56 protein-coding genes and 1 tRNA gene (2 of these 57 only partly in view) are annotated in these 55,484 nt (G+C 70.5%); 30 read left to right on the top strand and 27 right to left on the bottom strand.

Features of this window, described 5'->3' with window-relative positions; all coding sequences use genetic code 11:
* The 9 genes from ACFSKW_RS40035 to ACFSKW_RS39995 form a co-directional block, all read left to right on the top strand.
* Positions 1 to 319, top strand: the end of a protein-coding gene (locus tag ACFSKW_RS40035; RefSeq protein ID WP_379579080.1) for a beta-galactosidase. The gene continues 1,649 nt to the left of window position 1, outside the view; the window shows 319 of its 1,968 coding nt (coding positions 1,650-1,968); the start codon falls outside the window, past its left edge; it ends in the stop codon at positions 317 to 319.
* On the top strand, positions 316 to 1,641 hold the full coding sequence (gcvPA, locus tag ACFSKW_RS40030; RefSeq protein WP_379579078.1) for an aminomethyl-transferring glycine dehydrogenase subunit GcvPA: 1,326 nt from the start codon (positions 316 to 318) through the stop codon (positions 1,639 to 1,641). Before ACFSKW_RS40035 ends, gcvPA begins: the two co-directional genes overlap by 4 nt.
* Positions 1,638 to 3,179 (top strand): aminomethyl-transferring glycine dehydrogenase subunit GcvPB, encoded by a 1,542-nt coding sequence (gene gcvPB, locus ACFSKW_RS40025; RefSeq protein WP_379579076.1) that lies wholly within the window; start codon positions 1,638 to 1,640, stop codon positions 3,177 to 3,179. Before gcvPA ends, gcvPB begins: the two co-directional genes overlap by 4 nt.
* Positions 3,176 to 4,609 carry an ATP-NAD kinase family protein gene (locus ACFSKW_RS40020; RefSeq protein ID WP_379579074.1) on the top strand — a complete coding sequence of 478 codons (1,434 nt, stop codon included), beginning with the start codon at positions 3,176 to 3,178 and terminating at the stop codon, positions 4,607 to 4,609. Before gcvPB ends, ACFSKW_RS40020 begins: the two co-directional genes overlap by 4 nt.
* A complete protein-coding gene (locus ACFSKW_RS40015) occupies positions 4,606 to 5,367 on the top strand; it encodes an SDR family NAD(P)-dependent oxidoreductase (RefSeq protein WP_379579072.1) in 762 nt (253 codons plus the stop codon). Before ACFSKW_RS40020 ends, ACFSKW_RS40015 begins: the two co-directional genes overlap by 4 nt.
* A gap of 85 nt (positions 5,368 to 5,452) precedes the next feature.
* Positions 5,453 to 6,739: an ABC transporter substrate-binding protein gene (locus ACFSKW_RS40010; protein ID WP_379579070.1), complete on the top strand. Its 1,287-nt coding sequence runs from the start codon at positions 5,453 to 5,455 to the stop codon at positions 6,737 to 6,739.
* A 2-nt stretch (positions 6,740 to 6,741) separates the two neighbouring features.
* Positions 6,742 to 7,668, top strand: coding sequence for a carbohydrate ABC transporter permease (locus tag ACFSKW_RS40005; RefSeq protein WP_379579068.1), 927 nt, complete (start codon positions 6,742 to 6,744; stop codon positions 7,666 to 7,668).
* 10 nt (positions 7,669 to 7,678) lie between these two features.
* Positions 7,679 to 8,500 (top strand): carbohydrate ABC transporter permease, encoded by an 822-nt coding sequence (locus ACFSKW_RS40000; RefSeq protein WP_379579066.1) that lies wholly within the window; start codon positions 7,679 to 7,681, stop codon positions 8,498 to 8,500.
* Positions 8,500 to 10,119 (top strand): amylo-alpha-1,6-glucosidase, encoded by a 1,620-nt coding sequence (locus tag ACFSKW_RS39995; protein WP_379579064.1) that lies wholly within the window; start codon positions 8,500 to 8,502, stop codon positions 10,117 to 10,119. The genes ACFSKW_RS40000 and ACFSKW_RS39995 overlap by 1 nt, the downstream gene beginning before the upstream one ends.
* A gap of 234 nt (positions 10,120 to 10,353) precedes the next feature.
* On the opposite strand, the gene ACFSKW_RS39990 is transcribed toward ACFSKW_RS39995, so the two are convergent.
* Positions 10,354 to 11,199, bottom strand: coding sequence for a serine protein kinase RIO (locus ACFSKW_RS39990; RefSeq protein WP_379579062.1), 846 nt, complete (start codon positions 11,197 to 11,199; stop codon positions 10,354 to 10,356).
* Positions 11,200 to 11,456: 257 nt separating this feature from the next.
* Between ACFSKW_RS39990 and ACFSKW_RS39985 the strand changes: the two genes are divergently transcribed.
* Entirely contained in the window at positions 11,457 to 12,026 is a 570-nt protein-coding gene (locus ACFSKW_RS39985; RefSeq protein ID WP_379579060.1) for a hypothetical protein, read from the top strand.
* On the opposite strand, the gene ACFSKW_RS39980 is transcribed toward ACFSKW_RS39985, so the two are convergent.
* The 5 genes from ACFSKW_RS39980 to ACFSKW_RS39960 all read right to left on the bottom strand — a co-directional run bounded on the left by ACFSKW_RS39980 (position 12,007) and on the right by ACFSKW_RS39960 (position 16,210).
* Positions 12,007 to 12,582, bottom strand: coding sequence for a Uma2 family endonuclease (locus tag ACFSKW_RS39980; RefSeq protein ID WP_379579058.1), 576 nt, complete (start codon positions 12,580 to 12,582; stop codon positions 12,007 to 12,009). The genes ACFSKW_RS39985 and ACFSKW_RS39980 overlap by 20 nt on opposite strands.
* 57 nt (positions 12,583 to 12,639) lie before the next feature.
* Positions 12,640 to 13,200 (bottom strand): hypothetical protein, encoded by a 561-nt coding sequence (locus ACFSKW_RS39975; RefSeq protein ID WP_379579056.1) that lies wholly within the window; start codon positions 13,198 to 13,200, stop codon positions 12,640 to 12,642.
* Positions 13,201 to 13,424: 224 nt separating this feature from the next.
* Positions 13,425 to 14,000, bottom strand: coding sequence for a DUF4126 domain-containing protein (locus ACFSKW_RS39970; RefSeq protein WP_379579054.1), 576 nt, complete (start codon positions 13,998 to 14,000; stop codon positions 13,425 to 13,427).
* A 158-nt stretch (positions 14,001 to 14,158) separates the two neighbouring features.
* Positions 14,159 to 15,244, bottom strand: coding sequence for a nitronate monooxygenase (locus ACFSKW_RS39965; RefSeq protein WP_379579052.1), 1,086 nt, complete (start codon positions 15,242 to 15,244; stop codon positions 14,159 to 14,161).
* A 309-nt stretch (positions 15,245 to 15,553) separates the two neighbouring features.
* Positions 15,554 to 16,210: an acyltransferase gene (locus tag ACFSKW_RS39960; protein WP_379579050.1), complete on the bottom strand. Its 657-nt coding sequence runs from the start codon at positions 16,208 to 16,210 to the stop codon at positions 15,554 to 15,556.
* 109 nt (positions 16,211 to 16,319) lie between these two features.
* Here ACFSKW_RS39960 and ACFSKW_RS39955 point away from each other — a divergent pair, with 109 nt between their 5' ends.
* The 14 genes from ACFSKW_RS39955 to der all read left to right on the top strand — a co-directional run bounded on the left by ACFSKW_RS39955 (position 16,320) and on the right by der (position 31,592).
* Positions 16,320 to 17,984 carry a CTP synthase gene (locus ACFSKW_RS39955; RefSeq protein WP_379579049.1) on the top strand — a complete coding sequence of 555 codons (1,665 nt, stop codon included), beginning with the start codon at positions 16,320 to 16,322 and terminating at the stop codon, positions 17,982 to 17,984.
* Complete coding sequence (locus ACFSKW_RS39950; protein ID WP_379579046.1) at positions 17,981 to 18,601, top strand: NUDIX domain-containing protein; 621 nt, start codon at positions 17,981 to 17,983, stop codon at positions 18,599 to 18,601. The genes ACFSKW_RS39955 and ACFSKW_RS39950 overlap by 4 nt, the downstream gene beginning before the upstream one ends.
* A 14-nt stretch (positions 18,602 to 18,615) precedes the next feature.
* Positions 18,616 to 19,521: a site-specific tyrosine recombinase XerD gene (locus ACFSKW_RS39945; RefSeq protein ID WP_379579044.1), complete on the top strand. Its 906-nt coding sequence runs from the start codon at positions 18,616 to 18,618 to the stop codon at positions 19,519 to 19,521.
* A gap of 113 nt (positions 19,522 to 19,634) precedes the next feature.
* Positions 19,635 to 20,576, top strand: a complete 942-nt coding sequence (locus ACFSKW_RS39940; RefSeq protein WP_379579042.1) for a ParA family protein — start codon at positions 19,635 to 19,637, stop codon at positions 20,574 to 20,576.
* Complete coding sequence (locus tag ACFSKW_RS39935) at positions 20,573 to 21,463, top strand: segregation and condensation protein A (RefSeq protein ID WP_379579040.1); 891 nt, start codon at positions 20,573 to 20,575, stop codon at positions 21,461 to 21,463. The genes ACFSKW_RS39940 and ACFSKW_RS39935 overlap by 4 nt, the downstream gene beginning before the upstream one ends.
* Positions 21,464 to 21,950: 487 nt before the next feature.
* Positions 21,951 to 22,508, top strand: a complete 558-nt coding sequence (scpB, locus tag ACFSKW_RS39930; RefSeq protein ID WP_379580241.1) for an SMC-Scp complex subunit ScpB — start codon at positions 21,951 to 21,953, stop codon at positions 22,506 to 22,508.
* Complete coding sequence (locus ACFSKW_RS39925) at positions 22,505 to 24,448, top strand: pseudouridine synthase (RefSeq protein WP_379579038.1); 1,944 nt, start codon at positions 22,505 to 22,507, stop codon at positions 24,446 to 24,448. The genes scpB and ACFSKW_RS39925 overlap by 4 nt, the downstream gene beginning before the upstream one ends.
* Before the next feature lie 65 nt (positions 24,449 to 24,513).
* Positions 24,514 to 24,873 (top strand): chorismate mutase, encoded by a 360-nt coding sequence (gene aroH, locus ACFSKW_RS39920; protein WP_379579036.1) that lies wholly within the window; start codon positions 24,514 to 24,516, stop codon positions 24,871 to 24,873.
* A complete protein-coding gene (locus ACFSKW_RS39915; RefSeq protein WP_379579035.1) occupies positions 24,870 to 25,946 on the top strand; it encodes a prephenate dehydrogenase in 1,077 nt (358 codons plus the stop codon). The genes aroH and ACFSKW_RS39915 overlap by 4 nt, the downstream gene beginning before the upstream one ends.
* A gap of 43 nt (positions 25,947 to 25,989) precedes the next feature.
* Complete coding sequence (locus tag ACFSKW_RS39910) at positions 25,990 to 27,132, top strand: NAD(P)/FAD-dependent oxidoreductase (protein WP_379579033.1); 1,143 nt, start codon at positions 25,990 to 25,992, stop codon at positions 27,130 to 27,132.
* 183 nt (positions 27,133 to 27,315) lie between these two features.
* Entirely contained in the window at positions 27,316 to 27,945 is a 630-nt protein-coding gene (locus tag ACFSKW_RS39905; RefSeq protein WP_379579031.1) for a TetR/AcrR family transcriptional regulator, read from the top strand.
* A complete protein-coding gene (locus ACFSKW_RS39900) occupies positions 27,942 to 29,321 on the top strand; it encodes a carotenoid oxygenase family protein (protein WP_379579029.1) in 1,380 nt (459 codons plus the stop codon). The genes ACFSKW_RS39905 and ACFSKW_RS39900 overlap by 4 nt, the downstream gene beginning before the upstream one ends.
* Positions 29,322 to 29,414: 93 nt before the next feature.
* Complete coding sequence (gene cmk / locus ACFSKW_RS39895) at positions 29,415 to 30,140, top strand: (d)CMP kinase (RefSeq protein ID WP_379579027.1); 726 nt, start codon at positions 29,415 to 29,417, stop codon at positions 30,138 to 30,140.
* A gap of 33 nt (positions 30,141 to 30,173) precedes the next feature.
* On the top strand, positions 30,174 to 31,592 hold the full coding sequence (gene der, locus ACFSKW_RS39890; RefSeq protein ID WP_379579025.1) for a ribosome biogenesis GTPase Der: 1,419 nt from the start codon (positions 30,174 to 30,176) through the stop codon (positions 31,590 to 31,592).
* Positions 31,593 to 31,678: 86 nt separating this feature from the next.
* Here the strand turns inward: der and ACFSKW_RS39885 are convergent, their stop codons facing one another.
* Together ACFSKW_RS39885 and ACFSKW_RS39880 are read right to left on the bottom strand one after the other, a co-directional pair.
* Positions 31,679 to 33,520, bottom strand: coding sequence for a multicopper oxidase family protein (locus ACFSKW_RS39885; protein WP_379579023.1), 1,842 nt, complete (start codon positions 33,518 to 33,520; stop codon positions 31,679 to 31,681).
* The gene (locus ACFSKW_RS39880) at positions 33,517 to 33,966 is read right to left on the bottom strand and encodes a DUF6220 domain-containing protein (protein ID WP_379579021.1); all 450 of its coding nucleotides are present in this window, start codon (positions 33,964 to 33,966) and stop codon (positions 33,517 to 33,519) included. Before ACFSKW_RS39880 ends, ACFSKW_RS39885 begins: the two co-directional genes overlap by 4 nt.
* A 353-nt stretch (positions 33,967 to 34,319) precedes the next feature.
* Here ACFSKW_RS39880 and aspS point away from each other — a divergent pair, with 353 nt between their 5' ends.
* Positions 34,320 to 35,573, top strand: a complete 1,254-nt coding sequence (gene aspS, locus ACFSKW_RS39875) for an aspartate--tRNA(Asn) ligase (RefSeq protein WP_379579019.1) — start codon at positions 34,320 to 34,322, stop codon at positions 35,571 to 35,573.
* On the opposite strand, the gene ACFSKW_RS39870 is transcribed toward aspS, so the two are convergent.
* Genes ACFSKW_RS39870 through ACFSKW_RS39855 form a run of 4 tightly spaced genes read right to left on the bottom strand, consistent with a single transcriptional unit; the run spans position 35,524 to position 38,743 of the window.
* Positions 35,524 to 37,017 (bottom strand): MFS transporter, encoded by a 1,494-nt coding sequence (locus ACFSKW_RS39870; protein ID WP_379579017.1) that lies wholly within the window; start codon positions 37,015 to 37,017, stop codon positions 35,524 to 35,526. The genes aspS and ACFSKW_RS39870 overlap by 50 nt on opposite strands.
* Positions 37,014 to 37,661: an LppX_LprAFG lipoprotein gene (locus ACFSKW_RS39865; RefSeq protein ID WP_379579014.1), complete on the bottom strand. Its 648-nt coding sequence runs from the start codon at positions 37,659 to 37,661 to the stop codon at positions 37,014 to 37,016. The genes ACFSKW_RS39870 and ACFSKW_RS39865 overlap by 4 nt, the downstream gene beginning before the upstream one ends.
* Positions 37,662 to 37,677: 16 nt before the next feature.
* Complete coding sequence (locus ACFSKW_RS39860; protein ID WP_379579012.1) at positions 37,678 to 38,136, bottom strand: MarR family winged helix-turn-helix transcriptional regulator; 459 nt, start codon at positions 38,134 to 38,136, stop codon at positions 37,678 to 37,680.
* 16 nt (positions 38,137 to 38,152) lie between these two features.
* On the bottom strand, positions 38,153 to 38,743 hold the full coding sequence (locus ACFSKW_RS39855; RefSeq protein ID WP_379579010.1) for a malonic semialdehyde reductase: 591 nt from the start codon (positions 38,741 to 38,743) through the stop codon (positions 38,153 to 38,155).
* 83 nt (positions 38,744 to 38,826) lie between these two features.
* On the opposite strand from ACFSKW_RS39855, the gene ACFSKW_RS39850 reads away from it, so the two are divergent.
* Positions 38,827 to 39,609, top strand: coding sequence for a cation diffusion facilitator family transporter (locus tag ACFSKW_RS39850; RefSeq protein WP_379579008.1), 783 nt, complete (start codon positions 38,827 to 38,829; stop codon positions 39,607 to 39,609).
* Here the strand turns inward: ACFSKW_RS39850 and ACFSKW_RS39845 are convergent.
* The 11 genes from ACFSKW_RS39845 to ACFSKW_RS39795 all read right to left on the bottom strand — a co-directional run bounded on the left by ACFSKW_RS39845 (position 39,606) and on the right by ACFSKW_RS39795 (position 49,958).
* Positions 39,606 to 39,785, bottom strand: coding sequence for a hypothetical protein (locus ACFSKW_RS39845; RefSeq protein WP_379579006.1), 180 nt, complete (start codon positions 39,783 to 39,785; stop codon positions 39,606 to 39,608). The genes ACFSKW_RS39850 and ACFSKW_RS39845 overlap by 4 nt on opposite strands.
* A gap of 23 nt (positions 39,786 to 39,808) precedes the next feature.
* Complete coding sequence (locus tag ACFSKW_RS39840; RefSeq protein WP_379579004.1) at positions 39,809 to 40,438, bottom strand: 4'-phosphopantetheinyl transferase family protein; 630 nt, start codon at positions 40,436 to 40,438, stop codon at positions 39,809 to 39,811.
* 33 nt (positions 40,439 to 40,471) lie between these two features.
* A complete protein-coding gene (locus tag ACFSKW_RS39835) occupies positions 40,472 to 41,377 on the bottom strand; it encodes a hypothetical protein (protein ID WP_379579002.1) in 906 nt (301 codons plus the stop codon).
* A gap of 332 nt (positions 41,378 to 41,709) precedes the next feature.
* Positions 41,710 to 43,128 (bottom strand): MCE family protein, encoded by a 1,419-nt coding sequence (locus ACFSKW_RS39830; protein WP_379579000.1) that lies wholly within the window; start codon positions 43,126 to 43,128, stop codon positions 41,710 to 41,712.
* On the bottom strand, positions 43,125 to 44,153 hold the full coding sequence (locus ACFSKW_RS39825) for an MCE family protein (protein ID WP_379578998.1): 1,029 nt from the start codon (positions 44,151 to 44,153) through the stop codon (positions 43,125 to 43,127). The genes ACFSKW_RS39830 and ACFSKW_RS39825 overlap by 4 nt, the downstream gene beginning before the upstream one ends.
* Positions 44,150 to 45,208: an MCE family protein gene (locus tag ACFSKW_RS39820; RefSeq protein ID WP_379578996.1), complete on the bottom strand. Its 1,059-nt coding sequence runs from the start codon at positions 45,206 to 45,208 to the stop codon at positions 44,150 to 44,152. Before ACFSKW_RS39820 ends, ACFSKW_RS39825 begins: the two co-directional genes overlap by 4 nt.
* On the bottom strand, positions 45,205 to 46,230 hold the full coding sequence (locus ACFSKW_RS39815; RefSeq protein ID WP_379578994.1) for an MlaD family protein: 1,026 nt from the start codon (positions 46,228 to 46,230) through the stop codon (positions 45,205 to 45,207). The genes ACFSKW_RS39820 and ACFSKW_RS39815 overlap by 4 nt, the downstream gene beginning before the upstream one ends.
* Positions 46,230 to 47,288 (bottom strand): MCE family protein, encoded by a 1,059-nt coding sequence (locus tag ACFSKW_RS39810; RefSeq protein ID WP_379578992.1) that lies wholly within the window; start codon positions 47,286 to 47,288, stop codon positions 46,230 to 46,232. The genes ACFSKW_RS39815 and ACFSKW_RS39810 overlap by 1 nt, the downstream gene beginning before the upstream one ends.
* 1 nt (position 47,289) lies before the next feature.
* Positions 47,290 to 48,309: an MCE family protein gene (locus ACFSKW_RS39805; protein WP_379578990.1), complete on the bottom strand. Its 1,020-nt coding sequence runs from the start codon at positions 48,307 to 48,309 to the stop codon at positions 47,290 to 47,292.
* A 3-nt stretch (positions 48,310 to 48,312) separates the two neighbouring features.
* A complete protein-coding gene (locus tag ACFSKW_RS39800; protein WP_379578988.1) occupies positions 48,313 to 49,167 on the bottom strand; it encodes an ABC transporter permease in 855 nt (284 codons plus the stop codon).
* Positions 49,167 to 49,958, bottom strand: coding sequence for an MlaE family ABC transporter permease (locus ACFSKW_RS39795; protein WP_379578986.1), 792 nt, complete (start codon positions 49,956 to 49,958; stop codon positions 49,167 to 49,169). Before ACFSKW_RS39795 ends, ACFSKW_RS39800 begins: the two co-directional genes overlap by 1 nt.
* Before the next feature lie 173 nt (positions 49,959 to 50,131).
* Here ACFSKW_RS39795 and ACFSKW_RS39790 point away from each other — a divergent pair, with 173 nt between their 5' ends.
* The gene (locus ACFSKW_RS39790; RefSeq protein WP_379578984.1) at positions 50,132 to 50,449 is read left to right on the top strand and encodes an SDR family NAD(P)-dependent oxidoreductase; all 318 of its coding nucleotides are present in this window, start codon (positions 50,132 to 50,134) and stop codon (positions 50,447 to 50,449) included.
* Positions 50,450 to 50,526: 77 nt separating this feature from the next.
* Here ACFSKW_RS39790 and ACFSKW_RS39785 read toward each other — a convergent pair.
* Positions 50,527 to 50,600: transfer RNA gene (locus tag ACFSKW_RS39785), tRNA-Met, on the bottom strand.
* A gap of 119 nt (positions 50,601 to 50,719) precedes the next feature.
* Positions 50,720 to 52,114 carry an aminopeptidase P family protein gene (locus ACFSKW_RS39780; protein ID WP_379578982.1) on the bottom strand — a complete coding sequence of 465 codons (1,395 nt, stop codon included), beginning with the start codon at positions 52,112 to 52,114 and terminating at the stop codon, positions 50,720 to 50,722.
* A 148-nt stretch (positions 52,115 to 52,262) separates the two neighbouring features.
* On the opposite strand from ACFSKW_RS39780, the gene ACFSKW_RS39775 reads away from it, so the two are divergent.
* Genes ACFSKW_RS39775 through ACFSKW_RS39765 form a run of 3 tightly spaced genes read left to right on the top strand, consistent with a single transcriptional unit; the run spans position 52,263 to position 53,583 of the window.
* On the top strand, positions 52,263 to 52,691 hold the full coding sequence (locus ACFSKW_RS39775; protein WP_379578980.1) for a CBS domain-containing protein: 429 nt from the start codon (positions 52,263 to 52,265) through the stop codon (positions 52,689 to 52,691).
* Between the two features lie 32 nt (positions 52,692 to 52,723).
* Positions 52,724 to 53,332, top strand: a complete 609-nt coding sequence (locus tag ACFSKW_RS39770; RefSeq protein ID WP_379578978.1) for a hypothetical protein — start codon at positions 52,724 to 52,726, stop codon at positions 53,330 to 53,332.
* Positions 53,329 to 53,583 carry a Smr/MutS family protein gene (locus ACFSKW_RS39765; protein ID WP_379578976.1) on the top strand — a complete coding sequence of 85 codons (255 nt, stop codon included), beginning with the start codon at positions 53,329 to 53,331 and terminating at the stop codon, positions 53,581 to 53,583. The genes ACFSKW_RS39770 and ACFSKW_RS39765 overlap by 4 nt, the downstream gene beginning before the upstream one ends.
* A gap of 6 nt (positions 53,584 to 53,589) precedes the next feature.
* Here ACFSKW_RS39765 and ACFSKW_RS39760 read toward each other — a convergent pair whose 3' ends face one another.
* Both ACFSKW_RS39760 and ACFSKW_RS39755 read right to left on the bottom strand, forming a co-directional pair.
* On the bottom strand, positions 53,590 to 54,924 hold the full coding sequence (locus ACFSKW_RS39760; protein WP_379578974.1) for a M14 family zinc carboxypeptidase: 1,335 nt from the start codon (positions 54,922 to 54,924) through the stop codon (positions 53,590 to 53,592).
* Positions 54,925 to 54,957: 33 nt separating this feature from the next.
* Positions 54,958 to 55,484: the 3' portion of a VIT1/CCC1 transporter family protein gene (locus ACFSKW_RS39755; protein ID WP_379578972.1), read on the bottom strand. 172 nt of this gene lie beyond the right edge of the window; the window shows 527 of its 699 coding nt (coding positions 173-699); its start codon lies off the right edge, out of view; it ends in the stop codon at positions 54,958 to 54,960.

Raw genomic sequence — 55,484 nt, 5'->3', positions numbered from 1 at the left:
CCGCTACGAGGGCGGCGACCTGGACGGCCTGCCCGCCATCACCCGCAACGGCAACGCCACCTACGTCAGCTGCCTCCTCGACGACGTCACGCCCGTCCTCGACCGCGTGCTCCACGCGGTCCCGGCGATCGACGTCCCCCCGGGCGTGGAGGCCACCAGGCGGGAGAACCACCTCTTCCTGCTCAACCACACCGGCACCCCGCAGCAGGTCGCCCTCCCGCATCCCGGCAGGGACCTGCTCACCGACACCGACCTGCGAGGCGTCATCAGCCTCGCCCCGCGCGACGCCGTCGTGCTCAGGATCGAAGGAGACACGTGACGCACCCGTACATCCCGAACGCCGAACCCGGCGTGCGGGCCGAGATGCTCGCCGCCATCGGCGCCTCGAGCGTCGAGGAGTTCTACGCCGACATCCCGGCGGACCTGCGCCTGGCCCGGCCACTCGACCTCCCGGAGCCCTTCACGGCCGAGCGCGACCTCGTGCGCCACATGAAGGGCCTGTTCGACCGCGTCACCGACACGGAGGAGGCGCTGAGCTTCCTCGGGCACGGCTGCTACCCCCACCACGTGCCGGCCGTCTGCGATGAGGTGAACTCCAGGAGCGAGTTCCTGACCGCCTACGCCGGCGAGCCGTACGAGGACCACGGACGGTTCCAGGCGCTGTTCGAGTACGTCAGCATGATGGGCGAGCTGCTCGAGATGGACGTGGTCAACGTCCCCACCTACGACGGCTTCCAGGCGGCCGGTACGGCCCTGCGCATGGCGTGCCGCTACACCCGGCGCTCGAAGGTGCTCGTCAGCGGGGCCGTCAGCGACGACAAGCTGAGCAAGCTACGCGACTTCCTCAGCCCTGACATCGAGATCGCCCTCGCCCCTGTGGGGGAGAGCGGTGAGATCTCCGTCTCCGCGTTCGACGACTCCTACGCGGCGATCTACCTGGAGACACCCAACGTCTACGGTGTGGTCGAGACGCGCGGAAGGGAGTTCGCCGAGCTCGCCCACGCCCACGGAGCGCTGCTCGTGGTCGGCGCCGATCCCATCTCGCTGGGCGTCCTCGCCCCGCCCGCCTCCTACGGCGCCGACATCGCCTGCGGTGACATCCAGTCGCTCGGCATGCACCAGAGCTACGGCGGCGGCCACGCCGGATACATCGCCACGCAGGACCACGAGCCGCTCGTCGCCGAGTTCCCCTCCCGGCTGTTCGGCATCGCGCCCACCACGGTGCCCGGCGAGTACGGCTTCGGCGACGTCTTCTACGACCGCACCTCCTTCGCCCTGCGCGAGGAGGGCAAGGAATGGGTCGGCACCGCCGCCGCCCTCTGGGGCATCACGGCCGGTGTCTACCTGGCGCTCATGGGGCCGCAGGGCATGCGGGAGCTGGGCGAGACCATCCTGGCCCGCACCCGCTACGCCATGAACGCCCTCGCAGGGTCGGTCACCGTGCTGCACAAGGACGCGATCCACTTCCGCGAGTTCGCCATCGAGGTGCCCTCCAGCACGGCCCTGCTCGACGGGCTGCGCGCCCGCGGCATCTACGGCGGTGTCCCCCTCGACGACCGCACCGTGCTGGTCTGCGTGACCGAACGCCACTCCATCGCCGACATCGACCGCCTCGCCGCAGCCGTCCAGGAGGTGCTGTGAACACCGCGGAGTCCTTCGCCGAGCTCCCAGTCGCGCCGAAGCCGCCACTGCGCCGCTTCCACCAGGCCCGCTGGGACGAGCCGATCATCTTCGAACTGTCGGCCCCCGGCCGCCGCGGCATGGCCGTGCCGCAGCCCGGCGCCCCGGGCGTGGAGCTGCCCGAGACCGTCCGCCGCGCCGAACCGCCGAAGCTGCCCGAGATGTCGCAGCTGCATGTGCTGAGGCACTACCTGCGCCTGTCGCAGGAGAACCTCGGCGTCGACCTCAACATCGACGTCGGCCAGGGCACCTGCACGATGAAGTACAGCCCCAAGGTCAACGACCGGTTCGCCGCCGCGATCGCCGAGCTGCATCCGCTCCAGCACGAGGACACCGTGCAGGGCGTGCTGGAGATCTACTGGCGGCTCGAACGGATGCTGGCGGAGATCTCCGGCATGTCCAGGGTCTCCCTCCAGCCCGGATCCGGGTCGGCCGCCATCTACGCGAACATCGCGATGATCCGCGCCTACCACGCCGCCAACGGCGAGGGCCACCGCGACCAGGTCATCACCACGATGTTCTCCCACCCGTCGAACGCCGCCTGTGCCAAGACAGCCGGCTACGAAGTGATCACGCTGATGCCGGACGCCGACGGCTACCCGGACATCGAGGCGCTGCGCGCGGCCGTCGGCCCCCGTACCGCCGCCCTGATGATCACCAACCCGGAGGACACCGGCATCTTCAACCCCCGCATCAGGGAGTTCGTCGAGCTGGTGCACTCGGTAGGCGGCCTGGCCTGCTACGACCAGGCCAACGCCAACGGCATCCTCGGCATCACCAGGGCCAGGGACGCCGGATTCGACCTGTGCCACTTCAACCTGCACAAGACGTTCTCCACCCCGCACGCCTGCGGCGGCCCCGCGGCGGGCGCGTGCGGCGTCTCCGCGGAGCTGGAGCCGTTCCTGCCGGGCCCGGTCGTCACCTTCGACGGCTCCTCCTACGGACTGGAGACCCCGCCCCGCTCGATCGGCAAGGTCCGTCCGTTCCTCGGCGTGACCCCCAACATCGTCCGCGCCTACGCCTGGATCATGGCCATGGGCGCCGAGGGACTGCGGCAGGTGGCCGAGACGGCCGTGCTCAACAACAACTACCTGATGCACAAGATCCTGCAGATCCCCGGCGCGTCGGCGCCGTGGGACAAGCGGCGCATCGAGCAGGTGCGTTACTCCTGGCAGGAGCTCTCGGAGGAGACCGGGGTGCACTCGGAGGAGATCGGCGTCCGGGCGGCCGACTTCGGCGTGCACTACTGGACCAGCCACCACCCTTACGTGGTGCCGGAGCCTTTCACGCTGGAGCCCACGGAGTCGTACTCGAAGGAGGACCTGGACGAGTACGCCGCCATCCTGGCCCACGTGGCCTCCGAGGCGCGCACGGATCCCGAGTTCGTCAAGGGGGCGCCCTACAACCAGAGCGTGCACAAGATCGACATGACGTCGCTCGACGATCCCAAGGAGTGGGCGCCCACCTGGCGCGCCTACGTCCGCAAGCACCTGTCATGACCTCCGACGTCGCCGCCCCCCGCACCCCCGCCTCGTTCCCCGACCGCGAGGTGGTGGTCGGGCTGGTCGTCAACCCGGTGGCCGGGCTGGGCGGGGCGGCGGGCCTCAAGGGCAGCGACGGCGCGCACGTGCAGCGCGAGGCCCTGGCGCGGGGTGCCACGCCGCGGGCGGGGGAGCGGGCGGCGCGCGCCGTCCGCGCGCTCCTCGCCCGCCGGCCCGGCACGCGCGTGGTCACGGTGCCAGGCTCGATGGGCGAGCACAGCGCCCGCGCCGCGGGCGCTCCCTTCACCCTGGAACGGCTCTCGCCTGGTCCCGCGCCACGCGGTACGGCGGAAGGCCACGGTGCGGCGGACCCTGCGGATCGGGCGGACCTGGTAGATCCGGCGGACCCTGCAGATCAGGCAGATCCGGCAGGTTCGGCGGATCCGGCGGGCCCTGCGGGTCTGGCCGGCGCGGCGGCTGCGGGATCGGGCGGTGAGACCTCGGCGCAGGACACGCGGCGGGCCGTCATCGCGCTCGCCGATGTCGACCTGCTGCTGTTCGCGGGAGGTGACGGAACCGCGCGGGACGTGCTCGACGCGGTCCGCACGCTCGGCGACCAGGCGCCGCCCGTGCTGGGGATCCCCGCAGGGGTGAAGGTCTACTCGGGGTGCTTCGGCCTCAGCCCGGCCGCGGCGGGGTTCCTCGCCGCGGAGCACGTCTCCGGCCTGCGGCGACAGTCCGCCGCGGACCACGCCTCCGGACAGGGGCGAGGCCCGAGGGCGGCGGGCACGGTGGAGGCCGAGGTGGTGGACCTCGACGAGGAGCGCTACCGGCAGGGGCTGGTCAGCCCCCGCCTCTACGGTAGCCTGCGCGTGCCCGCCGCCAGGGCCGCCCTGTCGGGACGGAAGGCCGGGTCCTCCGCGGTCGTCCCCGCCGGCGTCGAGGGCATCGCCAGGGAGGTCGTGGCTCGCATGCGGCCGGGCGTCCGCTACGTCCTGGGTCCCGGCGCCACCACGCAGGCGGTCGGCCGCGAACTCGGGCTCGCGACCACGCTGCTCGGGGTGGACGTGGTCGAGGTCGGCGACGGAGGCGTGCTGGTCGCCGGAGACGTCTCGGAGGCGGCGCTGTTCGCCCTCGTGACCGGCGGTGAGGCGGTCGTCGTGCTGTCGGTGATCGGCGGGCAGGGGTTCGTCCTCGGCCGGGGGAACCAGCAGGTGTCCCCCCGGGTGCTCGACGCGGTCATCGGGTACGGGGACGCAGCGGGCCCGCGCCTGCTCGTGCTGGCCACGTCGCAGAAGCTGGCCGCGCTGCGGGGCCGGCCGCTGCTGGCCGACAGCGGCGACGAGGACCTCGACAGGAGGCTCAGCGGGCACGTCCAGGTGATCACCGGATACCGCGAGAGCACGATTTATCAGATCTGTACGGCAAGTGAGGAGTTCCACGGATGAACACGCTCGAGGGCAAGGTCGCGATCGTCACGGGCGGTGCCTCGGGCATCGGGCGGGCCACCGCGCTGGTCTTCGCCCGCGAAGGCGCCAAGGTGGTGGTCGCCGACATCGACGGTCCCGGCGCCGAGGCGACGGCCGGGCAGATCGCCACCGAGGTCGGCGGCACCCCCGCTGTCGCGGTACGGGCCGACGTGTCCGACCCCGAGGACTGCCGGCGGATCGTCCAGACCGCCGTCGACACGTTCGGCGGGCTGCACGTCCTGTTCAACAACGCGGGCATCATCCGCCGTACGACGGCCCTGGATCTGGACGTCGACGAGTGGGACCGGGTCATGGCGGTCAACGTCCGGTCTGTCTTCCTCATGTGCAAGTACGCCATTCCCGCCATGACCGAGGGCGGCTCCGTCGTCAACTCGGGCTCCGGATGGGGCCTCAAGGGCGGCGGGAACGCCATCTCCTACTGCGCCTCCAAGGCCGCGGTGGTCAACATGACCAGGGCCCTGGCCATCGACCACGCCCGGGCCGGCGTCCGGGTCAACTCCGTCAACCCCGGCGACACCGACACGCCGATGCTGCGCGACGAGGCCCGCCAGCTCGGGGAGGACTGGGCGGCCTTCCAGTCCGACGCCGCCGACCGGCCGATGGGCCGCTCGGGCACCCCCGACGAGATCGCCCAGGCCGTGCTCTTCCTGGCGAGCGACGCCGCCAGCTACATCACCGGATCGGCCCTCGTCGTCGACGGCGGCGGCCTCGCCTGACACCCGGGGCCCCGCCAGGGCGCGGCATCACCGCGCCTTTCCCCACTCGCCTCGACACCCCCTGAACAAGCCTGAAGGAGCCACCATGAAGCGTGCGCTAGCCATCCTGGGCGTCCTCGCCGTCGCCACCACCGCGTGCAGCGGCAGTGGCGGCGGGAACGTTCCCGGCACGAGCAACGGCCAAGGCCAGGTCACCGTCCGCTGGTCGACCTGGGGATCGGCCGAGGACGTGAAGCTCTACCAGAAGTTCACCGACGACTTCCAGAAGCGGCACCCGAACATCCGGCTCAAGCTGGAGTCGGTCGCGAGCTACGAGGACTACCACCCCAAGCTGCTCGCCCAGCTCACCAGCAAGACGGCGCCCGACGTGTTCTTCGTGGGCGACGACAACATCGGCAAGTTCGTCTCCGCCGGAGTGCTCACCCCGCTCGACGACAAGCTGTCAGGACCGGACTCCAAGAGCAAGCCGGAGGACTTCTTCGAGGGCGTGTACGGCGGCGCCAAACGTGACGGCAAGATCTACGGGGTCCCCAACGACACCAACCCCGAGGTCCTCTGGTTCGACAAGAAGGCGCTGAAGGACGCCGGGATCACCGAGGACCCGGCCGCCCTCCACGAAGCCAAGCAGTGGACTATGGCGAAATATCTGGACATGAACGCCAAGCTCAAGGCGGCGGGCAAGGCCGGATCGATCTTCTGGAACTGGTACGGCTCGACGTACTCCGTGATCAACGGCTTCGGCGGCAAGGTGTGGGACGGCGGCAAGTTCGTCGCCACCACGGACGCCAAGTCCCGCGAGGCGCTCCAGACGCTCGCCAAGGGCTACCAGGACAAGACCTTCCTCAGCGCCGACACGCTGCCCGACAGCAACGGGCCCAGCACCCAGTTCCTCAAGCACAAGGTCGGCTTCTACGCGGGCGGCCGCTGGGTGATCGACTCGCTGAAGAAGGGCGGCGAGCTGGACAACTACGACATCGTGCCGTTCCCGTCGCAGACCGGCGAGCCGATGCCCGGCGCGGTGGCCGCCTCCTACCTGGCGATCAACAAGGACACCAAGCTGGCCAAGGAGGCGTTCACGTTCCTCACCGAGTTCGTCGGTAAGGACGGTCAGCTCCTCCGTCTCAAGGGCGGCGGCGCCGTACCGTCCATCAAGGGCGCCGAGCAGGTCGTCCTCGAGGACAACTACCCCGCCCACGCCCAGACCTTCGTCGACGTGCGCGACACCGGCTTCGCGAACTACCCGGAGGAGGTCTCCGTGCCCGGCCTGACCGCCGACATCAACGAGCACCTGATGAAGGTGTGGAACGGCAAGGTCGGCTTCGACCAGGGCATGACCGAGCTCCAGAAGCTCGTCGAGAGCAAGCTGGGCTAGCCGTGGCCATCCTCACCGAGGCCCGCCCGCGGGCGGGCCGCCGGGCGAAGACCATCAGGAACAGGGACGGGTGGTGGGCGGCGTTCTTCCTCGGGCCCCAGCTCGCTTTGCTGGCCGTGTTCCTGATCTTCCCGCTCGGGTTCGCCGTGGTGCTGGCCTTCATGCGGTGGGACGGGCTCGGCCAGAAGGAGTGGGCGGGCCTGGACAACTTCGCCGCCCAGCTCTCCGATCCGGAGTTCGGGCTGGCCGTGTGGAACACGGTCAAGCTCGCCCTGCTGACCGTGCCGTTCGGGCTCGCCTTGGCGCTGCTCATCGCGGTCGCGCTCAACAGCGTCAAGGGCAGCGGCTTCTACCGCGTGCTGTACTTCATGCCGGTGGTCACCAGCTCGGTCGCCGTCGCCCTGATGTGGCAGATCATCCTGGCCGGCGACGAGTACGGCGTGCTCAACACCTCGCTGGAGCAGTGGTTCGGCATCACCGCGCCGGACTGGCTCGGTGATCCAGGCTGGGTGATCGTGGCCATCGCCATCGTGACGATCTGGTCGTCGCTCGGCCTCAACGTGGTGATCTTCCTGGCCGGGTTGCAGACCATCCCGCCGCAGGTCGTCGAGGCCGCCCGGATGGACGGCGCCGGCGGCCTGCGCATCTTCCGCTCGGTCACGCTGCCGCTGCTCTCACCCACGATCTTCTTCTCGACGGTGGTCGCGGTGATCAGCTCCTTCCAGGCGTTCGACCAGATCTACGTGCTGGTCAACCCGGAGCACAACGAGGGCGCGCGCACGATCGTCTACCAGGTCTACGAGCTCGGCTTCAAGGACTTCCAGTTCGGCATGAGCAGCGCCGCGGCGCTGATCCTGCTGGTCCTGACGCTGCTCGTGACCCTCGTCCAGTTCGCCGCGCAGAAGCGCCTCGTCCACTACGACACGTGAGGGGGCCCGGATGCGATCCCGGCAGATAGCCCTGCACGCCGCACTCGGCATCGGCGGGCTGGCGATGCTGTTCCCGTTCGTCTGGATGCTGCTGACGTCGTTCAAGGGCGTACGGCAGATGCTGAACAACCCGCTCGACTGGCTGCCCGACCCGTGGCGCTGGGCGAACTATCCCGACGCGCTCGCGGCGATGCCGTTCGGCACCGCGTACTGGAACAGCTTCTACATCGCCGCGGTCAACGTCACCCTCACCCTGCTGACCTCGGCCATGGCCGCCTACGCCTTCGCGCGGATCAGGTTCAGGGGCTCGGGTGTGCTGTTCGTGGTGTTCCTGGCAACCCAGATGGTGCCGACGCAGGTGACGATCGTGCCGCTGTACCTGATGCTGGCGAAGTTCGGGTGGATCGACTCGCACCTGTCGCTGATCGTGCCGTCCATCGCGAACCCGTTCGCGGTGTTCCTGCTCCGCCAGTTCATCAGGTCCGTCCCTGTGGAGCTGGAGGAGGCGGCCAGGATCGACGGCGCGGGTCGCTGGCGGTGCTTCTGGAACGTCGTGCTGCCGAACATCCGCCCCGGCCTGGGCGCGCTCGGCATCATCGCCTTCCTGGCCTCATGGAACTCGTTCTTCTTCCCGCTGATCTTCCTGAACTCGCCGGAGCTGGCCACCGTGCCGCTGCTGCTGAGCCAGTTCTCCGGGCAGCGCTCGGCGATCGACTACGGGCTCATCCTCGCGGCCTCGGCGATCGCGGTGGTGCCCACCCTGATCGCCTTCCTGATCGGCCAACGAAAGATCATCAACTCGATGGCGGCCTCTGGACTGGGTGGGCGCTGATGCTGGACCTGAAAGAACGCCCGTTCACCGACCGGGGCTCGCGGTTGCTGGTGATGGCGGCCGACGACGGCTCCCTCTGGATCGCCAGGGCCCTCTACGAGACCCGCCTGCGCGACACGACCGTCCTGACGGGACTGCGGGTCTTCGCGGGAGACCGGGAACTGCCGGTACGGCAGGCGCTGCCCGACCGGATCGACTTCGAGGGCGGCGTGGCGATGGCCTTCGCCGGTCCCGACACGCTCGTCCTGACCGGCAAGGATGCCCGGGCGGCGTGGGACGGCGGACAGGCCGCCATCGACGGCTGCCTCACGCTGGTCGGCCCCGCGCCCGGCGACGGCTCCGCGCCCGCCGGTGGTCCCTCGCTCACCGACGGCACTCCGCCCGGTGGCGGCGCTCTGCCCGGTGGCGGGCCCGCGGTGCTCGCGGCGGCCGCCACGCGCTGGCGCGACTGGTTCGCCGCCATGCCGTCCGTGCCCGAGACCCTGCGCGAACGCGCGGAGCAGGCGTGGTGGACGCTCGCGGTGAACCTGGTGCCGATCCGGGGCAGGGAGTCGCTGGTCCCCTCCAAGTACGGCTACGTCGGCCTGTGGAACTGGGACTCCTACTTCCACGCCATCGCGCTCAGGCACGCCGACCCGGCACTGGCAAGGGAGCAGATCCGCATCCTGCTCGACCACCAGACCCCGGACGGCCTGATCCCCGACGTCGTGCACGACCACGGGGTGCTCACGGAGACCACCGACCTGCCCCGCTCCGACCTGGCCCGGCTGGCCCAGCACGTGGGAGGGGAGCCCCTTCGGGAGGTGGTGCCGGTCACCAAGCCGCCGCTCACCGCCTGGGCCGTGTGGAAGATCCACGAAGTGGACCCCGACCTGGACTTCCTGGCCGAGGTCTACGAGCCGCTGGTCCGCTCGCAGGAGTGGTGGTTCGCCCGTTCGGACCCCGACGGGGACGGCCTGGCCGAATACCTCCACCCCTACTCCTCCGGCCTGGACGACAGCCCCATCTGGGATCACGGTCCGCGCGCCGAGCCCCCCGACCTCAACTCCTATCTGGCCTTGCAGTACGACCGGCTCGGCGACATCGCCGCCGCCCTCGGCCGCGACCCCGCCGAGTGGCGGGCCAGAGCCCAGGCCCTGGTCGACCTCATGGTGGCGCGCCGCTGGACCGGCACCCGCTTCGTGACCAGGGTCGGGGGACACGAGGTGGACGTGCGCACCCCGCTGGAGTTCATGCCGCTCCTGACCGGACGGCTGCCCGCCGCGATCGCCGCCCGGCTCGTGGAGGACCTGCGCTCGCCGAGCTTCTGGAGCGAGCGTCCCGTGCCCACCGTCGCGTTCGACGACCCCAGGTTCGACCCCGACGCCATGTGGCGTGGCCCGGTCTGGCTGAACGTCAACTACCTGCTGATCGACGGTTTGCGCCGGTCCGGGCACGCGGATACGGCTCGTGAGCTGCGGGAACGCACGCTGGCGATGGTCCGTGACGGCGGCGGCCTCTACGAGTACTGGAACCCGTTGACGGGCCGCAGGGCGGGCCGGGCGACCACCGGGTTCGGCTGGTCGTCGGCGCTCTTCCTCGACCTGGCCCAGGAGGACCAGGGCGGCCAGGCGTCGTGAGCGTCGGCAACGGTGGGACGCCGCGGCGGAGGTGATCGAGCCGCCGGCAGGTCCCACCCCGCCGCCCCGAACCGGGGACGCCGGGCCCCGGCACTCGCCACGACCCGCGCCCGCCGACCGCCCCCGGGGCACGACCTTGAGGGGAGGCGCGCCCCGGTCGGCCCCGGGGCGCGATCTCGGGGAGAGGCGCTCCGGAGGGCCGGGCGAGGCAGAGCGACGGGAGCGATCTCGAGGTCAGGTGAGACCGGCTTCGGCGCGGAGGAGATCGGAAAGGTCGTCGCCCGAGACGGGCAGGCCCTTGTGCGCGAACCAGGTGGCCACGTTGCGCGCGTCACGATCGAGGAAGTCGAGCCCCGTCGGATGCGAGATCACGTCCACGATCTGCGGCAGGTCGATGACCACCAGCCGCCCCTCGTGCACGAGAAGGTTGTACGGCGACAGGTCGCCATGCGCCAATCCGGCGCGGGCGAGCGTCACCATCGCCGCCACCAGTTGCTCCCATAGATCGTCGAGCCCTTCGTCGACGGTCGCCAGGCGGGGCGCGGCGTACCCGTCGGGTGAGCCGACGAACTCCTGCAGGATCTCGGTGCCGACGATCTGCACGGGGTATGGCACGGGCAGGCCCAGCCCCCACAGCCGCACCAGCGCCGTGAACTCCGCCTGAGCCCACTGGCCCGCGATCACCTGCTTGCCGAACGCGGTCCGCGAGGCCATGGCCCTGCTCGCTCGCGAGTCGCGCATTCGGCGGCCCTCCAGGTAGCCCGCGTCGCGGTGGAAGAGCCGATGGTCGGTGGAGCGGTAGCGCTTGGCGGCCAGCAGGCACACCCTGTCGGTGTCGGGAACGCCGCGCGAGATCAGATGGACGTCGGCCTCCTTGCCGGTCTTGAGGATGCCGAGCTCGGTGTCGACGGCGGCCAGCTCGGTGACCAGCCATGCGGGATGCGGTCGAGGGCCACGCTCGGTCGGGGTACTGAGGTCCCAGGTGGACCAGCGGTCACCGGCGGGCGGGCCGTCGAGGTCTACGGGGTTGCTGTCGAGCCACTCGAGGTCGTCGGCGTCGAGGCGGTGCTTCTTCGGCACGGTGGTGTTCTCCTGAACGGGATGCCCACCGGCGCGCGATCAGGTCGGCTGCTGAGCGGTGGGAAGGAATGGGTACGCGGAAAACGGCACGCGAACAGTCGTCGTCACGGTCTCACCCTCCTCCCGGCCGAAGCCTCGTCGTCCGAGCCGTCGTCGCCCGGACCCTTGATCGGAACCTCGTTGATCGAGGCCTCGCCGAGTATGCCGGGGAGAAAACCAGCCGCGCAACGGGTTTTCCGCCGCCTACGATCGCGTGCATGGAGCGATGCGCGGAGTGCGGGCGCTGGCCGTACGGCGGTGCGCCGGAGTGCCGCCGATGCCTGGCGCTGGCCGACAGCGTCGTTGAGAACGGCTATCAGGCGTTCCTCGCCGAGCACGGACTCGACGACGACCCCGCCCTCGCCGAGATGATCGTCGACGAGATCAAGGGTTACGACTGGCGGGTCGTCGACGCCGCCTACGAACGCCTGACCTGCACGGAGTGCGGCAACAGTCGGGGCAGGGGCCCGAGCGGCTGCGGGCCCTGCGACCTCGACGAGGGCTTCCGCTACGCCGCCCGCGAGGTGGACAGGCCGGGCGTGATGTCGCGTAACGAGCACGCGATCAGGGTCGGCATCGCCGTCCTGCGCAACGGGCACCGGCACTCACCGATGGCGCTGCTGAGCTGGCAGATCGGTCTCCCCCTGGTGCTGGGCGGTCAGATGCCCACGACGCCGCAGGCCCAGGCGGTCCGCGCCCGCATCAACAAGGGCGCCACCTACGAGGAGCTCGCCGCGGCCCGCGTCCCCGACTACACCGGATGGGACTTCAGCCCCTGGCCTCCTTGAGGTCCAGGTCGATGTCGACGTCGAAGCCGATGTTGGTACGCAGCCTGCGACGATGGATGCCGGTGGGAACATAGGCCATCATCGCGGGTTCGAGCTCGAAGGTATAGACGACAGGAGCCCCGTCTTCCTGCTCGATGCGCCAGAAGTGCTTGATGCCTGCGCTGGAGTACTTGATCGGCTTGGTGGTCCGGTCGCGGTCTTTGGACTCATCCGAAACGACCTCGATCACCAAATGAACGTCGTCAGGTTTGAACGATGTGACCTTGGACGCGACGGCCGTCTCGTTGACCAGGAGGATGTCAGGCTCAGGGCGTTGGCGAAGACCAAGGGTGACGGTCATCTCCCGCACGACGACCAGGTCAGGCGGGGGCGTGAGCCGTTGCTCGAGATGCCGGAGCATCAGCATATGAAAATAGGTCTGCGGCGACATCATGACGAGGGACCCATCGATCAGCTCGACGTGCTTGGGCGCGTCGGGGGGGAGGCGATCGAGCATGTCGGCGGTCCATCCGCCAGGAGGACCCGGCCAGAACCACTCGGGAAGTGCGGTGGTCATCGGGTACCTCCTCAGGGGGATCACGCGACGGATCCATTATGGCACGGACGGTGACCGTCAGGTCTGGTCGCGGCGCTCCTGCATGGTCTTGTTGTAGAGCTCGTCGATCTCGTCCAGTGGGTCGACGGTCCTGCGGCGCGACTCGATCTCCAGCTCGGTACGGGCGTGCAGCTCGTCGATGCCGGTGGCGGCGTGGTGGACCTGGCTGTCGAGCAGGTCGGCCCTGATCCTGGCGCACATGGCGGTCAGCTTCGCCTGGTGCTCACGGAGCCGGTCGAGCGTTACATGGTCGACATAGGGTGACACGCGGCGCTGCTGGGCGTACATCCCGAGCTGGGTGTCGTGCACGTCGGCCTGGCGGGACAGCTCGCCCATCAGCTGCGGCAGGTCGCCGAGCCCCCAACCCTGCTGCATCGCGGCGTCGATCGCCTGCCTGGTCATGGAGACCTCGCGGCGCAGGTCGAGGCGGAGCCGCTCGACCTCGGCGGCGTCGCCCGTGCCCATGGCGTTGACGTGGGTGGCCAGGCGCGCGGTGGCCTGGCGGGCCGATCTGCTGGCTCGCTTGCCCACCTTGACCAGGGCGTAGACGGCCACGCCCGCGAGCGCAAGGAAGATCACGAATATCGCGAGCAGGATCAGAAGGAATGTGCTGATTGGAGGGACCTCCCGTCCGGCCTTTACCTGAGAGGATAGTTGATCCCTCGCGACCGGACGCGTTCCGTCGTGAACGGTCGACGGACGTGCGGGCGCCGGGGCGGGGGCCACAGGGCGCCCGCACGCGTCTGCTCGAAGGCTAGAGGAGCGGGCCGCCCCGCGGAGTCGGTCTCCGGAGGGAGGACACATCACTCCCTAGACGGACTGCGAACCTTCCTGACCAGCCACCACCCGAACACCGCCATTCCGGCCAGAAGGATCAGCACCAGCACCGGCAGGAAGATCGCGATCAGGCTCACGCCCAGCGAGCCCGCGTCCTCCACCGTACTGGCCACGGGAGCGCCCAGCCCTCCCGTGGTGGCGTTGACGACCGGCCTGGCCGTGGACTTCAGCACGTGCACGAACAGCGCGGTCACGATGCCGATCAGCCATCCGGCCCACGGGTGCTCCGCCATCCAGGTGGACCGGTCGAACTCGGCGGCGGCGGCCGTGGCGCTGAAGACCACGCCGCCGGAGGCGGGCCGTATCGCGGTCTGGATGGCGTCGTTGACGCTGTCGACGACCGGCACCTTGTCCAGCACGAACTCGGCGAGCAGGAGCACCGCGATGATCGCCAGCACCCACCAGTTCGACAGCCAGGCGTAGCCGTCGGGAAGCTTGACGGCATCGCTGAAGTTGGCCAGCACCCCGACGACGAGGAGCGGGATGTAGGCGTTCAGTCCGGCGGCGGTGCTGAGGCCGAGGCCGGTCAGTGCTGCGAGCATCGTTGTTCCCATCCTGTACGGCAGGCACCCCGAAGCCGGCCGCGGTCACCGGGTGACCCTCTGTCCTTCACGCTAACGCCGGCAGGACGTCGGTGCTCGCCGTGACGTCGCACTCGACGCCGGATCTTCCCCGGACCGTGATCCTCCGCCCCAGGACGTCACTCCGTGATGCGGGACAGGCGCTCGATCGTCTCGGCGAACTCCTCCATCATCTCGTGCACCACCCTGCGCGCCGGCTTCACCTGGTCGAGCTGGCCCACCACCTGCCCGACGAAGTAGTTCGCCAACTCCGCCGCCCCGGCCTCCCCCCGCTCGGCCGCACGCACCACGTACGCCATCGCCGACTCCGCCAGCAGCATCTGCGACGGCATCCCCAGCGGACCGGGACTGTCCTCGCCCGAGTCCCAGGCCGCCGTCCAGGCCGAGGCGAGCTGGCGGGCGGGCTTGCCCGTACGCGAGCGGGACCTCACGGTGTCGAGCGACGAGGCGGCCAGCATCTTCCGCTTCACCGACTGCGGCGTCTCCGCCTCCTCCGTCGTCAGCCACACCGACCCGCACCACACTCCCTGCGCGCCCAGCGCCATGGCCGCCGCCATCTGCCGTCCCGACGCGATGCCGCCCGCCGCCAGCACGGGCGTCGGATGAACGGCGTCCACGACCTGCGGCACCAGCACCATCGTGGCGATCTCGCCGGTGTGCCCTCCGGCCTCCGTGCCCTGCGCGACGATGAGGTCGGCGCCCGCCGCCACCTGCCTGCGCGCGTGCTCCACCGTGCCCACCAGCGCGGCGACGGGCACGCCCGCCTTCCGCGCCATCGTCACCATCTGCGGTGGAGGCGGCCCGAGCGCACTGGCGATCAGGCCGACGCGGTGCTTGAGCGCCACCTCGATCAGCTCGGTCGCGCCCCTCGCGGTGACGCGCTCGCCGAGCTCGCCCAGCGTGCCCGCGTACGGCACGCCGTACCGCTGGAGAAGGCCGGTGGTGAAGGCCAGGTGCTCGGAGGGGATGGTCGAGCGCGGCCCTTCCGTCTTGCCGGGGACGAGCACGTCCACCCCGTAGGGACGGCCGCCCACCTGGGCGTCGATCCAGCTCAGCTCGGTGTCGAGCTGCTCGGCGCTGTAGGCGACGGCGCCGAGGACGCCGAACCCGCCGGCGTTGGTGACCGCGGCGACCACGTCGCGGCAGTGGCTGAAGGCGAACAGGGGGAACTCGACGCCGAGGCGTTCACAGATCGCGGTCCGCATGACGTGACGCTAACCCCTGGGAGCCGCCCTCGCCATGGGTCCCACGGCTCGGAGAAGGACCGAATCCGGAAGGCGAGCGCCCCTCCGCCCGCGGAACGCGAAGACCTGCGGAGCCGGGCGAGCCCGGGGCACCGGTCCCGGGGGCGTCGGTTGGGCCGGGGGCGTCAGTCGAGCTCCTGGTGTCGGTCGGGCCTGGGGCGGCGGTTCAGCAGGTGGCCGGGGAGAGGGCGGGGCGGGAGGAGACGGGCGGGCGGCGGGAGGAGACAGGCGGGCGGCGGGAGGAGACGGGCGGGGCGGCTGGGGGAGGGGTCATGCGGTGGCCTGGCGGTCCAGCGGGGTGAGGCCCGGCGCGTGCCAGCCGAGCTCCGGCGAGTAGCTCCTGATGAGCTTGGCGGGCACCCCGGCGATCACGCTGTGATCGGGGAACTCGCCGCGCACCACCGCGCCGCCCGCCACCACGCACTGCCGTCCGATCCTGGTGCCCGGCAGGATGATCGCGCCCGTGCCCAGCCACGATCCCGCTCCGATCGAGACCGGATTGTTGCGCGGCCACTGCCTGCCGATCGGCGTCTCCGGGTCGTCGTAGACGTGGTTCTGGTCGGTGATGTAGACGTACGGGCCGGTGAAGACGTGCTCACCGATGTCGATCGACTGGTGGGCGACGATGTGGCTGCCCCTGCCGATCGAGCAGCTCCCGCCGATCCGCAGGATGGAGCCGGGCCCGAGGTCGACCCCTGGGCCCATGCCGCACGACAGCGAGACCCGCTCCCCGATGAGCGTGTGGTCGCCGATCTCGATCCACCGCTCGCCGAAGATCGCGCCCACGGGGAAGGCGATGCTGACGCCCTGGCCGAGGCGCCCGAACCGGTACCCGGCTGGGCTGGCGGGGGTGATCGCCCCGACGGCGCGGATGGCTGCGTAGACGCGGTGGACGAGGGAGCCGGCCGCCCGCCGTACAAGTGACATAGGGCCCAAAGTTACTCTCTGGTACGCCGTTCGGGCATGTCGAGGGCGTCGTTTGATATCCTGAGAGCCCGTGGACGTCAACGCCACACCTCGAGCCACGGGAGACTTCTTGCGCAGCGCATCGCAAACCAAGCATCTGTTCGTCACCGGCGGTGTCGCCTCCAGTCTCGGCAAGGGGCTCACGGCCTCCAGCCTGGGCCGCCTGCTGAAGGCCCGCGGCCTGCGGGTCACCATGCAGAAGCTCGACCCCTACCTCAACGTCGACCCTGGCACGATGAACCCCTTCCAGCACGGAGAGGTCTTCGTCACCGACGACGGCTCCGAGACCGACCTCGACGTCGGCCACTACGAGCGCTTCCTCGACACCGACCTGCACGGCTCGGCCAACGTCACGACGGGCCAGGTCTACTCCAACGTCATCGCCAAGGAGCGCCGCGGCGAGTACCTCGGCGACACCGTCCAGGTCATCCCGCACATCACCAACGAGATCAAGGAACGCATCCGCGGCATGGCCGGTCCCGACGTGGACGTGGTCATCACCGAGGTGGGCGGCACCGTGGGCGACATCGAGTCGCTGCCGTTCCTCGAGTCCGTGCGGCAGATCAGGCACGAGGTCGGCCGGGACAACGTCTTCTTCCTGCACGTGTCGCTGCTGCCGTACATCGGGCCGAGCGGTGAGCTGAAGACCAAGCCGACCCAGCACAGCGTGGCCGCGCTGCGCAGCATCGGCATCCAGCCCGACGCGATCGTGCTGCGCTCGGACCGTCCGGTCCACACCTCCATCAAGCGCAAGATCAGCCTGATGTGCGACGTCGACGAGGACGCGGTGGTCAGCGCCGTCGACGCCGCGTCCATCTACGACATCCCCAAGGTGCTCCACTCCGAGGGCCTCGACGCCTACGTCGTGCGCCGCCTCGGCCTGCCGTTCCGCGACGTCGACTGGAAGGAGTGGGAGCAACTCCTGCGCCGCGTCCACCGGCCCGCCAAGGAGGTCACGGTCGCGCTCGTCGGCAAGTACATCGACCTGCCCGACGCCTACCTGAGCGTCACCGAGGCGCTGCGGGCGGGCGGCTTCGCCAACGACGCCCGCGTCAACATCCGCTGGGTGAAGTCCGACGACTGCGAGAGCGAGGAGGGCGCGGCCCGCGAGCTCGACGGCGTCGACGGCGTGCTCATCCCCGGCGGGTTCGGCGTGCGAGGCATCGAGGGCAAGATCGGCGCGATCCGTCACGCCCGCGAGAACAAGATCCCGCTGCTCGGCATCTGCCTCGGCATGCAGGGCATGGTCATCGAGGCCGCCCGCAACCTGGCCGGAGTCACCGACGCCAACAGCGCCGAGTTCGACCCCGACAGCAAGCACCCCGTCATCTCCACCATGGCCGACCAGGAGGACGTGGTCTCCGGCGAGCGCGACATGGGCGGCACCATGCGCCTGGGCATCTACACCGCCAAGCTCGGCGAGGGCACGCTGGCCCGCCAGCTGTACGGCGGAAAGGCCAAGGCCGACGAGCGGCACCGCCACAGGTACGAGGTCAACAACGCCTACCGCGAGCAGCTGGAGAAGGTCGGCCTGGTCTTCTCCGGCCTGTCGCCCGACGGCCGCCTGGTGGAGTACACCGAGCTGCCCGTCGAGACCCACCCGTTCTTCATCGGCACGCAGGCCCACCCCGAGTTCCGCTCGCGGCCGACCCGCGCCCACCCGCTGTTCAAGGGCCTGATCGGCGCCTCGCTCGTCTACGCGGAGGGTCGCTCGACCAGGGCGGCGAGCAAGTGAGCGCCATCGGCGGCGGCCCCGTCGCCGACTCCCCCGAGGAGTGGGAGGTCGTCGACTCCCAGGAGCACTTCAGGGGCCGCGTGATCGGCGTGCGCACCGACGCCGTGCGCATGCCGCAGGACGACGTCGCCAACCGCGACTACGTCGTCCACCCCGGCTCGGTGGCGGTCCTCGCGCTCGACGCCGACGAGCGCGTGCTGCTGATCAGGCAGTACCGCCACCCGACGCGCCACCTGCTGTGGGAGCTGCCCGCGGGCCTGCGCGACGTGGAGGGCGAGCCGCTGGTCGCCACCGCCGCGCGCGAGCTGGCGGAGGAGGCGGGTTACAAGGCCGACACCTGGCACACCCTCGTGGACCTCTACACCTCGCCCGGCATGTCCGACGAGCGCATCCGCGTCTTCCTCGCCAGGGACCTGTCCGAGACCGAGATCGACTTCGAGCGCAGGCACGAGGAGTTCGACATGCCGGTGGAGTGGGTTCCCCTCGCCGATGCGGTCGAGAAGGCGCTCATGGGAATGATCCACAATTCCCCGGCCGTGGCCGGTATCCTCGCCGCATATGCGGCATCGGTTGAGGGATTCGCCCTGTTGCGGCCCGCCGACGCCCCGGAGGCGTGACAGGAGGATCGTTCGTGGAGGCAGTGCTCTCCAGCTACCTCGCCCATCTGGCGGTGGAGCGGGGCCTGGCTGCCAACACGCTGGCCTCCTATCGCAGGGACCTGCGCCGCTACGTCGAGCACCTCAAGGCGCGCGGCAGGGTCACCTTCGGTGAGGTGGGCGAGGCCGACGTCCTCGCCTTCCTCACCGCGCTGCGCGAGGGCGACGGCGACCACCCCGCCCTCGTCGCCGGCTCCGCGGCGCGCGCGGTGTCGGCCGTCCGCGGACTGCACAGGTTCGCCCTGCGCGAGGGCGTCACCGGCCACGACCCCGCCCACGAGGTGCGCCCGCCCCGCCAGCTGCGCCGCCTGCCGAAGGCGATCGGCGTCGCCGAGGTCGAACGGCTCATCGCGGCCTCGGGCCCCGACGGCGCGCCGCTGACCCTCCGCAACCGCGCCCTCCTCGAGCTCCTGTACGGCACCGGCGCCCGCATCTCCGAGGCCGTCGGCCTGGCCCTCGACGACCTGGAGGACGACCAGGTACGGCTGCGCGGCAAGGGCGGCCGCACCCGCGTCGTGCCCGTCGGCCGCTTCGCCAGGCAGGCGCTCGACGCCTACCTGGTGCGGGCCAGGCCGTCCCTGCTCGGCCATGGCAGGGGCACGCCCGCCGTCTTCCTCAACGCCCGCGGCGGCCGCCTCACGAGGCAGGGCGCCTGGGAGGTACTGCAGGCCGCCGCCGAGCGAGCCTGCCTGGAAGGGATCTCTCCGCACGTCTTGCGGCATTCGTTCGCAACTCACCTCCTTGACGGCGGTGCTGACGTTAGGGTGGTCCAGGAACTCCTCGGCCACGCCTCGGTGACGACCACCCAGGTCTACACGCTGGTCACGGTCGACAAGCTCCGCGAGGTCTACGCCGCGGCGCACCCCCGTGCCCGGCAGTGATCTATAGTCTTTGCGTCGTGCGGTAGTCGGCGTGCCTTCTTGCCGCCTAAGTGCTGACGCCATAGTGTCCGTCCGGACGGTCCGGTTCGGGACCGTCAGGGAGGTTCGAGCTGGTGACTGTGACCACCAACGGATCGACCCAGGGGACCCCTGAGAACCCCTGGGGCGACACGAAGACCGACACGCCCGCCAAGGGTGCCAATCTCGGCCCCACCGGGCGGCCACGCCCGGTGTTCCCCGAGCCGGTGCCGCGCGAGATCCACGGCCCCGCGCGGGTGGTCGCGATGGTCAACCAGAAGGGTGGGGTCGGAAAGACCACCACCACGATCAACCTGGGCGCCGCGCTCGTCGAGTGCGGGCTGAAGGTCCTGCTCGTCGACTTCGACCCGCAGGGAGCCCTGTCGATCGGCCTGGGCATCAACCCGCTCCAGCTCGACCTGACGGTCTACAACATGCTGATGGAGCGCGACGTCGCCGCCGAGGACGTGCTGCTCCAGACCGGGGTCGAGGGGCTCGACCTGCTGCCGTGCAACATCGACCTGTCGGCGGCCGAAGTCCAGCTCGTCACCGAGGTGGCCCGCGAGCAGGTGCTCGGGCGCGTGCTCAAGCCGCTGCTGCCCTTCTACGACGTGTGCCTGATCGACTGCCAGCCGTCGCTCGGCCTGCTCACCGTCAACGCGCTCACCTGCGCCCACGGCGTCATGGTGCCGCTGGAGTGCGAGTTCTTCGCGCTGCGCGGCGTCGCCCTGCTCATGGACACCATCGGCAAGGTGCAGGAGCGGCTCAACGACGAGCTGGAGATCGAGGGCCTGCTGGCCACCATGTACGACGCCCGTACCCTGCACGGCCGCGAGGTGCTCGCCCGCGTCGTGGAGGCCTTTGGCGACAAGGTGTTCCACACGGTCATCAACAGGACCGTCCGCTTCCCCGACGCGACCGTCGCGGGTGAGCCGATCACCACCTTCGACCCGTCCTCGCTGGGCGCCAACGCCTACCGCGAACTGGCCAGAGAGGTGCTCTCGCGCTGGCAGCAGCCTGCGACAATGGCCAGGTGACCGCGACCTCGCGAACGACCACGGGGAAGGAGCACGAGGCTCGACCCCCGCGAGCCGACCCCTCCGGCGGTCAGGGCGACGCCCACGAGCCGCAGGGGTTCCAGGTGCACCTCGACGTCTTCGAGGGCCCCTTCGACCTGCTGCTCGGGCTGATCTCCAAGCACAAGCTCGACATCACCGAAGTCTCGCTGTCCAAGGTGACCGACGAGTTCATCGCCTACATCAGGTCCAAGGGCCCCGAGTGGGACCTCGACCAGACCAGCCACTTCCTGCTCGTCGCGGCCACCCTGCTCGACCTGAAGGCGGCGAGGCTGCTGCCGAGCGGCGAGGTCGAGGACGAGGAGGACCTCGCGCTGCTGGAGGCGCGCGACCTGCTGTTCGCCAGGCTGCTGCAGTACAAGGCGTACAAGGAGGTCGCCAAGGTCTTCTCCGGGATGATGGCGGAGGAGTCGCTGCGCTTCCCACGAGCCGTACCCATGGAGCCGCAGTTCGCCGACCTGCTGCCCGAGTTGGTCCTCGGCATCGGGCCCGAGCAGTTGGCGCGCATCGCGGCCAAGGCGTTCACGCCCAAGCCGCCGCCGACCGTCGGCGTCGGGCACATCTACCAACCGCTGGCCAGCGTCAGGGAGCAAGCCGCTATCCTTGTCCGGCGGTTGCGGCGCATGCGGACGGCCACGTTCAGGACCCTCGTCGCCGACTGCGAGGGCACCTTCGAGGTGATCGCCCGCTTTCTGGCCGTGCTGGAGCTGTTCAGGGAGTCGGCCGTCAGCTTCGAGCAGGTGGAGCCGCTCGGCGATCTGCACGTGACATGGACGGGCGCCGACGACGGAGACGTGTCGGTGGGCGACGACTACGAAGAGAGCGCGGAGAAGGCTGCTGATGAGTGAGTTCCCGGCTCCCAGGGACCCTTCGCCGTCCGAGCGCCTCGACGGCGAGGCTCCCGTCGCCCGGCGCCCGCGCGGGGCCGCCTGGGCGAGCCTGCCGGGGTCGTCCGCCTTCGGTTCCGCAGGAGGGAACGGCCGGACGGCCTCTGCGGCCACCCCCGAATCCGAACCCATGGCAGCCGCGCCCGGTGCCGCTTCCGAGGCCGAGCACGCGCCCGATCCGGGAGACGGCAGAGAGGCTGCCACTGCTGCCGAGGGCGGGTCAGAGGCGACCACCCACGAGCCGGAGATCGAGCGTGCCTCCGCGTCCGCGCCGGCCGTTCCCGTGGCCCGACCGGAGATCGACGCCGCTCGCGAGGGGGAGCGCGCGTCCGAAACCGAGGCTTCCGGCGTGGGCTCCGCCTTCGGCGAGGATGGCCCTCGCGGTGAGGGCGGTGCTCCAGGTGAGGGGAGTGACGTCCTCCTCGACGACGACGCACCCGCCGCCGACGTGGCCGAGCAGGCCGCGCCCGACCTGAAGGCGGCGCTGGAGGCGATCCTGATCGTCGTGGACGAGCCGGTCAACGCGGTGACCCTCGCCCAGGTGCTCGAACGTCCCACCCACGAGGTCGAGACCGCGCTGCGCGAGCTGGCGGCGGAATACTCCGGCCACGGGCGGGGTTTCGACTTGAGAGACGTCGCAGGCGGCTGGCGGTTCTACACGCGTGCCGACTGCGCCCAGCTGGTCGAGCGGTTCGTCCGCGACGGCCAGCAGGCGCGGCTGACCCAGGCCGCGCTGGAGACCCTCGCGGTCGTGGCCTACCGGCAGCCGGTGAGCCGCGCCCGAGTCGCCGCCGTGCGCGGTGTCAACAGCGACGGCGTCATGCGGACGCTGGTCGCCAGGGGGCTGGTCGAAGAGGCCGGCACCGATCCGGAGAGCCAGGCTGTGCTCTACCGGACCAGCTCCTACTTCTTGGAGCGACTGGGCCTGAAGAGCCTCGACGAGCTCCCCGAGCTCGCGCCCTTCCTGCCCGACGACGTGGAAAACCTTGAGGAGACAACGAAGTGATCAACAGGCGCAGCACCCCGTCCGGTGATGGACGCGGTCGAGGACGCACCGGCGGTTCCCGGGGCACGGGCTCCAGGAGCGGCGGCAGCGGGCGTCCCGCCTACCGCTCGGACGACAGGCGCGACCCGCGTCGCGACGACACCCGCGGCGGGTCCCGTCGCGACGACTTCGGCGGTGGATCCCGCCGTGACGACTTCGGCGGAGGGTCCCGCGGGGAGGGGTCAGGCGGCGGTTCGCGCCGTGACGACTTCCGCGGTGGATCCGGCAGGAACGACGGCAGGAGCGCCTCCCGCGACTCCATGCGCGCAGGCAGCGGCGGCGCCCGCGCCCGGTACGGCAAGCCCCAGGCCCGCGACGAGCGCGGCGGAGGCTTCCGCGACGGCGGCTCGCGCGAGGACCGCGGCTTCCGTGGCGGCGACCGCGACGACCGCGGCTTCAGGGGCGACCGTCAGGACCGCGGCTTCCGCGGAGGGGACGAGCGCGGACCTCGAGAGGAGCGCCGCTTCGGCGGCGACCGTCAGGGTGCCGGTGACCGGGGTTTCAGGAGCGATCGTGACGACCGCGGGTTCCGCGGCGGCGAGCGCGGCCCGAGGGACGAGCGTGACGGCCGCGGGTTGCGCGGCGGCGACCGTGAGGGCCGCGCGCCGGCCGGTCGCGGGTTCTCCGGCGACCGCGGCTCCGGTGGCCGGCGCGACGAGCGCGGCTTCAGGGGCGGCGACCGTGAAGGCCGCGGCTCCGGCGAGCGTGGGTTCGGTGACCGTGGCGAGCGCGGCGTCGGCGGCGGCAGGGACCGCGGGTTCGGCGGCGGCAGGGACCGCGAGTTCGGTGGCGACAGGGGCCGCGGCTTCGGCGGCGCCGACCGCGGGTTCCGCGGCGAGCGCGACAGCCGGGGCTACCAGGGCGCCGGTGAGCGTCAGGAGCGCGGCGGGTTCGCGGGTCGCGACGACCGTGCGGGTCTGCGGGCCGACAGGGTCGGCAAGCGTGAGGAAGGCGGTTCGCGGGCCCGCTACGGCAGGCGCGACGAGCCGCGGACGATCGGCCGCACCACCGGCCGTCCCGCTCCCAAGCGTGACGACGCCGGCCGTACCGCCAAGGTGCAGACGATCGGCGGCGGCGCGAAGAAGCGCGACGTGTTCAAGACCGCTCGCCAGCCCGTCCGCGACCGCGACTTCTACCCCGACGACTACGTCGACGAGCGCGACACCACCGAGGTGCCGGGCGGCGTGCGGCTGCAGAAGGTGCTCGCCCAGGCGGGCGTGGCCAGCAGGCGCGCGTGCGAGGAGATGATCGGCGACGGCCGTGTCACCGTGAACGGCCAGGTCGTCAGGAGGTTCGGCGCGAAGGTCGACCCCGCGACGCAGGTCATCCACGTCGACGGAAAGCGCATCCCGACCGCTCCCGACCTGGTCTACTACGCGCTGAACAAGCCCATCGGCGTCGTGTCCACGATGGAGGACCCGCAGGGCCGCCCGTGCCTCGCCGACTTCGTGCAGGAGCTGGCTCCGCGGCTGTTCCACGTGGGCAGGCTCGACACCGAGACCGAGGGCCTGCTGCTGCTCACCAACGACGGCGAGCTGGCCAACAGGCTGACCCACCCGAGCTACGGCGTGCAGAAGAAGTACTGGGCGAAGGTGCCCGGCCCGATCCCTCGTGACCTCGGCCGCAGGCTGAAGAAGGGCATCGAGCTCGAGGACGGCCTGGCCAAGGCCGACCACTTCGAGATCGTGCAGGAGCACGGCCAGCAGGCGCTCGTGGAGATCGTCCTGCACGAGGGCCGCAAGCACATCGTCAGGCGCATGCTCGAGGAGTCGGGTCACCGCGTCATCGACCTGGCCAGGATCGAGTTCGGTCCGGTGAAGCTGGGCCGTACCAAGCCGGGCACGATCAGGGCGCTGAGCCTCAAGGAGGTCGGCGACCTGTACGCGGCGGTCAAGCTGTAATCTGGCCAGACGTTGGAGCCCGCGCAGGTGCTGTGCGGGCTCCGAGCCATATGGAGGGGATGGGCATGGTGCGGGCGATTCGCGGGGCGATCCAGGTGGAGGCCAACGACCGCGACGCGATCATCAGCGGGACCACCGAGCTGGTGGCGGCGGTCATGGAGCGCAATCAGCTGACCACCGACGACGTGATCAGCGTGCTGTTCACCGCCACGCCCGACCTGACGGCGGAGTTCCCCGCCCTCGCCGCGCGCAAGCTCGGCTTCCACGAGGTGCCGCTGATCTGCTGCACCGAGATCGGCGTGCCGGGCGCGCTGCCCCGCGTGGTCCGGCTGATGGCGCACGTGGAGAGCGACCGGCCGCGCGCCGAGATCCAGCATGTCTACCTGCGCGGCGCGACCGTGCTTCGCCAGGACATCGCGCAGTGAAGCTCGAGACCGTCCTCGTCCTCGGTACCGGCCTGGTCGGCACATCGATCGGGCTGGCGCTGCGCCAGCGCGGCGTGACCGTGCTGCTGGCCGACCGTGATCTGGGCGCCGTAAGGCTGGCCAGGGAGATGGGCGCCGGCCAGGAATGGAGCCTGGGCGACCCTGTCGACCTGGCGGTGGTGGCCGTTCCTCCCGGCCACGTGGCCAGCGAGCTGCGCGGCCTGCAGCAGCGTGATGCGGCCCGCTTCTACACCGACGTGGCCAGCGTCAAGGCCAAGCCGATCGCCGACGCGGCGCGGCTCGGCTGCGACCTGAGCTCCTACGTCGCCTCCCACCCCATGGCGGGCAGGGAGAAGGCCGGTCCTGGCGCGGCCAGGGCCGACCTGTTCCTCGGCAGGCCGTGGGCCGTGTGCCCGACCGCCGAGGCCTCCCAGGAGGCCAAGGACGCGGTCATGGAGCTCATCGAGCTGTGCGGCGCCAACCCCGTCGAGGTGGCGGCCGAGGACCATGACAGGGCCGTCGCCGTCGTCTCGCACGCTCCGCACGTGGCCGCCTCCGCGGTGGCCGCGCGGCTGGCCGAGGCCTCCGACGTGGCGCTCGGGCTGGCGGGGCAGGGTGTGCGGGACGTCACCAGGATCGCGGGCGGCGACCCCGGCCTGTGGCTCGGCATCCTGTCGGGCAACGCCGCTCCGGTGGCCGAGGTGCTGGAGGCGGTCTCGCGCGACCTGGCCGAGGCCGCGACCGCGCTGCGGTCGCTGGCCGAAGGCGACGTCAACGCGGGCACCGACGTGACGCAGCTGCTCAAGCGCGGGGTCGTCGGCCACGGCAGGATCCCGGGCAAGCACGGCGGGCCCGCGGCGGCCTACGCCGTCGTCCAGGTCGTCATCGGCGACCGTCCTGGTCAGCTGGCGAGGCTGTTCCAGATCTGCGACGAGGTCGGGGTCAACGTCGAGGACGTGCGGCTCGAGCACGCGCCGGGGCTGCCGCTCGGCCTGGCCGAGCTGTCGGTGCAGCCCGGCGCGGTCGAGGTGCTGAACCAGGCTCTGCAGGAGCGGGGCTGGCAGGTGCCGTAAGGCGCCATGTCACGAAAGCGGCCGCTCGATCCGTCTGCTCGGCATGACGAGAATCGTGGTTCTAGGGGCCGGCTACACCGGCATGGCGGCGGCGATCAGGGTGGCGACGAGGTCGCGCCGTAGCGGCGGCAGGGTGACGCTGGTCAACCCTTCGCCGAGGTTCACCGAGCGGCTGCGGCTGCACCAGACGGCGGCAGGCGAGCGGCTGGCCGACCACTCGATCGAGCGGGTGCTGGCCGGCACGGGCATCGACTTCGTCCAGGACACGGTGGCCGGCCTCGATCCCGAGGCCAGGCGGATACGGCTCGGCGGCGGGCGCGAGCTGGCCTACGACAAGCTCGTGTACGCGCTCGGCACCGTCACCGACGTGTCGGTGCCCGGCGTCGCCGAGCACGCCTACCGTTACGACGACCACGCGGGCGCCGTACGGCTGGCCGAGCGCCTGCGCTCCCTGGAGGAGGGCACGGTCGTCGTGGCGGGCGGCGGCCTGACCGGGATCGAGTCGGCGACCGAGCTCGCGGAGGCCTACCCGAGGCTGCGGGTGGTCCTGCTCACCAGAGGCCGTCCTGGTTCGATGATGGGCGAGCGGGCCCGCGCGTACGTCATGCGGGCGATGGACCGCCTCGGCATCGAGGTCCGCGAGGCTGCCGACGTCGTCAAGGTGCTGCCCGCCGCGGTCGAGCTCGCTGGCGGAGAGCTGATCCCCTCGAACGCGACGCTCTGGACGACGGGGACGAGGGGGCTGCCACAGGCCCGCGAGGCCGGGTTCACGGTCGACGGGCGGGACAGGATCGTCGTGGACGACGTGCTGCGCTCGGTCTCGCATCCCGACGTCTACGCGGTCGGTGACGCGGCGGCGGTGAGCCGGCCGTTCGGCGTGATCCACGGCACCTGCCAGAGCGGGATCCCCACCGGGCTGCACGCGGGCACCGCGCTCGCCGACGAGCTTCGCGGGCGCAGGCCCAGGGCGTTCAGGTTCGGCTACTTCCACCAGCCGCTGAGCCTGGGCAGGAAGGACGCGGTCATCCAGTTCGTCAGGCCGGACGACACTCCCCGCAGGGGCTACCTGAAGGGCCGCTGGGCCGTCTTCTACAAGGAGAGCGTCAGCAGCAGCCCGATCCCCACCTTCCGGCTGCTCAAGCGAGGTCTGGTGCCCGTGTCCCTGTTCCGGCTCACCGCCGGGTGACCGCCTTACCGGCGGCGTCGGGCCCGTCGTACTCGCGTCGGGGATGCTCGTCGCGACGACCACGGTCACCTGATCGCTCGCCATGCGTGGGCGCTCCTTTCCTCGAACGCTCCCTTGACGCATGCCAGGACCGGGCGTACAAAGGTGGTAACAGCGTTACCGCATAGAAACGGCGTTACCCGCATGACGGCATACAGCGAGGCGCAGCAGGTCGGGCAGGAGGCAGTGAGGGCCGCGATCCTCGACGCCGCCATCCATCTGCTGGTCACCGAAGGGCCCGGCGCCCTGACCGTGCGCAGGATCTCGGGCGAGGTCGGCTGCTCGACCAAGGTGATCTACACGCTGTTCGGGGCCAAGGAAGGGCTGGCGGAGGCGCTCTGGTTGGAGGGCTTCGCCAGATTCGAACGCGCCCTGCTGGCCGCGCGCGCCGACGCCGACCCGCTGACCAGGCTGTCCGAGTGCGGGATCGCCTACCGCGCCTACGCGCTCGCCGAGCCCGACTACTACCGGGTCATGTTCCAGGGCGCGCTGCCCGGTTTCGTGCCCAGCCCCGCCGCGATGGCCGCGGCCCGCAGGGCCTTCGCGATCCTCTACGCCGACGTCGAAGCCTGCCTGGAGGCCGGGCGGCTGTGCGGCGGCACCGCCCAGGAGATCGCCGACCTGCTGTGGATGGCCGCGCACGGCGCCACCAGCCTCGAACTGTCCGGCCACATCGACCCGGCCGAGGCGGAGCGGCGGTTCGTGACGCTGTGCGCGTCGGTGCTGTGCCCATTCCTGTCCGACCCGAGCGACGAGAGGACACCACCTCCATGAGCACTCCCTACAGGAACGGCTTCGCCCCCGTCTCCGAGGAGATCACCGCCTTCGACCTGCCGGTCACCGGGCGGATCCCCGCCGAGCTGTCCGGGCGTTACCTGCGCAACGGACCCAATCCGTTCGGTCTCGACGACCCGGCCGCCGCGCACCTGTTCCTCGGCGAGGGCATGGTCCACGGGGTACGGCTGCGCGACGGCAGGGCCGAGTGGTACCGCAACCGCTGGGTCCGCAGCGCCGAGGTGGCCAGGCGCCTGGGCGAGGAGCCGAGGCCGGGCGCCGTCCACGGCGGCATGGACTTCGCCGCCAACACCCACGTCATCGGCCACGCGGGCAGGACGTTCGCGACGGTGGAGGCGGGCGCCCGGCCCTACGAGCTGACCTACGAACTGGAGACGGTCGGGCCGTGCGACTTCGGCGGGACGCTGCCGGGGGGCTACGCCGCCCACTCCAAGCTCGACCCGCACACCGGCGAGCTGCATGCCATCGCCTACTTCTTCGGCTGGGACCACCACCAGCACGTCGTCATCGACCCGCAGGGCAGGGTCAGCAGGACCGTCGACATCCCGGTCGCCGACGCCCCGATGGTCCACGACCTGGCGCTGACCCAGCGCTATGTCGTGATCTACGACCTGCCCGTCACGTTCAGCATGGAACACGCGGCCAAGGGGGCGCCGCTGCCGTACAGCTGGAACGACGACCATCCGGCGCGCATCGGGCTGCTGCCGAAGGACGGCGGCGGCGAGGTGCGCTGGATGGAGGTGGAGCCCTGCTGGATCTTCCACACGCTCAACGCCTACGACGACGGTGACCAGGTGGTGATCGACGCGGTCCGCTACCCCAAGAGGTTCGTCGACGCGCGGCTCGACCTCGGCGGCCTGCCGACGCTCGAGCGGTTCACACTCGACCTCACCTCGGGCAAGGTGACCGAGACCAGGCTCGACGACAGGGCGCAGGAGTTCCCGCGCGCCAACGAGCGGCTCACCTCCCTGCCCTACCGGTACGGCTACGCGGCCGCGGCCGAAGACCTCGTGGACGTCATCTACCCCGCCGACACCGAACTGGAGGACCTGCCCGACACGGCGTTCGGCAACGCGCTCATCAAGCACGACCTGAAGACCGGCACCCGGCAGTCGCGGAACTTCGGCAGGGGAGCCTCCGCCGGCGAGCCCGTGTTCGTCCCCGCGCAGGGTGCCGCCGCCGAGGACGACGGCTACGTCATGGCCTTCGTCAACGATCCCGGCAGGGGCGCCACCGACCTGGTGATTCTCTCCGCCCAGGACTTCACGGGCGAGCCGGTGGCCACCGTCCACCTGCCCGCCCGCGTCCCCCTCGGCTTCCACGGCAGCTGGGTGGCCGACACAGACGCGTCATGAGTGACAGACGGCGCTCGTGGTCTCTTCCGTCGGATGGCATGGCCGCGAGGCGGTAGCCTCTTTAGGTTGGGAAAACGTGAAGAGGGAGAGGCCGTGACCGCTCTGGTCGTCGCCATGGACGGGCCTTCGGGGTCGGGTAAGTCGAGCGCGTCGCGCGGGGTGGCCCGCGCGATGGGGCTGCGCTACCTGGACACGGGGGCGATGTACCGCGCGATCACCTGGTGGATGCTCCAGCGGGGCGTCGACCTGACCGACCCTGCGGCGATCGCGGCCCAGGTGGACGAGCCCTCGCTCGTCTCCGGCACCGACCCCGACGACCCCACCGTCCACGTCGACGGCGTGGACGTGGCGGGGCCGATCAGGAGCCAGGAGGTGACCGGCGCCGTGTCGCTGGTCGCCGCCGTGCCCGAGGTGCGGGCCAGGCTCGTCGCGATGCAGCGGGAGATCATCGGCAAGGGCGACATCGTGGTCGAGGGCCGCGACATCGGCACCGTGGTCGCCCCCGACGCGACGCTCAAGGTCTACCTGACCGCCAGCGCCGAGGCCAGGGCGCTGCGCCGTACGGCGGAGCTCAACGTCGAGGCGGGCGGACCGGGCGGCACCACGGTGGAGGCACAGCAGGCCGCGATGGCCAGGCGTGACACCCTCGACTCGACACGGAAGACCGACCCTCTCTCGATGGCGGATGGCGCCGTCGAGGTCGACACCACCGCGCTCAACCTCGAAGAGGTCATCGCGGAGGTGCTGAGGTTGATCGGGGAGCGCTCGAGCCAGGAGGAATCCGAGCTCGATCGCGCCCATATTCACGAGCGCGCCTGACGTCAGGCGCGGTACTCAAAGGAAACAAGACACGTGACTACGGGGGAGTACGACGACTCCGGCTGGATCGAGGCCGAGCTCGCCGACATGGAGATCCCTGCCCACACCGAGGACGAGCAGGTGGCGCTGCCGGTGCTCGCCGTCGTCGGGCGGCCGAACGTCGGCAAGTCGACGCTGGTCAACCGCATCATCGGCCGCCGGGAGGCGGTCGTCGAGGACGTTCCCGGCGTGACCCGCGACCGCGTCACCTACGACGCGACCTGGCGCGGCAGGCGCTTCACCGTCGTCGACACCGGCGGCTGGGATCCCGACGCGACCGGCATGAACCTGCGCATCGCCGAGCAGGCACAGATCGCGGTCGAGCTGGCCGATGTGATCCTCTTCGTGGTCGACGCCGTCGTGGGCGCCACCGACGCCGACGAGATCGTCGGGGGCGTGCTGCGGTCCTCGGGCAAGCCGGTCATCCTGGCCGCCAACAAGGTCGACAACCAGCAGATGGAGCTGGAGGCGACCTCCCTGTGGTCGCTCGGTCTCGGCGAGCCGTACCCCGTCTCGGCGCTGCACGGCCGCTCCTCCGGCGACCTGCTCGACGTGGTGCTCGACGCGCTGCCGCAGACGCCCAAGCAGACCTTCGGCGAGGCGAAGGGCCCGCACCGGGTGGCGCTGCTCGGCAAGCCCAACGTCGGCAAGTCCTCCCTGCTGAACAAGCTGGCGGGCGAGGAGCGGGTGCTGGTCGACCCGATGGCGGGCACCACCCGCGACCCCGTCGACGAGCTGATCGACCTGGGCGGCACCACGTGGCGCTTCGTCGACACCGCGGGCATCCGCCGGCGCGACCGTGAGCTGCAGGGCGCCGACTTCTACGCCGCGATGCGCACCCGCGCGGCGCTGGAGAAGGCGGAGGTGGCGATCGTGCTGATCGACGCCTCCGAGCCGCTGACCGAGCAGGACCTGCGCATCATCGGCCTGGTCATCGAGTCGGGCAGGGCGATGGTCGTGGCCTTCAACAAGTGGGACCTGGTCGACGAGGACCGGCGCTACTACCTGGAGAAGGAGATCGACAGGCAGCTCGTCCGCACCCCGTGGGCGCTGCGGGTCAACATCTCCGCCAAGACGGGCCGCCACATGGACCGCCTGGTCCCGGCGATCGAGAAGGCGCTCGACTCCTGGTCCACCCGTGTGCCGACGGCGCGGCTCAACGCCTTCCTCACCGAGCTGGTGCAGCAGACGCCGCCCCCGGTGCGCGGCGGCAAGCAGCCGAAGATCCTCTTCGCGACGCAGGCGTCGACCGAGCCGCCGAAGTTCGTGCTTTTCACTTCGGGCTGGCTGGAGGACACCTACCGGCGCTTCATCGAGCGGCGGATCCGCGAGGAGTTCGGGTTCGCGGGCTCGCCCATCGAGGTGACGATGAAGATCCGTGAGAAGAAGAAGGGCGCCCCGGCCAAGAAGTGACCCCAGGGCCTTCGGGGGACCTCATCAGGGCGCGGCCCTGGGTCCCCCGCGAGGCCCCGCGGGTCCGTGGCCACGAGGGCGGGCGCTCACTCCGGGTGGTTGTGGGCGTCGAGCGTGAAGGGACTGCGCACGCCCTCGTAGGCCAGGTGCAGCGTCATCCCCTCCGCCGCGTGGCTGAGCTCGTGGCAGTGGGACAGCCACACCCCGGGGTTGTCCGCCTTGAGCGCCACCTCCCACACCTCGCCGGGCGCCACGTCGAAGCTGTCCATCCACACCGGCGCCGCCCGCACCCCGTCGCGCGACAGCACCAGCACGTGGTGGCCGTGCGGGTGCATCGGGTGCAGTTCCCCGCTCCTGTTGACCACCGTGAACCGCACCCACTCGCCCCGCCGCACGACCGCCGGCGGCACCCTGGGCCACACCTGCCCGTTGACCGTGTGCGAGAGCATCGGGATCCCGCCGCGCAACGCGACGAGCCGGTCCAGCACCCACGTGTACGACCTGTCGAACCGCTCCGGCACCTGCGCGCCGCCGCCGTAGCGGGTGATGTCGAGGAGCGGCCCCGCGGCGGGCGGGGGAGCGGCGCCCGAGCCTGGCGTGAGCAGCAGGCCCGCGGCTCCGGCCGACATCAGCACGGGCCGTGACGGCATGGTGAACGCCAGGTCGTAGCGTCCGCCCGCGGCGAGCTGCGCCCGCTCGTCCGCCAGCACGCGGCCGTCCACCGCCATGCCGTCCACCGCCGCGATCCGGTACGGCACGCCGCTGACACCCAGCGTCCTGGGCCCGTTGTCGGTGTTGACCACCCGCAGCCGCACGGGCGTGCCGGCCGCGACGGTCCGCGTGGCGGTGCCGTCGGCCGGAGGCCCGCCCGCCACCGACACGGTCAGCGCACCCCCGAACGTGTGCAGCGCGACGGGCTCGTCGAACCCCTCGGGCGCGGCGGGATCGACGGTGAGTGTGCCGAACAGCCCCGCCTGCAGCGCCAGGTTGGGCGTCTCGTGCGTGTGGTACCAGTAGCTGCCCGGCTGGCCGGCGCGGAAGCGGTAGACGAACGAGCCGCCTTCGCGGACGGCGTCCTGCGTGAGCCCCGGCACGCCGTCCTCGCCGTTGGGCACGTGGTAGCCGTGCCAGTGCAGGGTGACGCCCCGGTCGGCCAGCTCGCTGCGCAGCCGTACCTCCACCGTCTCGCCCTGCCGTACGCGGAGGGCCGGGCCGGGGGAGGCGCCGTTGAAGGTCAGCGCCTCGACCCTGCGACCCGAGGCGAGCGTGATCGTGGCCGCTTTCGCGGTCAGCTCGAAGCGCCGGACGGGGCCGCCGGAGGGGCCGCGCAGCTCGCTGACGCCGACGGAGCCTGAGGGGGACAGGCGCAGCGCGGCGGCGGGGCGGGCGTTCCACATCGACAGGCCCGTCCACGCCACCGCCAGCGCCGCCACCACGGCCCCCGCCACCCGCCACGCTCGCCCCCGCCGCCCCCTGCGTGTGAGCATCGACCAGGTGGCGCCGCTCGCGCCGAGGACGGCCAGCACCAGCACCACCGACGGGTACGGCGCGAGCGGATACCCCATCCCCACCGAGACGGCCGCCCCCGCCACCCCCGCGTAGGCCGCGGCCAGCGGGAAGACGACGGTCAGCGGGGTGAAGGAGCCGCGCAGCATCCTGGGCAGCGACACCACCGCGGCCGCCAGGGCGGGCGGCAGCAGCAGGGGGAGCGCCAGCGTCACCTTCTCGCCCGCGAACCACCACCCCGCGCTCGCCAGCCCCGCGGTCACCGCGACCCTGCAGGCCGTCGCCAGCAGGGCGGCGAGCACCAGCAGCGCCGACGGTATGGCTTTGCGGGAGACCAGGGCGTGGCATCCCGCGAAGCCCCACGAAACGGCGACCAGAATGACCAGGATCCGGTCGAGCGCGAGCAGCGCGGCCGTGCTCACACGGTTTCGGTGGCCCGGTGGCCCGTCGCGGCCTTGGCGTGGGCCTGCGCCCCCCGCCATGCGGAGATGGCCGCGCCCAGCAGCAGGACGCCGACGATGGCGTGGAAGCCCAGCACGTACAGGCTCGCGGGCGAGGTCTTCTCCTGCGTCGCGCCGGCCAGCTCCGCCAGCGGGAACAGCACGAACATCTGGACGGCCACCAGGACGATGGGAGCGGCGCAGGTGCCGATGAGCTTGCCGGGCGCGCGGGCGATGGCCGCGATGATCGTGGTGATCAGGGACACGGCGGGGATGAGGATGAAGCCGTTCATGACGTGCCACCCGATCGCCGCCGCCTCGGGGTTGGACGGCCTCGGCGTCTCGAACGCGCCATAGGTCGCGAGGTAGAACTGCAGAACCACGAGGGCGAGCTGGATCACGGTGAAGACGACCAGGACCTTGCGCATGTCGTGCTCCTCAGGGGGATCGGTCCTCCCATGCTGAGCGCGAGATACCCACTCCCGCATGAGTAGCCCCATACTCACCCGCTCTGTAACGCGTGCTAGCATCCTGCGCAACACGTCGAGGGAGACGAGTAACCCGGGCCCGTCGAGGGCCGAGAGAGCCGCTGGAAGCTGGGAAGGCGGTCCCACGACCCCGGGCGAAGACACTCCTGAGTGCGGGGAGGAAATGCCCCGCCGGGCTGACCTCCGTCACAGGGTCGTGTGAGGCCGCTCGCGAGAGCGGCGAAGGCGCGGTGGCACCGGGAGTTCCCTTCTCCCCCGCGTCCCCAAGGGATCATGCGGCTCAAGGAGTTGTGATGATCTCTCGTGTCCTGTCGGCGGAGCTCGCGGAGCACGCCGGACAACGAGTGAAGGTCGCCGGGTGGGTTCACCGCAGGCGACAGCTGAAGTCCGTCTCGTTCCTCATCCTGCGCGACCGTACGGGTCTGGCGCAGGCGGTCCTGTCCGGCGACCTGCCGGTGGAGGAGAGCGTCGTCGAGGTGACGGGCACCGTCACGGTCAACCCGCAGGCGCCCGGCGGCGTCGAGCTCACCGCGCCGGAGATCGCTGTGCTGGCCGAGCCCGCCGTGGCACCGCCGTTCGACCTCTACCGTCCAGGAGTGCCCGCGGCGCTGCCCACGATCCTCGACCACGCGCCCGTCGCGCTGCGGCATCCCGCGCTGCGCGCGCCGTTCCAGATCGCGGCGGCCGGTGTCGCCGGGTTCAGGTCGGCGCTCGACTCCCTCGGGTTCACCGAGATCCAGACGCCGAAGATCGTCGCCTCGGCCACCGAGTCGGGCGCCAACGTGTTCGGCATCGACTACTTCGGCAGGCCCGCCTACCTCGCCCAGTCGCCGCAGTTCTACAAGCAGGCGATGGTCGGGGTGTTCGAGCGGGTCTACGAGGTCGGCCCCGTCTTCCGCGCCGAGCCGCACGACACCGCCCGCCACCTGGCGCAGTACACCTCGCTCGACGCCGAGCTGGGCTTCGTGCGCGACCACCGTGACGTGATGGCGGTGCTGAGAGAGGCGCTCGCGGGGATGACCGAGGAGGTACGGCGGCGCGCGGGCCAGGCCGTGGAGACGCTCGGCGTCGCGCTGCCCGAGGTGCCGGGGGAGATCCCCTCGATCCACTTCACCGAGGCGCAGGAGATGACCGGCGAGGACGAGCCCGACCTGTCACCCGCGCAGGAGCGGTGGCTGTCGGAGTGGGCGATGAGGGAACACGGCTCGGAGTTCCTGTTCGTCACCGGCTACCCCATGGTCAAGCGGCCGTTCTACACCCATCCCGACCCCGAGCGGCCGGGCTACTCCAACGGCTTCGACCTGCTGTTCAGGGGGCTGGAGCTGGTCACCGGCGGGCAGCGGCTGCACAGGCACGCCGACTACCTCGCCGTGCTCGGCGAGGACGTCGGGCCGTACGAGGGCTACCTGTCGGCGTTCGCGCACGGCATGCCGCCGCACGGCGGGTTCGCGATCGGCCTGGAGCGGTGGACCGCCAGGCTGACGGGGGCCGCCAACGTCAGGTCCGCGACGCTCTTTCCCCGCGACCTGCACCGGCTGGCACCCTGACCACCAGCGCGACCGCCGCGCCGAGCACGCACAGCGCGGCGGTCGCCACGAACATCTCGGTGTACTCCACCCGCAGCGCCGCCTGCACCTTCGCGGTGTAGGCGGCCAGCCGGCCTGCGTAGGTGGCAGGGTCGACGCCGAGGGGCAGCGGGGTGTCGAGGTCGGCGGTGAGCGACTGGAAGCGGTAGAACCCCCACGCCGACACCGCGGCGATCCCGATCAGCATGCCCATCATCCTGGCCACCACGACCGCGGCGGAGGCGACACCGTGCTGGGCGGCCGGCATGACGCGCAGCGCGGCCGAGGAGACGGGCGCGATCACCACACCGAGCCCGGACCCCGCGACCACGAGGTCGAGCGGGCCCGTGAGCGAGCCCGACAGCAGCCAGAAGCCCGCCGTCGCCACGACCAGCCCGGCGACCATGACGGGCGGCTCGCCGTACCTCCTGGTGAGCAGGCCGCCCGCCGGCGCACCAGCCACCAGCGCGCCGAGGAACCAGGCCAGCGTGAGCGCCCCGCCCAACGCGTCGGCGCCGAACAGCGTCTGCGAGGCCAGCTGCACGAACACCATCGTGACCAGCAGCGCCGCGCCCGACAGGAAGCTGACGCCGAGCGTGGCCAGCAGCGGCCCCTTGGGGACGCCGGTGAGGTCGAGCAGTCGGACGGGGGAGCGGATCTCCCACCAGACGAACGCCGCCGCGACCAGCAGGCCCGCGCCGATCAGCGGCGGGCCCCACGCGGGCAGGACGGCCTTGGCGGGATCGGGGTTGTACAGCCCGGCCACCAGCAGCCCGAGCGCCACGGCGAGCAGCGCGCCGCCGGCGACGTCGACCCTCCCGGTGCGCGCCTCGGACGCGGGGACGGTCCGCTGGACCGCGACGGCGGCCAGCGCCGCCAGCGGCACGTTCAGCCAGAAGATCGCGTGCCAGCCGCCCAGGTCCACACCCAGCAGGGAGAAGGCGGGCAGCAGGGCCACGACCGCGCCGTAGAGCGGGCCGAGGGCGCTGCCGAGCTCCTGGGCGGCCCCGACGGCGCCGAGCGCCACGGGCCGCTCGTCGTCCTTCCACAGATCGCCGACCAGCGCCATCGTGATCGGCAGCAGCGCGCCGCCCGCGACGCCCTGCACGGTACGGCCCGCCACGACCATGGGCAGGGAGGCGGCCAGCGCGGTGAGGACCGAACCGAGGGCGAAGCAGGCCAGGCAGGCGTGGATCAGGGGGCGCCTGCCGTACCGGTCGGACAGCTGGCCGAGCAGCGGCATCGCGGCCACGTAGCCGAGCAGGAACCCGGTGACGACGGGGGTGACCCGCTCCAGCCGGTTGATGGGGACGCCGACGTCCTGGGCGATGCCGATCAGGACGGTGACGACCACGTACGCGTCGAGGGCGGCCAGCAGGACGGCGGTGCCGCCCACCCCGAGAGCGACGTTGCGGCGCGGGTTCATCCAGCGGGCGGGGTGATGGTGAACCGGGCGTCGTAGTCCGACAGCGTCACCGTGACGGATCCGCCGTCGAGCGGCAGGTCGATCCTGGTGAGCCTGCTGGAGGCCGTGTCGATCCAGAGCTTGCCGTTGATGTCGGCGGTGACGCCGGGGATCAGCGCGCCCATCGTCTTGCCTGGGAAGGTGGCGGCGACGCGGTAGGCGCCGCCGTCCACCGCCTCGGTGGTCGGCTGGCCGAGCCCGCCGAGCAGCGCCGAGATGCCCTTGTCCGGATCGAGGAGCGTCGAGGGATCGTAGCCCACGCCCGTCATCAGCAGCTGCTTCGGCACCTTCTGGTAGCCGCCCGTCGTGGCCTTGAAGTGGACCGTGTCGCCGATTATCACGAAGCTGAACTCCTGCAGGCTGTTCATCAGCGAGATCTGCAGCGTGCCGTCGGCGTCGCCGGTGGAGGTCAGCCTGCCGTCGGCCTTCTTGAGCTGGATCTTGGGCGTGCCGTCCGTCGTGATCGAGAACGACGCGCTCGTGACCGCCTTCATCGCCTCGGCGGACTTCTTCACCAGCTCAGGGCCCTGGGGCAGGGCCTCCTGGCTGGAGCAGGCCGTCAGCGCCATCGCGAGGGAGAGGGCGAGGAGGAGCTTTCGCAGCATGCCCGGATCGTAGCGCTCAGCGCAGACTCTTGAGGTGCTCGAGAATCGGGTTGTAGGCCTGTTCGAGCGCGTCGAGCTGGTCGTCGGTCAGCAGGTCGACGAAATGCTCGCGCACACTGGCGACGTGGTAAGGCGCGACGCGCTGCATCGTGGCCCACCCCTCCTCGGTCAGCACCGCGAACGTGCCGCGTCTGTCGTCGGGGCAGTCTTCCCTGGTGACCAGGCCCGCGGCCTCCATTCTCGAGATCTGGTGCGACAGCCGGCTGCGCGACTGGATCGTGGCGTCGGCCAGATCGCTCATGCGCATGCGCTTGCCCGGACATTCCGAGAGGTTGACGAGGATCTCGTAGTCGTTCACCGAGAGGCCGAACTCCTGGAGATCGATGCCGAGGCGGTGCATGAGGAGCTTGTGCACGGCGAGGTGGGCACGCCAAGCGCGCTGTTCTGTCGTGGTAAGCCAGCGAGGCGTGCTCATGATCCCAATTTACCTCTCAGACGACGGTGACGACCTCGTCGTAGCTGAGTCGATGCTGACGCGGGTAGTGGGAGTCGCTCTCGGCGTGCCTGCCGATGTTGACCACGGCGACGGCGTGGTGGTCGCCCTGCGGGAAGAACTCCTTGCTGAGGCCGTCCGCGTCGAAGCCGCCCATCGGTCCGGCCGCCAGGCCGGCGGCGCGCAGGCCGACGATGAAGTAGGCGGTCTGGAGCCCGGCGTTGAACTTGGCGGAGGCGACACGTCCGGCCTCGTCGCGCTCGAAGCCGTCCCTGGCGTTCGGGTTGGCAGGGAAGAGCCTCGGCAGCTCGTGGTGGAAGTCGAGGTCGGCGGCGAGGATCGCGACCAGCGGCGCCTTGCCGATCTTCGGCTTGTTCCCCGGCGCCATGTGGGCGGTCAGGCGCTCGCGGGCCTCGTCCGAGCGGACCAGCAGCACCCTCAGCGGCTGGCCGTTCATCGCCGTCGGGCCGTACTTCACCAGGTCGTGGACGGCGCGAATCTCGTCGTCGGTGACCGGCTCGCCGGTGAAGCCATAGGTGGTGTGCGCCTCGCGGAACAGAAGGTCCTGGGCGTCCTGTGACAGCAGCATGTCGACTCCTCACGGGGTTCGGTTCTGCCGCTCTGCAACATAGTAGAAGATTCAACTATTCCCCTCACGTAGAGTGATCTCTCGTGGCGGAGTCGACAGGGACGGTCATCGTCGCGGGCCTGGCCAATCTGGCCATCGCGGCGGCGAAGCTGGTCGCCGGCCTGCTCGGCGGCTCCGCCGCGATGCTCTCCGAGGCGGCCCACTCGACCGCCGACACCGTGACCGAGTTGTTGCTGCTGCTGGCGGTACGGCGCAGCGAGAAACCCCCCGACCGCCGCCACCCCTTCGGTCACGGCAAGGCGGGGTTCTTCTGGGCGCTGATGGCGGCGGGCGCCACGCTCGTCGGTGGGGCCGGCTTCTCCATCACCCACGGATTCCACGCGATCACCCACGGGGAGGACCTGTCGGACCTCCGTCTGTCCTTCGTCGTGCTGGCCGTCTCGTTCGTGATCGAGGCGATCTCCTGGGCGAAGGCCATGTCGCAGGTCCGCAAGGAGGCCGAACGGCGCGGCATCAGCCCTCAGGCCTTCGTCCTGCGCACCTCGGACACCGCGTTGAAGGCCGTCCTGTTCGAGGACACGGCGGCGCTGACGGGCCTGGTGATCGCCGCGCTCGGCCTGCTGGGCGCCCGGCTCACGGGCGATCCCGTATGGGACGGCGTCGCCTCGGTGCTGATCGGCGTCCTGCTGCTGGCGATCGCGCTCAAGCTGATCGTGGACAACGCCTCGCTGTCGAGATCGCCTGTGACGAGGTGGACGCGAGGCTACGCGAGCAGTTCCCCGGAGTCGTCCAGGTCTTCCTGGATCCGACGCCTACTCATGCCAGGAGGAAACGCGCGCGGTAGGCCGCAGGTCCAGGGCGTCTAGCCGTAGAAGTGCATGACGACCGCCAGGCCGACGAAGTGCATCAGCACGACAGCGGTGATCAGGGAGATGAAGACGAACTTGGCGGGGCCGTGCTCGAAGTGCTTGCCCTCTTCCAGGGGCTTGCGCTTGGCCATCCGGTCCGCGATGCGCTCCTCGATGGGCTTCTTGTAGAACACATTGGTATCTTACCGTCTACCTGCTAATTTATCGGAATTCTGGTCGCCGGGCGGTCGGTGATAACAGTCACAATCACCGGTCCGTGAGCCGTCCACTCCAGCAGGTGCCGCCCCTGCCACTCCTGGCGCTCCTGGTCGGCCAGCCCCGACAGATCCACCTCGCGCAGCCGGCCGAGGGTCAGCTCGCCCCGCTTGACCAGCGCCTCCTTGCGCGCCCAGATCCTGATGAGGCCCGCGTTGCCCGTGACGAGCGCCCGCTCCCCGCTGGTGAGGACCTGGCCCGCGAGCCCCTCGTCCATCGGGCCCTGGCTCACCCGCTCGGCGTCGACGCCGACCCTGCCGTGGCCGGCCGCCGCGCACACGTAGCCGCGCGTGTGGCTCAGGCTGACGCCCAGCTCAGGAGCTTGCTCCAGGTACGGCCTGCCGTGACCGGGGCCGTGTACCTCGCAGTGCTGCAGCAGCGTGAGCTTCTCGGGCGGCAGGCCGAGGTAGGCGGCGGCGCAGTGCCGTACGAGCAGGTGGGCGGCGACGAACGCACGACGGTCGGAGTCGTGGACGAACCTGGCCGCCCGCTGCCTCTCCACCTCGGTCAGCCAGTCGGCCGAACCGGTGACTTCCTCGACGGGAGCGCCCATCGCCACTGGATCACGCATCCGCCCAGACTAGAGGCCGGGCCGCGAACGGCTCTAGCCCTTCTTGTCGAGCTTCGTCTCGGTCTCCTTGGCCGCGCCGAGGACGGTGACGTCGCTGACCTTCCACACGCCCTTCTGCTTGATCATGACCATCTTCAGGTGGGTGCCGAGGACGTTGCGCACCGCCTCCTTGCTCGTGACCTGCTGGTCGACCGAGACCAGGGCCTTGGCTGAGGCGTCGTCGACCTCCGAGAGGTACACCTCGCGGACCGTCGCCTTGGACACGGCCTCAAGCTTGACGATCACCTGCTCCATCGGGCCGCCGAACGCCTCGTCGTAGGTGGCCAGGAAGTCGCCTGCGGTCATCGCGATGACCTTGCCGCGCGTGGTCTGCAGGTCCTTGTAGTCATAGCTGAGCAGGGTGGTGGCGAACGCGCTCGCCGCGCCGGAGACCTCCAGGCGCAGCAGCCGGTCGTGCTCCAGCGGGGCCAGCCGGCTCTGGAGGCGGTCGGCGCTGATCCACTGCACGACGGCGGTCACCCCCGCCGTCGCCAGGACCAGCGCCAGCACCGCCCCGATCGCCATCCCGCGCCACCGCGCGCCGCCTCCCGCGCCCCTACGTCGGGCGTCCCCTTCACCGCCGTCTCCTTCAGCGGGGTCCCCTCCAGTGAGGTCCCCTGCACCCGCGTCTGCCGTCGTCGGGTCGTCGGCCTTCCCGTTCGCCGTCCGCGCCTCCGAGGGGTTCACTTCCGCGGTCTGCGGGTCCGCCGTCTTTCGTTCGGCGGTCTCTGGGTCGGCTGTCTCCGGGTCCGCCGTCTTCGGGGGTGCGGATGTCGACGCCGAGGTCTGCTCCGAGGCGGGCTTCGGCTCGGCGCTTCCCGGCGCCTCGGCCGCCGCGCCGGAGGGCGCGCTCTCCTCCTCCCGGGTGGTCTCCTCGGCGAGGTCCTGCTTGGTGCTCATCGGTGACTCCCGAGGAGACCACGGGCTTCAGCCTTGGTGAGGAATCGGGAGCTCGAGAGGGCCGTCAAGGCCCGAGCGGTGCAGTGACCTTTCCTGATCCGCATCGCAGCGACCTCTCTCTTGGTATGGTTCAGGTGTTCGGACGGGCTGGTGATATCCAAGCTGGCCTGTGTGGGCCTACCGCCGGGCTGGCGGGATGTGAAGCCTGTGGAGGCTACGTAAGACCGGTCGCCCACCTTCGGGTGTGTGTGGGCTGTCGCCTGTGAAGCAGGAAGATCCGACCCGTGAGGGCTGGAATCCCCCGGATTCATCCGTGGGGAGGATGTCAAGTGTCACTCCGTTCCGCGGCGGCGAGAGGACCGCCCCACCGCGACCCAGCCCAGCACGCCGCCGCAGACGACGAGTGCCAGGAGGATCGCGATGACGAGCGGTGCGAGGTTCTGCGAGGTGGCGGTGAGGGTGGGCTGGTCCTGAGCGGCGGCGGCAGAGGGGTCGGTGGCCTCGGGCAGGCTCTCATCGGCCCCGGACTTCGCCTCGGCCTTCCCCTTGGCCTGCGCGTCGGTCTCGGTCTCCGCCTCGCCCGAGCCGGTCCTGTCCGCGTCGGCGGAGGGTTCGGCCTGCCGGCCGTCCGCGGGGGACGTGGGGCTGCCGTTGCCCTCGTGCGGGCCCCTGTCCTGCGTGAAGTCCACCGTGGCGACCGGCGCGTGCCTCGGGCACTTCAGCAGCGGCGCCATCTTCGGCGGCCCGATGGGGTTCTCGTACTCCTCGGCCGGCTGCGGACCGCCGGGAACGCTGAAGATGAACGTCGACTTGCCGTACACGGTGCCGTCGGGGCGTTTGTCGCTGATGTCGTCGGCCAGGCTGAGCGCGGTCGGGACGCTGCGCAGCAGGTGGTTGAGGTTGCGTTCCGTGGCCGCGGAGAAGATCGGCCGGTGCGGCAGGCCCGCGGCCGTCAGCGCGCAGGAGAAGCCGGGCCTCGCCGTCCTGAGCAGGGTGTCGATCTGCCCGAACACGCCCGGCCCGTTGTCGAGGAAGGCGTACAGGTCCTTGCGGGACTCGCGCAGCGATCCGGTCACCGTGGCCAGATCGGTGATGCCCGCGGCCAGCTTGTCTTTACGGCCGGCCAGCGTGCCGGTGAGCTGGGTGAGCTGCACCGCGAGCTCGTCGAGTGTCCTGGAGTTGTCGGCGAGGGTGTCGGTCAGGCCGTGGGCGTCGTCGATGATGCTCCTGATGGACGGCGCCCGGCCGTCCAGGGACACCGCCAGCTCGTGGGTGATCGTCTTGGCGTCCTTGGCGGGGACGGCCTCGAGCAGCTTGCCCACGCCCTCGAACAGCTTCTTGTAGTCGAGCGGTACGGTCGTCCTGGCCAGCGGGATCACGTCGCCAGGCGCGAGCGACGGCCCGCCCACGCCGGTCTTGGGCGGTGACAGCTCCACGTACGGCTCGCCGATGGCCGATTTGCGCCGCACCTCCGCCGTGCTGGCCCTGGGGAGCCTGATCTCCCTGTCGATGTCGAGCCCGACCACGATCCTGCCGGGCGCGAGCCGTACGTCGCCGATCTTGCCAACGCGGACGCCGAGGTAGGCGACGTCGAAGCCGCGCACGAGGCCGGGAGAGGAGACGAACTCGGCCGAGACCCTGTAGGGCCGGGTGATCACGTCGAGCTTGATGATCGTGCTGAACGCCCAGACCGTCATCACGAGGCCCAGCAGTGCGAAGAAGACCAGGTTGAGGTAGATGCGGGGTCTCATCGCGGCGGCTCCCACAGCAGGCGGAAGTCGTCCTTGCGGTTGGGCTGCGGGCCCGGGTCGACGTTCGGCGTGTTCGGGATGATGCCCTTGTTCTTCGGCAGCAGCAGGCCCTTCAGCCAGATGTAGATCAGCACCTGGCCGTTGACCGTGATCGGCGGGAGGTCGATGTAGGCCTGCATCCTGGTGATCAGCGTCTTGAGGTCCTCCTTGCCGCGCAGCATCGACGCGCTGATGGCGTCCACCTCACGAAGCAGCGTACGGAGCCTGGCCGCATGGCGCGGGTAGACGGTGACATTCGCCTCCTTCGCCAGTTTCGTCAGCGCGACGATCGCCTTCTTGATGTGCTTGCGGCCGTGCTTGACCCTGTCGGTGGCGGCGGCGAGCGTGCCGGGGAGCCTGTCCAGCTCCTCGTTCCCCTTGGCGAGCTGGTCGCCGAGCTTGGCCAGCCCCTCGATGGTGCTCGCGATGTCGGCTCGCGCGGCCGCGTAGCTGTCGGTGACCTGCGCGGTCTGCCTGATCAGCTTGTTGAGGTCGTCGCCCTTGCCCTCGAAGGCGGTGGAGGCGGCGTCGAGGATGGCGTTGACGTCCTGGGCGCCGAGAGCCTCGATCAGCGGGCCCGCCTTGGCGGTGACCTGCTCGATGTCGGCCTCGACGCTGGTGTCGGTGATGGTGGCGCCGCCGGCCAGGAAGGGCCCGGTGGTCAGATCCTTGCCCTTGGGCGGCTTGAGCAGCACGTAGTTCTCGCCCAGGATCGAGGTCTTGGCCACCGTCGCGCTGGTGCCCACGGGGATCCGCTTGTCCTGCTGGATCGCCATCGTCACCTTGGCCCGGTAGCCGTCCAGCCGCACGTCGGTGACGGTGCCGACCCTGACGTCGGAGATCTGCACGCTGTGGCCCACCACCAGGCTCTGCACGTCGGAGAACGTCGCCGACACCGTCAGCTCGCCCTGCGTCGCGCCGATCGTCTGCAGCGTGCACCCCGAGGTGGTGAGGGCCAGGGCGAGCGCGGCGTGTCCGACTCTCATCGCTTCCCCCGCTCGTAGGGACAGTTGCTGAGCCCGCCCGGCAGGCATGTCAGCTTGGGCAGGTTGAGCGAATCGAACAGGGGCGCCAGCCAGGCCCTGGTCATGGCGTTCAGCACGACGCGGATCTTGAGGACGTGCTGGTCCCTGTCCCACGCGTCGATGATCACGTCGGCGAAGTCCGCCGCGCCCTTGATCGTCTGCGCCATCCGCTCGCTGTTGGCGCGCACGGTGAGGACCATCTCCGACAGCGTGGCGATGCCCTGGGGCAGGCGCTCCTGGTAGGCCTCGATGAGCACGTCGCCCCGCCGTACGAACTCGGCCATGCCGGAGATGAACCCGCGCAGCCGCCGGCGTTCCTCCGCCAGCGTGGCGCTGGCCTCGGCGAAGGCGTCGATCGTCTTGGTGACCTGGCCTTCGCGCTTGTTGAGGCTGGTGGCCAGCCTGTTGAGGCCCTTGGCCAGGTCGATGAGCTGCTCGTCCTGCGCGGCGAGCGTGTCGGTCAGCTCAGCGGTGTCGGCGAGCGCGTTGTTGATCGTCTTGCCACGGCCCCTCACGCCGTCGGCGAGGTCGCCCGCCACGTCGCCGAGCTTGTCGGTGTCGAGGGCGTCGGTGAGCTTGGTGAAGGCGTCGAGGGCGTCGTCGATCTCCACGGGCAGGTCGGTGCGCTCCAGGGGGATCACCGCGCCTGGGGCGATCTTCGGCTGCCCGGGCTTCCACGGAGGGTAGAGGACGACGTTGCGCTCGCCGAGGGTGTTCTGCGGGGCGACGACGGCCTTGACGTCCCGGGGCAGGGGGATCTCGGGGTGGACCGACATCTCCACCCGCACCCTGTCGCCCTCGATGGTGATCTTCTCGACGGTGCCCGCGTCGAGGCCCATCACCTTGACCCTGGCCTGTTCGTAGAGGCTGGGGGCCTTGGAGAAGATCGCGACGAGATGGTAGGGGGCGGGGCCGAGGAGTGAGCACCCGCCGGTGGCGGCGAGCATGACGATCATCACGAGCACCGCCGTCCCGCGTCGCGCGAGGGCCCGGACGTCCAGGGTGCCGGAGGTCATCGGTCGTTCTTCCTGTCCTTGGCGATCGCGGCCAGCACCTCGGGGTTGATCGGCCCGAGCCCGGTGGCGATGGCCTCGATCCACGGCCCCTGGCCGCCCATCGTCGCCAGCCCCGCGAACGTCGGCCCCGCCCACCCCAGCACCGAGTTGAACTTCTCCCTGCTCCCCGTCAGCTTCGTGGTGATCGCGCTGGTGTTCTCGAGGGTGTCCACCAGGCTCTTCTCGTGCTCCACGATCAGGCTGGTGGTGCTGGAGACCAGGGCGCTGCCCTCTCCCAGCAGCGTGCGCAGCTCGGCCCTGCGCGCCCGCAGCTCGTCGAGCATGATCTCGATCGCGTCGATGAGCCGCCCGATCTGCTTGTCCTTCTTCTCGAGGACGTCCATGATCCTGGTGCCGTTGTCGAGGAGCTTGCGCAGGTCGGGCTGACTCTTGCTGATCGTGTCCGACAGGTCGCCGATGTTCTTCAGCAGCCGCGTCACCCGTCCCCGCTTGGCGAGGTCGACCTTGGCCAGCTCGGTGAGGAGCTTGTCGACCGCCTTGGTGTCGAGCTTGTCCACCAGCCTGGTCGCGTCCTTCAGGGCGTCGTTGATCAGGACAGGGGTGCCGGTGCGCTCGACGGGGACCGTTCGCTGCGCCTCGGGCAGCTCGTCGAGGTACGGCGCCGCCACCGCGCCCGTCAGCTTCACGTACCGCCCGCCGAGCAGGTTGGACAGCGTGATGTCGGCCCTGGTGTTCCTGCCGAGCCGTACGTCGCTGTCGACCTTCCAGGTGACCACCACGTGGCCCTGGGAGTAGTCGGGCCGTACCTCGGTCACCTCGCCGACGCGCACGCCCGCCACCCGCACGTCGTTGCCCGTCTTCAGCCCGCCGGAGTCGACGAAGATCCCCGACATGTGGTAGCCGCCCTCGAAGAGGCCGAGCGTGCCGACCAGGAACGTGCCGACGAACAGCGAGCCCAGGACGCCGAGGGAGACCAGCCCGACGACGATCTTGTTTCTGTCGCGGAACGACTTCAGCGCCATCAGTCACCCACCATGAGCCTGCGCAGGTCCTTGGAGCTCTGGATCTTCAGGCTCTCCCGCAGCGGCGGCGGCGTGTCCATGGGATAGGGGCAGGGCGAGGGCCCCAGGGCCACGCACGGCACGGCCGAGATGAAGTAGTGGCCGCGGTTGACGCTGGAGTAGGCACGGCTGAACAACGGCTGGATGGTGTTCACCGTCCTGTCGACCTTGTCCACGTTGCGGCGGATGCCTGCGGTGAGCCTGGCGAGGGTGTCGGTGACCGCGCCGAGTTCCTCGGCGTTCTTGCCGAGGACCTCGTTGGAGACGTGGAAGGTCGTCGACAGCTCCACCAGGGACGCGTCGATCAGCTCGCGGTTGTCGGCGAACGACTCCGAGAGGGTGACCAGGTTGTCGACCAGCGTGGCGATCTGTTTGTCGCGCTTGGCGACCACGCCCGTGACGGTGGCGTAGTCCTTCAGCAACTGGCGGATGAGCTCCTTGCGCTGGTTGACCGTGCCGGTGATGTCGTTGACGTTGTCGAGCAGGCGGGGGATGTTCTTGTCGTTGCCCTCCAGCGCCCTGCCCGCGGCGGTCAGCAGCTGGTTGATCTGCTCAGGGTCCAGGCTTCTGGTGAGCGGGCCGAGGTCGCTGACGAGTTCGCCGATGTCGACGACCGAGGCGGTGCGGGCGATGCGGGCGCCCGGCGCGAGCTTGTCGGGTGCCGTGCCGGGGACGAGGTAGACCACGCGCTGCCCGACGGCGTTGCGCCACCTGATGGCGGCCTCGCTGTCGGAGGGGATCCGCACCGCCTCCTGGACCTCCAGCGTCACCTCGGCCCTGCCGTTCACGACCTTGATGGACCTGACCTGGCCGACGGGAGCGCCTGCGATCTTGACCTGGTCGCCCTCCATCAGCCCCGACACGTCGTCGAACGTGGCGACCAGCGGATATCCCGCGCCCGTGCTGACCCTGGCGATCTGTACGGCGAGCACGACGATCAGCGAGGCGGTGACGGCGAAGAACAGGCCGAAGCGCAGGAGCGTCCAGCGGCGGACGACACGTTCTCTGGAGGCGGCCATCTCAGCGCCTTCCGTCGGTCGGGCCGCAGGAGCCCACGATCAGCTCGCAGATGTCGGTCGCGACGAACGCCTCCACCTGGAGCTGGCGGCTGCCGTCAGGGCCGGGGGCCTCGATCAGCTTGTTGAGCAGGTCCACCAGTCTGGTCACGCCGCGCACGCCGTCGCCCGCCAGGCCGAGCTGGGCGTAGATGAGCGCGGCCACGCGCTCGGCCGAGTGCACGCCTTCGCGCAGGTTCCCGCGGTGCTTGCGCAGGCCGTGGGCGCCGAGCTCGGAGACGTCGGAGATCTGGTCGAGCAGGACACGCACCTTCTCGGCCCGCTCCAGCAGGCCGGGGGTGACGGTGTTGACGTCGGAGGCGATGGAGACGATCTCGTCGCCCTTGTCGGCGAGGCCGGCCGACAGGGCGGCGGTGTCGCGCAGGAACGTTCTGGCCCGCTCGCGATGCCTGTGCGCGACGCCGACCACGGTGCCCGCGTCGTCGACGAGCTCCCGCATCGTTTCGCCCTTGCCTTCCAGGCCCTTGGCGATCGTGTGCACGATGACGGTGACCTCGCGGGGATCCACCGCGTCCAGGCCCCTGTAGGCGTCGCCGAGCGAGTCCGACAGGTCCAGCGGCTCCTCCGTGTCGGTGATCACGGCTCCCGCTCCCAGGTAGGGGCCGCGTACCTCACCGGAGCCGAGCCGCAGGTCGACGAACTTGGGGCCGAACACGGAGGTCGGCTCGATGGAGGCGACCGTGGTCTGCGGCAGCCGCACCCCCGGCTGGATGTGCATGGTGACGACCGCCTGGCCCTTGCCGTTCAAATCGACCGCGGTCACGTCGCCCACGGTGATGCCGCGGATCTTGACGGGGGAGTTGGTGTCCATGCCCTGCCCCGCGCGGCCGAACACCGCCTGGATCCTGGTGCCGCTGACCTCCGTGACACCACGCACGAGGAAGAACCCCGCCGCGACCAGGACCAGGACCAGGATCAGAGCCACGGCCATGCGGGCCGGCAGGGACAGCTCGTTACGGCCCATGGCTCACCCCGTCAGCTTCACGCCGCTGCCGTCCCCCCAGAACAGGAACGACAGCAACAGGTTGAGCAGGACGATCGTGACGATCGACTGGCGGATCGCGCGCCCGGCGGCCACGCCGACGCCGACCGGGCCGCCCGTGGCGTAGAAGCCGTAGTAGCAGTGGATGACGATGACCACGAAGGCGAAGACCGCGACCTTGATCACGCTGTAGACGATGTCGCTCACCGGCAGGCCGATGTAGAAGTAGTAGTCGTAGACGCCCGGCGCCATCCCGAACAGCACCGTGCACATCAGCCGGGTGGCGAAGAAGCTGGCGAACAGCGCGATCAGGTAGATCGGCAGCAGCGCGATCAGCGCGGCCACCACGCGGGTGCAGATGAGGTAGGTGAAGGCGTTGATGCCCATCACCTCCAGCGCGTCGATCTCCTCCGAGATCCGCATCGCGCCGAGCTCCGCGGTGAACGAGGAACCCACCTGCGCGGCCAGCGCGACCGCCGCGATGATCGGGGTGATCTCGCGGACGTTGGCGAAGCTGCCGACCAGGCCCATGAACGACTCGGCGCCGATCGCCTGCAGGCCCTGATAGCCCTGCAGGCCGACGGTGGCGCCCACGACGAAGGCCATCGTGAAGACCACGAAGATCATGCCGCCGCCGATGACGGTCGCGCCGACGCCCACGACCACGTCGCTGACCTGGCGCAGGACGACCTTGAGGTACTTCAGGCGCAGGATCACGTCGCGGACGGAGTAGAAGAGCACCTTCCAGATGAACAGCGGCCAGTCGGCCAGGCGGGCGAAGCGCTCGCTCGCCTCCCTGCCTGCCCCGGCCAGGCGCAGGCCCGCCGTACGGGTGACCATCACAGCACCTTCGGGGGGAAGGCGAGGAAGTAGATCGCGGTGATCACGTAGTTCATCGCGAAGACCAGCATGAACGTGACGACGGTCGCCTTGTTGACCGCGCGGCCCACGCCGACGGGGCTGGTGGCACAGGTCATCCCCATGTAGCAGGACACGGCGGCGGCGATGAAGCCGAACACCCACGCCTTGAACAGCGTCACGATCAGGTCGGTCGTCACCACCAGCGACAGGGCGCCGTCGAAGTACGCCCCGGGGGTCACGCCCTGCACGACCACGTTGAAGAAGTAGCCGCCCGTCGCGCCCGCCACGATCACCAGCGGGGCCAGGCAGACCGCGACCGTGCTGGCCGCCCACATGCGCGGCGTGACCAGGCGGTGGATCGGGTTGACCGCCATGACCTCCATCGCGGCCAGTTCGTCGCGGATGTGGCGCGCGCCGATGTCGGAGGTCATCGCGCTGCCCCCGGCGCCCGCGATGAGCAGGGCACTGGCCATCGGCGCCACCTCGCGCACCAGGCCGACGAAGACCGCGCTGCCCGTGGCGGAGGAGGCGCCCAGCTGCCAGGCCAGCTCACCCACCTGCAGGGCGACGGTCGCGCCCAGGGGGAGTGAGACCAGCAGCACGGGAACGCTGGTCACCCGGGCCAGGAACCAGCACTGGGTGATGAACTCCCACCACCACGTCTTGATGTCCCAGGTACGGCGCAGGCCCTCGAGGACGATCACGAACAGCTCGCCCACCTGGCCCAGCACGCTTCCGGCCTTGCGGCCCACGTACCCGGTCAGCGCCATGACCACCTCGGGAGGCTCGACTATGGATCAGTCACCTTACTGACGGGTAGTCCAGTAAGTCGATGCTTCCAGCGGAATTTGAGGAAAAGGTATGAGGCGCAGCTCACAGGTTGTCAGCCCACCACGAAATGTAACTGCTCCGTGACCTTCGGGTGGAAAACTCGCGCGGCCATATGGTGCCGGTCAGCGCCTCGCCGGGGATGCGGGCCGTGCCGGGCTGGTCGGCGTTCGTCGGCAGCAAGGCGGCGCTGCGGGAGCCGGCCGACTCGCTGCGCCAGGAGGAGGCGGGCAACGGGGTGCGGGTCACGAGTGCCTACCCCGCCGCGACGGCGACGGACCGGCTGCGCGAGATCAGGGCGGCGTTCGGCAGGCCGTACGACGCGCAGGCGTGCATCAGTCCCAGGATGTTGGCGTCGATGATCGTGTGGCTGCCGGCGGTCCCTGCCGACTCCTACGTCTGCGAGCCGGCCGTCCTGCCGACGCCTCGCTGAACCGAGGCCCACGGGAGTGCGGAAACCCCGGGGAAAGCGGAAGGCCCGGCCGTATGAACGGCCGGGCCTTCCAGAAGTAGCGGGGACAGGATTTGAACCTGCGACCTTTGGGTTATGAGCCCAACGAGCTACCGAGCTGCTCTACCCCGCGTCGACATGTTCAACACTATCAGCTCCCCGGCGTGCTCGAGCCCGGCCGTTCGCGAGGTGGCCGGGGACGCCGGGGCCGGTGGCCACGCGGCGCCCGGAGAGGCGCCGCGTTCGCGGGGGTCAGCCGAGCAGGGTGGACATCCAGCCCTCGACCTCGTCGGGGTGGCGGGGCAGTCCTGCCGACATCAGCCTGGCGCCGTCGGCGGTGACGACCAGGTCGTCCTCGATGCGCACGCCGATGCCGCGGAACTCCTCGGGCAGCGTCAGGTCGTCGGACTGCAGGTAGAGGCCCGGCTCGACGGTCAGGACCTGGCCCTCCTCCAGCACGCCGTCCAGGTAGCTCTCGGCCCTGGCCTTCGCGCAGTCGTGGACGTCGAGGCCGAGCATGTGCCCGCTGCTGCAGACCGTGTAGCGGCGGTAGAGGCCGCTTTCGATGAGGCTGTCGGGGGAGTCCTTCAGGACGCCCCACGCGTGCAGCCCTTCGCAGATGACCCGCATCGCCGCCAGGTGGAAGTCGCGGAAGCGCGCGCCGGGGCGCAGCGTGTCGATGGCCGCGTTCTGCGCCTCGTAGACCAGCTCGTAGACCTGCCGCTGGACCGGCGAGAAGCGCCCGGACAGCGGCAGCGTCCTGGTGATGTCGGCGGTGTAGAGCGAGTCGGTCTCGATGCCCGCGTCCAGCAGCAGCAGGTCGCGGGAGTCCAGCCGCCCGTCGTTGCGGATCCAGTGCAGCACGTTGGCGTGTGCGCCCGAGGCGACGATGCTGTCGTAGCCGACCGTGTTGCCCTCCAGGCGCGCGCGCAGTCCGAAGATCCCCTCCAGGTACCGCTCGCCGCGCCGCGAGCCGAGGGCCGCCGGCACGGCCCGCACCACGTCCTCGAACCCACGGGTGGTCGCGTCGACCGCGAACTGCAGTTCGGCGACCTCCCACTCGTCCTTGACCAGCCGCATCTCCGACAGGAAGCGCTCCAGCTCCACGTCGCCCTCGCCCCGCGCGACCTTCGCGTCCACGGAGGCGTCCACCCCGCGCAGGACCCGCGCGGGGCCATCGAGGGACAGCTCGCCGATGTGGGCGCACTCGACCTGGTAGAGCTCGCGCGCCTCGGCCAGGTCGGGGCGGCGGCCGACCCAGAACTCCCCGTAGCGCCTGTCGCGGTAGAACTCCTGGCTGCCCGCCCGCGGCGAGCGCGGGCGCAGGTAGAGCACCGCCTCGCCGGTCGGCTCGACGACCAGGACGTCGTCGGGCTCGGTGTCACCCGTCAGATAGGCGAAGGCGCTGTGCGTCCTGAACCGGTAGTCGCTGTCGTTGCTGCGCACCTTCAGAGAGCCCGAGGGGATGACGAGCCGCTCACCGGGGAACCGGGCGGCGAGCGCGGCCCGCCGTTTGGCCGCCCACGGCGCGACGGGAAGCGGCTCCAGGCCGGTGTGGCGGGTGTCCGCCCAGCCCGTTTCCATGAAGGCGGCCAGTTCGTCGGTGATGGGCAGATCGTGGCTGCCGGTATTGAGCATTTCGGACATGGCGGATCCCTGGGGATAGGAGGTGGTATTTCACATGCTACGGCTCTCACGCCCTCCAGCACCCTAACGGGAAAATCAGCCTGGCTCATGATTGGCCTGAGCGCGCTGAGGGGAGAGTCAGGGGTACCTACAGCCGAGGTGGTGGTCCATGCTGATCGGAACGATCTTGCGGAGCAAGGGATCAGATGTGGCGACGGTACCCCCGAGCGCCACGGTACGAGAACTGCTGGCCGTGCTCGCCGAGCTGAACATCGGCGCGGTCGTGGTCTGCGAAGACGACTCGATGATCGCCGGCATCGTGTCCGAACGCGACGTCGTGCGCAGGCTCCACGACACGGGATCCGCGATCCTGGACGCGCCGGTCTCGCAGATCATGACGGCCGAGGTGCGCACCTGCCAGATGGACTCCAATGTCGACGAGTTGCGCAGGACGATGACCAACCACCGCATCAGGCACGTGCCCGTGCTGGACGCGGGACGGCTGGTCGGCATCGTGAGCATCGGGGACGTGGTGAAGAGCACCATCGAGCAGCTCGAAACGGAGAAGGCGTCACTCGTCGACTACCTGCACCGCTGACCGGAGGCGGGGGACATGGCACGCTTGTCTCCGTGACGTACGGCCACCCCCCGCCACCGCGCGCGTCGAACAGCCCGACGCTGATCCTGCTCGCCTCGGGGCTGACCGGGATCCTGGGCTTCCTCATCGGATTCTTCGCCGGGCTCGGCTCGTCCGAGCCCGCGGCGGCGCCGTACTCGGCGCCGGAGATGACCGTGACCATGGAAAGCCCGACGGAGACGCCGACAAGCGCGCCCACGGGCACTCCCACGGGCGCATCCACGGGCGCATCCACAGGCGCGTCCACGGGGACCGGCGACGGTGGCCTCGTGGCCAGCCCTCCGGCGGACGGCGTTCCGACGACGCAGGTGAGCCGGCCCCCCTCCGCGAACCCGACCTCGGGACAGCAGCCCACCTCGGGCGGCACTCCGCCCGGCAGCGGGCTGCAGGTGGTCGGCACCGACATCCAGCCGGGCACCTACAAGACCGACGGCCCCGCCCCGGGGCAGCCGCTGTGCTACTGGGCACGGCTGAAGGGCACGGGAGGCGACCCCGGCGACGTGATCACCAGCGGGATGCCCACAGGCCCCGCCACCGTCACCATCGAGGCAACCGACAAGGCCTTCCAGAGCGGGGGCTGTGGACCATGGGTGAGGCTGTGAAACTCAAACTCGACCTGCACGACATCTACAACAAGGGCGACCAGATCGACAGGGCGCTGCGCGGGATCATCGACGAGGCCATCCGCACACGGGCCACCGAGGTGGAGATCATCCCCGGCAAGGGGAGCGGGCAGCTCAAGAAGAAGGTGCTGCGCTTCCTCGACCAGAAGGAGATCAAGGCGCTCTACCACCGCATCGACAAGGACGCCAAGAACCACGGACGACTCTTCGTGTACTTCCGCCACAAGTAGGGCGTCTCAGGCGTGGGCGGCGCCGAGCAGGATCGCGCCGTACTGGATCGCCACGAGGTCGTGGATCGGGATCGCCTTCTCCGAACCGGCCGCCTCGGCCTCGGCGCACCACTCGGCGTAGGTGGCGGCCAGAGCGGCGGTGTGCGAGCGGATCGTCGGCGTGGCGTTGCCGACGGCCAGCTCGCCGTCCAGCGCCCGCAGCAGCATGCCGCCGAACCGCAGGCGCACGCTGTTGAGCAGGTCGCGGCAGGAGGCCACCTCGGCCACGGTCGCGGGCCTGTCGTTCTCCGGCGCGCCCGCGCGGTGCTCGTCGGTAGCCGCGATGCCGGCGAGCATGGGGATGAAGGACCTGCTGGCCGACAGGAACGGCGAGCGCGTGACCAGGTCGCCCGAGACCGCGGCCATGATCTCGTCGAGCGCGGCGAAGGTGTCGCGCACGTCCGCGCCCCTGCGCAGCACCAGGTCCCTGTACGGCGTGTCGGTCGGCGTGGTGTCGGCCGCCGAGGCGTCCGTCCAGTAGGGGACCTCGGCGATGAGGCCGAGCGTGCCGTACCTCCTGATGTAGGAGTCGCTGGCCGCGCCGGTCAGATGCTCGGTGGGATCCTGGCCCAGGCGTTCCAGGTAGTCGTAGTAGTCCTCCATCGCGGGCGCCAGGTAGACGGCCTGTTCCAGCTCGCGGACGGAGGGGTGCTCGGGCTCGCCCGCGTGCAGCGGCACGCCGTACCTGCCCGGCAGGTCCTTCAACGCCGCCTGGAGCGGGGGGAGGGCCCTGGTGAGGTAGTAGAACGCGCCGCCGGCCTCGGCGTTGTGCAGGGTGGTGAAGAAGGCGGGCCTGGTGTCGTCGATCAGCCGCATGAGGGCCAGCGTCTCCGGCAGCACCCTGTCGAAGTAGGCGCGCTTGTAGCTGAAGGGGAAGGTCCACTCCACCTGCTCGTCGGCCGCGGGGCGGTAGAAGTGCCTGCCGTAGTGGGCCTTGGTGAAGGGGCCTGCGAACCAGCCCTCGTTGAGCCTGGTGCCGTCGGGGTCGAGGCAGCCGATCAGGTGCCAGGTGAAGCCTGTCGACTCGCGGAACCCCTGGTCGGAGCACAGGCGCGTGGCCAGGTGCATCACGGTGAGGCCGCCGATGGGCTCGTTCGGATGCGGTCCCGCGGCGACGACGGCGTGGCGCGGTCCTTCGCCCAGGGTCAGGCAGAGGAGCGGATCGCCCAGGCGGGAGGTGCCGATGCGGCGCAGCCCTGCCACGCCGGGGTGGTCGGCGGCCAGTCTGGTCAGGCACTCGTGAACCTCGTCCACGGTGGCGAATCGGTCGTATTCCGGCACGGAGTGGAGTTCGTCGAGCACACCCCAGTATGCCGATAAAGAGGCGAATCGCGCCTAGGAGATCGCGGCTCCCACGAGAGCGCCGATGCCGTACGTCAGGGCCGCCGCGGCCGTGCCGAGGACGAGCTGGCGGGCGCCGCCGAACAGCGGCGACCTGGTGGTCAGGCGGGCGACCAGCGCACCCGTGGCGAACAGCGCGAGGCCGGTGAGCGTGATCGCCACCAGCACCGATGACAGGCCGAACAGGAACGGCAGCACCGGGATCAGCGCCCCGGCGGCGAAGGCCAGGAACGACGAGCCGGCCGCCACCCACGGCGAGGGCAGGTCGTCGGGGTCGACCCCGAGCTCCTCGCGCGCGTGCACTCGCCACGCCACCTCACCGTCCTGGTGGAGCTGGCCGGCCACCTGCCTGGCCAGCTCGGGAGTCAGCCCGCGCGACTCGAACACCAGGGCCAGCTCCCGCTCCTCCGCCTCGGGGTTGCGGGCGATCTCCCGGCGCTCGACGGCGATCTCGGCCAAGGTCAGCTCCCGCTGGGAGGCGACGGAGGTGTACTCGCCCGTCGCCATCGAGAACGCACCTG

The organism is Nonomuraea mangrovi (assembly GCF_042681425.1).
Taxonomy (GTDB): Bacteria; Actinomycetota; Actinomycetes; order Streptosporangiales; family Streptosporangiaceae; genus Nonomuraea; species Nonomuraea mangrovi.
The sequence above is the reverse complement of the archived record's forward strand: the minus strand, read 5'-3'. Positions and strand labels throughout refer to the sequence as shown.

What these genes read in the sequence shown, in the direction of transcription:
- ACFSKW_RS39840 (WP_379579004.1), bottom strand. Translation starts at nt 40,438, where the DNA reads ATGCGTGATCCAGTGGCGATGGGCGCTCCCGTCGAGGAAGTCACCGGT.
- ACFSKW_RS39815 (WP_379578994.1), bottom strand. Translation starts at nt 46,230, where the DNA reads ATGGCGCTGAAGTCGTTCCGCGACAGAAACAAGATCGTCGTCGGGCTG.
- ACFSKW_RS39855 (WP_379579010.1), bottom strand. Translation starts at nt 38,743, where the DNA reads ATGCTGCTGTCACAGGACGCCCAGGACCTTCTGTTCCGCGAGGCGCAC.
- ACFSKW_RS39900 (WP_379579029.1), top strand. Translation starts at nt 27,942, where the DNA reads ATGAGCACTCCCTACAGGAACGGCTTCGCCCCCGTCTCCGAGGAGATC.
- ACFSKW_RS39870 (WP_379579017.1), bottom strand. Translation starts at nt 37,017, where the DNA reads ATGAACCCGCGCCGCAACGTCGCTCTCGGGGTGGGCGGCACCGCCGTC.
- ACFSKW_RS39790 (WP_379578984.1), top strand. Translation starts at nt 50,132, where the DNA reads ATGGTGCCGGTCAGCGCCTCGCCGGGGATGCGGGCCGTGCCGGGCTGG.
- ACFSKW_RS39795 (WP_379578986.1), bottom strand. Translation starts at nt 49,958, where the DNA reads ATGGCGCTGACCGGGTACGTGGGCCGCAAGGCCGGAAGCGTGCTGGGC.
- ACFSKW_RS39805 (WP_379578990.1), bottom strand. Translation starts at nt 48,309, where the DNA reads ATGGGCCGTAACGAGCTGTCCCTGCCGGCCCGCATGGCCGTGGCTCTG.
- ACFSKW_RS39820 (WP_379578996.1), bottom strand. Translation starts at nt 45,208, where the DNA reads ATGACCTCCGGCACCCTGGACGTCCGGGCCCTCGCGCGACGCGGGACG.
- ACFSKW_RS39970 (WP_379579054.1), bottom strand. Translation starts at nt 14,000, where the DNA reads ATGCTCGCAGCACTGACCGGCCTCGGCCTCAGCACCGCCGCCGGACTG.
- ACFSKW_RS39835 (WP_379579002.1), bottom strand. Translation starts at nt 41,377, where the DNA reads ATGAGCACCAAGCAGGACCTCGCCGAGGAGACCACCCGGGAGGAGGAG.
- ACFSKW_RS39775 (WP_379578980.1), top strand. Translation starts at nt 52,263, where the DNA reads ATGCTGATCGGAACGATCTTGCGGAGCAAGGGATCAGATGTGGCGACG.
- aspS (WP_379579019.1), top strand. Translation starts at nt 34,320, where the DNA reads ATGATCTCTCGTGTCCTGTCGGCGGAGCTCGCGGAGCACGCCGGACAA.
- ACFSKW_RS40015 (WP_379579072.1), top strand. Translation starts at nt 4,606, where the DNA reads ATGAACACGCTCGAGGGCAAGGTCGCGATCGTCACGGGCGGTGCCTCG.
- ACFSKW_RS39880 (WP_379579021.1), bottom strand. Translation starts at nt 33,966, where the DNA reads ATGCGCAAGGTCCTGGTCGTCTTCACCGTGATCCAGCTCGCCCTCGTG.
- ACFSKW_RS39825 (WP_379578998.1), bottom strand. Translation starts at nt 44,153, where the DNA reads ATGAGAGTCGGACACGCCGCGCTCGCCCTGGCCCTCACCACCTCGGGG.
- ACFSKW_RS39905 (WP_379579031.1), top strand. Translation starts at nt 27,316, where the DNA reads ATGACGGCATACAGCGAGGCGCAGCAGGTCGGGCAGGAGGCAGTGAGG.
- ACFSKW_RS39830 (WP_379579000.1), bottom strand. Translation starts at nt 43,128, where the DNA reads ATGAGACCCCGCATCTACCTCAACCTGGTCTTCTTCGCACTGCTGGGC.
- aroH (WP_379579036.1), top strand. Translation starts at nt 24,514, where the DNA reads ATGGTGCGGGCGATTCGCGGGGCGATCCAGGTGGAGGCCAACGACCGC.
- ACFSKW_RS39960 (WP_379579050.1), bottom strand. Translation starts at nt 16,210, where the DNA reads ATGTCACTTGTACGGCGGGCGGCCGGCTCCCTCGTCCACCGCGTCTAC.
- ACFSKW_RS39985 (WP_379579060.1), top strand. Translation starts at nt 11,457, where the DNA reads ATGGAGCGATGCGCGGAGTGCGGGCGCTGGCCGTACGGCGGTGCGCCG.
- ACFSKW_RS39860 (WP_379579012.1), bottom strand. Translation starts at nt 38,136, where the DNA reads ATGAGCACGCCTCGCTGGCTTACCACGACAGAACAGCGCGCTTGGCGT.
- ACFSKW_RS39995 (WP_379579064.1), top strand. Translation starts at nt 8,500, where the DNA reads ATGCTGGACCTGAAAGAACGCCCGTTCACCGACCGGGGCTCGCGGTTG.
- ACFSKW_RS39800 (WP_379578988.1), bottom strand. Translation starts at nt 49,167, where the DNA reads ATGGTCACCCGTACGGCGGGCCTGCGCCTGGCCGGGGCAGGCAGGGAG.
- ACFSKW_RS39980 (WP_379579058.1), bottom strand. Translation starts at nt 12,582, where the DNA reads ATGACCACCGCACTTCCCGAGTGGTTCTGGCCGGGTCCTCCTGGCGGA.
- ACFSKW_RS39965 (WP_379579052.1), bottom strand. Translation starts at nt 15,244, where the DNA reads ATGCGGACCGCGATCTGTGAACGCCTCGGCGTCGAGTTCCCCCTGTTC.
- ACFSKW_RS39865 (WP_379579014.1), bottom strand. Translation starts at nt 37,661, where the DNA reads ATGCTGCGAAAGCTCCTCCTCGCCCTCTCCCTCGCGATGGCGCTGACG.
- ACFSKW_RS39810 (WP_379578992.1), bottom strand. Translation starts at nt 47,288, where the DNA reads ATGGCCGCCTCCAGAGAACGTGTCGTCCGCCGCTGGACGCTCCTGCGC.
- ACFSKW_RS39780 (WP_379578982.1), bottom strand. Translation starts at nt 52,114, where the DNA reads ATGTCCGAAATGCTCAATACCGGCAGCCACGATCTGCCCATCACCGAC.
- ACFSKW_RS40000 (WP_379579066.1), top strand. Translation starts at nt 7,679, where the DNA reads ATGCGATCCCGGCAGATAGCCCTGCACGCCGCACTCGGCATCGGCGGG.
- ACFSKW_RS39910 (WP_379579033.1), top strand. Translation starts at nt 25,990, where the DNA reads ATGACGAGAATCGTGGTTCTAGGGGCCGGCTACACCGGCATGGCGGCG.
- ACFSKW_RS40020 (WP_379579074.1), top strand. Translation starts at nt 3,176, where the DNA reads ATGACCTCCGACGTCGCCGCCCCCCGCACCCCCGCCTCGTTCCCCGAC.
- ACFSKW_RS40010 (WP_379579070.1), top strand. Translation starts at nt 5,453, where the DNA reads ATGAAGCGTGCGCTAGCCATCCTGGGCGTCCTCGCCGTCGCCACCACC.